Genomic DNA, 57,215 nt, shown 5'->3' on the forward strand with positions numbered 1-57,215 from the left:
CTGGGTGGGTCTGATCCCGCTGTTCATCGTCTGGTTCGGCATCGAGGAGACCCCGAAGATCGCCCTGGTCGCGCTCGGCGTGACCTACCCGCTGTACTTCAACATCTACGGCGGCATCCGCTCCACCGACGCCCAACTCGTCGAGGCCGCACGGATGATGGGGCTCGGCAGGCTCGGTCTGGTGCTGTACGTGATCCTGCCGAGCGCGCTGCCCGGCGCCCTCGTGGGGCTCCGGTACGCCCTCTCCACGGCGTGGCTGGCCCTGGTCTTCGCCGAGCAGATCAACGCGGACGCGGGCCTCGGCTACCTCATGAGCAATGCCCAGCAGTACTTCCGCACGGACGTCATCGTGCTGTGCCTGGTGGTGTACGCACTGCTCGGGCTGGCCTGCGACTTCGCCGTACGGGTCCTGTCCCGCCGGCTGCTGACCTGGCGGGCCAACTTCGAGGGCGAGGCCTAGAGATGCCCAACAGCGTGGAAATACGCGGCCTTTCGCGGGCCTTCGACGGCAACACGGTGCTGCACGACCTCGATCTCGACATCCGGGAGGGCGAGTTCGTGGCCCTGCTCGGGCACAGCGGCTGCGGCAAGTCGACGCTGCTGCGGATCCTGGCCGGGCTCGACGACGAGATCGGCGGTGAGGTGACGGTGCCGGCGCGGCGCAGTGCCGCGTTCCAGTCGCCCCGGCTGCTGCCCTGGCTGAAGGTGTGGCGCAACGTCGTCCTCGGTCTGCCCGGACGGCCCGACCGGGCGCTGGCCCGCAAGGCGCTGGACGAGGTCGGGATCGCGGAGCGTGCCGACGTCTGGCCCAAGACGCTCTCCGGCGGTCAGGCGCAGCGCGTCTCGCTGGCCCGCGCACTGGTCCGCGAGCCCGAACTGCTGCTGCTGGACGAGCCGTTCGGCGCGCTGGACGCGCTCACCCGGGGCCGGGTGCAGCAGCTCGTGGCCGAGCTCTGGCAGCTGCACGGCTGCGCGATCCTCCTGGTCACCCATGACGTGGAGGAGGCGCTGCTGCTCGCCGACCGGGTCCTGGTGATGGACGAGGGCCGGATCGCCCACGAACTCACCGTCGACCTGCCGCGCCCCCGCGATCTCACCACCCCCGACTTCGTCTCCCTGCGCGCCCGCCTGCTCGGCTGGCTCGGCGTCACCCGCACCCTGGAAGGAACCTCCTCGTGATCCCCCGAACCCGAAGGATCCGCAGCACCCGAAGGCTGAGCAGGCTCGTCACCGCCGCGGTCGGCCTCACCTCCCTGCTGGCGCTGACCGGCTGCGGCGCCGACGCCTCCGCCGACGCCTCCGCCAAGGGCCAGGTCACGCTCACCATCGGCGACCAGGCCAAGACGCTCCAGACGATCGTCGCCGCGTCGGATGCCCTCAAGGGCGCCGACTACAAGGTGAAGTGGGCCGAGTTCGAGGGCGCGGCCCCGCTCTACCAGGCCGTGCAGGCGGGCGCCGCCGACACCGCGTACTCGGCGGACCTGCCGGCGCTGCAAGCCCTCAGCGGCGGGGTGAAGTTCAAGAACGTGGCCGCGCTGAAGAACGACGGCACACATGTCGGCATCGTCGTGCGCAAGGACTCGGGCATCGACAGCGTCAAGGACCTCAAGGGCCAGAAGGTCGTTGTCTCCTCGGCGAAGGGCAGCATCTCGGAGTACCTGCTCGCCAACGCGCTCCAGCAGGCCGGGCTGAAGTACTCCGACGTCAAGGTGCAGTACCTGCTGCCGACCGATGCCCAGGCCGCGTTCTCCTCCGGGAAGATCAAGACCTGGGCGATCTTCGGGGTCTACCAGGCGGTGGCCCTGGAGCAGGGCGGCAAGCTGCTCGTCGACGGCGCGGACGGGCGGGTCAGCGGCTACGGCTTCATCGGCGCCTCGGACAAGGCGCTCGCCGACAGCGCGAAGAAGGCCGCGCTGGGCGACTTCCTCGAGCGGCTCGGTACGGCCCTGGAGTGGACCAGCACCCACCAGGACGCGTACGCCAAGGCCATCGAGACCCGCAACGGCGCCGACGCCTCCGTGGCGAAGACGCTCGCCTCGGCCGCGTACAGCAAGGTCCTGCCGATCACCGGCGACGTGAACACCACCGTCCAGGGCGTGGCCGACCTCATGCACGGCATCGGCGTCCTCGATCCGAACGTCGACGTGGCGAAGTCGGCGGACACCACCCTTCTCAAGTGACCAGGAGTTGATCATGCCCGTCGAGTTCATCAGCGCCGTCCACACCGACTCCGGGGCCTCGGGCCCGGCGGCGGCGAGCCGTACCGGCTTCGACCCGCACTACCTGCGCCGCTACGCCCGTGCCCTGGACGACGGCGGCTTCGACCACACCCTGGTCGCCTACCACTCCGCCTCGCCGGACGCCTTCCAGGTCGCCCAGTTCGTCGCCACGCACACCGAGCGCGTCCGCCCGATCCTCGCCCACCGCCCGGGGGTGATCTTCCCGACGCACGCGGCCCGCGCCCTGGCCACCCTCGACCGGATCAGCGACGGCAGGCTGACCCTGCACATCATCTCCGGGGGCAGCAACGAGGAGCAGCGCCGAGAGGGCGACTACCTCGCCAAGGCGGAGCGGTACGAGCGCTCCGACGAGTACATCCAGATCCTGAGAAAGGTGTGGCAGGCCGACGGGCCCGTCTCGCACGAGGGCAAGTACTTCCGCTTCGAGGGCTACTTCTCCGACGTGAAGCCGGTGAACGGGCTGGTCCCGATCTCGGTCGGCGGGTCCTCGCAGGACGCCTACCGGGTGGGCGGACAGCAGGGCGACATCTTCGGGCTGTGGGGCGAGCCGCTGAAGGAGACGGCGGAGCAGATCGCCGCCGTCAACGCGGTCGCGGACGCCGCCGGGCGCACCCGTCCCCGTATCTGGGTGTCGTTCCGCCCGATCATCGCGCCCACCGACGAGCTGGCCTGGGAGAAGGCGCACCGCACGCTGGGCGTCCTCAAGGACCAGGCGAGGAACACCGAGCTGCTGCGGCACTACCGCACCACCGGGCGCCCGGCGAACGTCGGTTCGCAGCGGCTGCTCGACATCGCCGAGCGCGGGGAGGTCCACGACCGCTGCCTGTGGACCGCGCCCGCGGCCGCCACCAACGCGGCCGGTGCCTCCACCGCCCTGGTCGGCTCGCCCGAGACCGTGGCCAAGGCGCTCCTCGACTACGTCGGCATCGGCTGCGACCTGCTGTCGATCCGTGGCTACGACCCGCTCAACGACGCCGTCGACTACGCCCGTCACGTCCTCCCCCTGGTCCGGCAGGAACTCGCCCACCGCGCCGCCACCACCCACGCAGCCTGATAAAGATCCCGTGTTGTTCCGCCGTTCCCTTCGCACGTCCGCCGCCGTGCTCGCCCTGCTCCTGCCGTTCGCGACGGCCTGCGGCGGCGACGCGCAGGCCGACTCCCCGGCCGACGTCACCCTGCGGGTGGGCGCCACCGGCTGGAAGGTCGAGGAGGCGGTGCTGAGGTTCGCCCACCTCGACGACACGCCCTACAAGGTGAAGTGGAGCGTGTTCCAGGGAGGTGACCAGCAGCTCCAAGCGGTCCGCGCCGGGGCGCTGGACCTGGCCTCCTCCAGCGAGATCCCGCCGGTGTTCGCGGCCGCCGACGGCAAGCCGAACTTCAAGGTGGTCGCAGTGCAGCGCGCCGCCACCCTCAACCAGGAGGTCGTCGTTCCGAAGGGCTCGAAGGTCACCGGCATCGCCGGCCTGAAGGGCAAGAAGGTCGGCTACGTGCAGAACACCACCGCCCACTACTTCCTGTACGAGCTGCTGAAGCGCGCGGGCCTGAAGTGGTCCGACATCGACGCCAAGCCGCTCCTTCCCAACGACGGGCTGGCCGCCCTGGGCGGCGGTTCCATCGACGCCTTCGCCTCCTACGGCACCTCGGTCATCACCGCCCACCAGCAGGGCGCGACGACGGTCGGCTCGGGTGCGGACATCCTGTCGGGCAACTTTCTGTGGTCCGCCAGGGACAGCGTCCTGAAGAGCGACGCGCGGAAGGAGGCCGTGGCGGATCTCATCGCCCGGATCACGAAGGCGTACGCGTACGTCCGTGACGGACACGAGACGGAGTTCGCGAAGGTGATCGCCCAGAACACCCACCAGCCGGTCGCCCAGGCCGAGTCGGATCTCGTCGCCCAGCAGAAGCAGCGGCCGACCAGGGTCCAGCCGGTCACCGACGCGGCGACCGCCTCCCAGCAGGAGGTCGCGGACGCCTTCACCGAACTCGGGACGCTGAAGTCCCGGCTGGACGTGAAGTCGTTCTGGACGAACGCCCTCGACGCCGACCTGAGGAAGGTCCTGTGACCGCCCGTATCGCCGAACTGGCCGCCGGGTACGACCGATCGGGCACCTTCCCCGAGGAGTCGCTCCGTCTCGCGCACGAGGCGGGACTGCTCACCCCGACGATCGGCGGGCGGTACGGCGGGCAGGGCGCCGGGGTCGAGGAGTCGGCGCGGATCCTGCACCGGCTGGGCCGGCTCGACCCCTCCGTCGCGCTGATCGCGGCGATGACCCTCGCCACCCACGCCCGGCAGGCGGCGCAGCCGCACTGGCCGGTGGAGCTGTACGCGCGCGTGGTGAAGGAGTCCTTCGCCCGGCCCGTGCTGCTCAACCACGCGCGCGTGGAGCCCGAACTGGGCTCCCCCGCGCGGGGCGGGCTGCCCGCGACCCGGGCCGCGCGTACCGCCGACGGCTGGGCGATCAGCGGGACGAAACGTTTCGTGACCGGTGCGGAGGGGCTGGACTGGTTCCTGGTGTGGGCCACGACCGACGAACCGGAGCCGCGCGTCGGCACCTTCCTGGTGCCCGGCGGCTCCCCCGGCATCGAGGTCACCGGCCGCTGGGACCAGCTGGGCCTGCGTGCCAGCGGCAGCCACGACGTGGCCTTCCGGGCCGTCGAGGTGCCGTACGACCAGGTCGTCGGGCTCGGTCCGTACGGTCCCGCCGCCGAGCAGGACAACCGGGCGGGGGCAGCACTGCATCTGCCGTTGGCCGCGCTGTACCTGGGGGTGGCGCGGGCGGCGCAGTCGGCGTTCCACGCGTTCGCGCACGCACGCGTGCCCGCCAACCTCGGTCATCCGGTGGCCCGTACGGAGCGGTTCCGGCGGGCGGCCGGGGAGATCGAGGTGCTGCTGGCCGGCGCGGAGCAGCTGGTGTTCGGCGGGGCCGCGCGGATCGACGCGCGGGATGCGTCGTACGCGCCGGAACAGGCGCTCGGCGCGCGTGTGCTGGCGGACCGGCACGGGGTGCGGGCGGTGGAGCTGGCCGTACGTCTGCTCGGCAATCCGGGGCTCGCGCGGGGCAATCCGCTGGAGCGGCACTGGCGCGACATCCAGTGCGCGCCGGTGCACGCGCCCCAGGAGGACGTGTCCCTGCTCGCGATCGGAACGAAGGCGCTGTCGCTGTGACCCTCGCACTCCCCACCGCCTCGGCCCGTCTCCTCGGGCTGCTCGCCCGTGATCTGCCGCCCGACCGGCTCGCCACGGACCCGCGCACCCTCGCCGACCGCGCCGTCGACCGCTCGGGCCTGCGCCCGGACGGGCTGCCGCTCGCGGTCGTGCGCGCCGGGAGCACCCAGGACGTGACGGTCACCCTCCGGCACGCGCACGCCCTGCGGGTGCCGGTGGTGCCGCGCGGCGCGGGCACCGGGCTGTCCGGCGGCGCGACGGCGGGCGAGGGCGCGCTGGTCCTCGACCTGTCCGGGATGGACCGGATCCAGGAGCTGTCGGCCGAGGACCAGCTCGCCGTCGTCGAGCCCGGTGTGGTGACCGCCGATCTGGACCGGGCGGCGGCGGGGTACGGGCTGCGCTACGCGCCCGACCCGGCCAGTGCCGCGTGGTCGACGATCGGCGGGAACATCGCGACCAACGCGGGCGGTCTGCGGTGCGCGAAGTACGGCGTGACCCGGGACAGCGTGCTCGGCCTTGAGGCCGTCCTCGCCGACGGGACGGTGGTGCGCACGGGCCGTCGTACGGTCAAGGGCGTCACCGGATACGACCTGACGGCGCTGCTCACCGGGTCCGAGGGCACCCTCGCCGTCATCACGTCGGCGACGCTGCGGCTGCGGCCGGTGCCGGTGGCGACGGCCACCGTCGCCGCGTACTTCGCCGACTTCGAGACGGCGGCCGAGGCGTCGCAGGCGATCGGGCGGGCCGGGGTCGTGCCCGCGCTCGCCGAGCTCGTGGACGGGCCGGTCCTCGCGGCGGTGGACCCGGCGCTGCGGACGCGGGGCGCGGCGCTGCTGATCGTGCAAAGCGACGGCGCCGGGGCGGCGGTGGAGGCGGCGGCGGTCGCGGAGGCGGTGGCCAGGGCCGCCACCTCGGTGGAGACGACGCAGGACCCGGCCGAGGCGGAGGCGCTGCTGGCGGCCCGGCGGCTCGCGCTGCCCGCCCTGGAGCGGCTGGGGCGGCCCCTGATCGAGGACATCGCGGTGCCGCGCTCCCGGCTGGCGGAGGCGGCGCGGGAGATCCGGGCGATCTCCGCCCGTCATGACGTGCCGGTGTTCACCATCGCGCACGCGGCGGACGGCAACCTGCACCCGATCGTCGTGGTCGACCCGTCGCTCGACCGGCTGCCCGACGCCGCCTGGGAGGCCGCCGGTGAGATCTTCGCCCTCGCCCTGCGGCTCGGCGGCACGCTCACCGGAGAGCACGGTGTGGGGGTGCTGAAGCGGCAGTGGGTCGCCGAGGAACTGGGCCCCGCCGCGCACGCGCTCCAGCGGCGGCTGAAGGAGGCGTTCGACCCCCGCGGCATCCTCAACCCCGGCAAGAGCCTGTGACCGTACGGGCAACCGGCCCGCGCAAGTGAGCGGACCCCCGCTTGAATGATCAGAAGTTCATCGAGTTAGCATCTGAGCGCCACCTAGCTCGAAAGATAGGCCCGTGACGCTCAACGACGACTCGTTCACCAACTGGAACCACCGCGAGGAGATCGCGGAGTCGATGATCCCGATGATCGGGAAGCTGCACCGCGAGCGGGACGTGACGGTCCTGCTGCACAGCCGCTCCCTGGTGAACAAGTCGGTGGTCAGCATTCTCAAGACCCACCGGTTCGCCCGGCAGATCGCGGGCGAGGAGCTCTCGGTCACCGAGACGCTGCCGTTCCTCGATGCGCTCACCACGCTCGACCTCGGGCCGTCCCAGATCGACCTCGGCATGCTCGCCGCGACCTACCGGGCCGACGACCGCGGACTGTCGGTCGTGGACTTCACCGCCGAGGCCGTCGCGGGCGCCACCGGCGGCAACAAGATCGACCGCCGGGAACCGCGCGACGTCGTCCTGTACGGCTTCGGCCGCATCGGCCGTCTGGTCGCCCGGCTGCTCATCGAGAAGTCCGGCTCGGGCAACGGCCTCAGGCTGCGGGCCGTCGTCGTGCGCGGGGGCGGCGAGCGGGCCGCCGAGGACATCGTCAAGCGCGCCTCACTGCTGCGCCGGGACTCCGTCCACGGCCAGTTCCAGGGCACGATCACGGTCGACGAGACCAACGGCACGATCATCGCCAACGGCAACGAGATCAAGGTGATCTACGCGAGCGACCCCTCCGAGGTCGACTACACCGCGTACGGCATCGACAACGCGATCCTGATCGACAACACCGGCAAGTGGCGCGACCGCGAAGGCCTGTCGCAGCACCTTCGGCCGGGCATCGACAAGGTGGTCCTCACCGCGCCCGGCAAGGGCGACATCCCGAACATCGTGCACGGCGTCAACCACCACACCGTCAAGCCGGACGAGCGGATCCTGTCCTGCGCCTCCTGCACCACCAACGCGATCGTGCCGCCGCTGAAGGCGATGGCCGACGAGTTCGGCGTGCTGCGCGGACACGTGGAGACCGTCCACTCGTTCACCAACGACCAGAACCTGCTGGACAACTACCACAAGGCGGACCGGCGCGGGCGCTCGGCGCCGCTGAACATGGTGATCACCGAGACGGGTGCCGCGTCCGCCGTGGCCAAGGCGCTGCCCGATCTCAAGGCGCCGATCACCGGCAGTTCGATCCGGGTGCCGGTGCCGGACGTGTCGATCGCGATCCTCAGCCTGCGGCTCGGCCGTGAGACCGACCGCGAGGAGGTCCTCGACCATCTGCGCGAGGTCTCGCTGACCTCGCCGCTGAAGCGCCAGATCGACTTCACCACGGCCCCCGACGCGGTCTCCATGGACTTCATCGGCTCACGCCACGCCTCGACGATCGACGCCGGCGCCACCAAGGTCGACGGCGACAACGCGATCCTCTACCTCTGGTACGACAACGAGTTCGGCTACTCCTGCCAGGTCGTGCGCGTCGTCCAGCACGTCTCCGGGGTGGAGTACCCGACGTACCCGGCGACGGCCGTATAGGGGAAGGCGGAAGGAGCGGGGCGCCCCGGGCCGAGGGCGCCCCGCTCCCGTCTGTCAGGCCGAGGTCTCGGGGCGGCCCGGCTCGGCCCAGTGGGTGTGGAAGGCACCCGGGCGGTCGGTACGGCCGTAGGTGTGGGCGCCGAAGTAGTCGCGCTGGCCCTGGAGAAGGGCGGCGGGCAGCCGGCCTGCGCGCAGGGTGTCGTAGTGCGCGAGGGCGGCGGAGAAGGCCGGGACCGGGATGCCGCGGCGGGCGGCCGAGGCGACGGTCTCGCGCCAGGGCACCTGCGCGTCGGTGATCTCCATGGCGAACTCCATCTCGCCGAGCAGGCTGACCAGTTCCGGGTCGGCGGCGTACGCGGCGCGGATGCGGTCCAGGAAGGTGGCGCGGATGATGCAGCCGCCGCGCCAGATCTTCGCGACCGCGCCCAGGTCGATCTTCCAGCCGAACTCGGCCGCCGCGTCCTGGATCATCTTCCAGCCCTGGTCGTAGGCGATGACCTTCGAGGCGTACAGGGCGTGCTCCACCTGGGAGGTGAAGCGGGCGGCCTCGGTGCGGCTGAGCGGGGGCGTGGTGCCGCCGGGCAGCCCGGCGTAGGCGGCGCGCAGCTCGCGCTGGCCGGAGGCGGCGCGGGCGAAGGTGGCCTGGGCGATGGCGGTGACCGGGGAGCCCAGGTCGAGGGCGGTCTGCACGGTCCAGCGGCCGGTGCCCTTCTGGCCTGCGGCGTCGGTGACGATGTCGACGAACGCGAGGCCGGTGGTGGCGTCGGTGTGGGCGAGTACCTCGGCGGTGATCTCGATGAGGTAGGAGCCAAGCCGGCCCTGGTTCCAGGTGCGGAAGACGTCGGCGATCTCGGAGGGCGTGTAGCCGGCGACCTGGCGCAGCAGGTCGTACGCCTCGGCGATGAGCTGCATGTCGGCGTACTCGATGCCGTTGTGCACCATCTTCACGAAGTGCCCGGCGCCGTCGGTGCCGACATGGGCGGCACAGGACTCGCCGTCGACCTTGGCGCTGATCGACTCGAACATCGGGCCGAGGACGTCGTACGACTCACCGGACCCGCCGACCATGATGGACGGCCCGTTGAGCGCGCCCTCCTCGCCGCCGGAGACTCCGGTGCCGACGAAGTGGATGCCCTTGTCGCGCAGCGCGGCCTCCCGGCGGCGGGTGTCGGCGAAGTGGGCGTTGCCGCCGTCGATGATCATGTCGCCGGGCTCCAGGAGCGGGGCGAACTCGTCGATGACGGCGTCGGTGACAGCACCCGCCTGCACCATGATCATCAGGCGGCGGGGGCGTTCGAGCGCGGCCACGAAATCGGCGGCCGACTCGGCGGGGACGAAGGTGCCCTCGTGGCCGAACTCCTCGACGAGCGCGCGGGTACGGCCGACGCTGCGGTTGTGGACGGCGACGGTGTAGCCGTTGCGGGCGAAGTTGCGCGCGAGGTTGCGGCCCATCACGCCGAGGCCGGTGACACCGATGGCGGCGGTTGCGTTCACGAGGTACGTCCCTTGGATCGTTGGCGTGTTCGGTAGGGAGCCGGGCAGCTGCCTACCTCCACTTACGAGCCGTGGGGCGGTTCTTCTCGATTCCTTGACCAACCTTGTCCGTGAATGCGGTCAGCGGCCCCCTCGCCCGCCTCTCACCGCCGCCGCCACGGCAGCACGGCCGGGTCGGACTCGGTGCTCTCCGCCCGGTGCAGGGCCCCGCTGATGGCTTCGCCTATCTCCGCGAAACGGCGCACCTGCTCGGGGGTGAGGACGTCGAACACGGCCCGGCGGACGGCCTCCACATGGCCCGGGGCGACCTCTTCGAGCATGGCCCTGCCCTCGTCGGTGAGAACGGCGAGCTGACCGCGGCCGTCGGCGGGATCCTCCCTGCGGTCGACGAGCCCGACGTCGCGCAGCCGGTTCACGGCGTGGGTCAGCCGGCTGCGGGTGATCTTCAGCCGCTGCGCGAGATCGGACATGCCGAGGGTGCCGTCCGGGGTCATCGAGAGATACGCCAGCAGGCTGTAGTCGGCGTGGGTCATCCCGGCGTCGCGGCGCAGCTGGCGGTTGAGGTAGTCCGCGAGCAGTGTGGAGAAGTCGACGTAGGCCAGCCAGGCCCGTCGTTCCTCGTCGTTGAGCCAGCGGGGCGGCGTCGTGGGCATGGTCACACTTTACCGGCCCCCACTCCCTTTCGTTTGAAATTTCAATCGCAAGCCGTAGCATCGGCCTCGCCATGATGTTTGAACAGGCAAACATATGTGGCGTACGAAAGGCAGCACATCCCCATGAAGCTCACCAGGAACCGGCGGCTCGGGGTAGCCGTCGCCACCGCGATCGTGCTCACCACCGTCTCCGCCACCGCTATCGCCCAGGCCTCCCAGCCCGCCGCCGCGAGCGAGCAGGACCAGCTGACGGCGCTCTACCGCGCCGCCAGGGCGGAGGGCGGCAAGGTAACCGTCTACATCGGCGGCGACGCGCCCGGGCAGTGGGACGCCCTGTCCGCCGCCTTCTCCCAGCAGTTCCCGGACGTCGAACTGCACCTGGTCACCGACCTGAGCAAGTACCACGACGCCCGCATCGACAACCAGCTCGCCGCCGGCCGTCTCGTCGCCGACGCCGCGATCCTCCAGACCACCCAGGACTTCGACCGCTGGAAGAAGCGGGGCGACCTGCTGAAGTACCGGCCGGTGGGCTGGAACCAGGTGTTCTCCGACGCCAAGGACAAGGACGGCTATTACACCGGTGTCTTCTACGGCGCGTTCTCCTACCTCGTCAACACCGGGCAACTCCCGGCGAATGCGGGCGACTTCAAGGGCACCGATCTCCTCAAGCCGGCGTACAGGAACAAACTGGTCCTGACCTATCCCAACGACGACGACGCCGTGCTGTTCGGCTACCAGCAGATCGTCAACAAGTACGGCTGGAACTATCTGGCCCAACTGGTTGCGCAGAAGCCCAAGTTGATACGAGGCGTCCCCGGCTCGGCAGCCGGCGTGGCGAGCGGCGACTACCTCGGCTCGATCGCCGTCGGCGGCGACGCCCGCCCCAACGGCACCCAGGTCTTCTCCGACACCGAGCGCTTCAACTCCTGGGCCCAGCGCGGAGCGATCTTCAAGAAGGCCTCGCACAAGGCGGGCGCCAAGCTCTTCCTGAGCTGGCTCAACGCCAAGGAGACCCAGAAGAACGCCATCGCGACCTGGACCTGGTCCGTCAGGGACGACGTCGCCCCGCCGGCCGGCCTGAAGCCGCTGGCGTCGTACCGGAACACCGACCCGAAGGACTTCGCGAGGTTCATGTCCGACCGGGCGGCGGTCGAACGCTTCCGCTCCCAGGTCGAGTTGTACTTCGGAAAGGTCGAGGGTGCCGACCCGGCGGACCCGGACGCCACCCTCGGCCGGACGCCCGGCGGCTTCTGAACCGCCCGGACCGGAGCCACCAGAACTACCAGGTCCACGGCCTCGACGATGGCCCCGGGGGTGAGCACCCCACCGTGTGAACGGCGGGGTGCTCACCGTGCGGAACGGGCGCCGTCAGCCGTCCTGGAACACGGCCTCGGCCAGGCGGTCCACCTGGTCGGGGTCCGGCGCCCAGCAGTACAGGACGACCTCGTCGGCGCCGATGCCGGCGAGGTCGGCGACGGCCGCGCGGATCCGCTCCGGCGTGGTCAGCAGCGCGTCGGCCATATAGCCCGCACGGCCGGTGAACTCGTAGTAGTCGAGGAGGTTGCGCCGAGCCCGCTCCACAGTGGCGTGCGGGCCGAGGGCGACGCTGAGCTGGGCGACCAGGCGGGGGCGGCCCGGGCGGTCGTACTTCTCCCAGACGCGCTCCACCTCACGGAAGAGGCCGTCGAGGTACTGGGGCGGCAGTGCGGCGCCGATGAAGCCGTCACCGAAGCGGCCGACGCGCTCGACGGCGGCCGGGACGAAGCCCCCGAAGAGCACCTCCGGGCCGCCGGGCGTACGGGGCGCGGGTCCGATGGGCCCGACGCCGTCGCCGTACGGCTCACCGGCCCAGGTGGCGCGCAGTCGGGCCAGCTGCTCGTCGAGGCGGCGCCCCCGGCTACGCACGTCGACCCCGGTGGCGCGGAAGTCGTCCTCCCGGCCGCCGACACCGATGCCGAGGGTGAACCGGCCGCCGGAGATCCGGTCCAGGGTCGCGGTCTGCTTGGCGAGCAGGGCGGTGTGGTGGACGGGCGCGATCAGCACCTCGGTCTGGAGGCGGATGCGGGACGTGGCACCCGCGAGGGCCGCGAGCGCGATCAGCGGTTCGGGGTTGTGGAACACGAGCCGGTCGAGCAGGCCGAGGGTGCTGAACGGTCCCTCGTCCGCGCGCCGCGCCCAGTCCGGCAGCAGTGCGGGGTCGTCGATGGGAAGGCCGAGGCCGATCTTCATGGGAGCAGTCCTCCGAAAGGGCATACGGACAGAGTCCGCATGGACACACGGACAGAGTCCGCACGGGTGTGCGGACAGGGCTGCCGCCCCTCCTGGCTCCGCGTACCTGTGTCGCGGGCTCGCTCCCGCGCTGCGGCGATGGTTCTGGAGAGCGCGCGTCGGAGTGGGACGAAGGTAGCGCGGGCGATCGGCCGCGGGCCAGCGGTTTTCTGCGGGGCGCCCGGCCGGCGCGGGCCGGCCGGGCGAAGGGGGTCAAGTCGTCGTGCAGGCCGTCCCGTTGAGGGTGAAGGACGTCGGTGCCGTGTTGGTGGTGCCCTTGCCGCCGATGAAGCCGACGGTGACCGAGCCGCCGGCCGGGATGGTGGACGTGTAGGACACCGGGAGGACGGTCACCGTGCCGCCGCTCTGGGTGGGGGTCCCGCCCCACATGTTGGTGACGGTCTGCCCGTCGGCGAAGGCGAAGACCAGCTTCCAGTTGCTGATCGCGGCCGTACCGGGGTTGCGCAGGGCGATCTCACCCTGGAAGCCGCCGGGCCACTCCCCCACGACGCGATAGCCGACCGAGCAGGGCGTCGCCGGTGCGGCGGCCGTGGTGACGGCGACCGTGCCCGAGCGGGCCGAGCGGTTGCCGGCCGCGTCCCGGGCGTAGACCGCGAAGGTGTACGCGGTGCTCGCGCTCAGTCCCGACACGGTCGCGGAGTTGGTGGTGGAGGCGCCGACCGTGGTCTCGGTGCCGCCGACGACGCGGACGACGTCGTACCCGGCCACGCCGACGTTGTCGGTGGCCGCGCTCCAGGCGAGCGTCGCGGTCGTCGCCGTCACCCCGGAGGCGGTGGGGGTGCCGGGGGTGCTCGGGGCCTGGGTGTCCCCGGGGGTGCCGCCGCCGTAGACCGTGGCCTCCTCGGCGGTCTGGGCGATGCCGTTGACGCCGTTGAAGACGCGCTGGCCCCAGGTGCTGAGCCGCGTCGGGTCGAAGTCGATCGCCAGGTCCAGGACCGGGTCGGTGTTGCCGCTCCAGGACCAGGCCAGATAACCCAGGTTCAGCCGCTGGGCGGTGGCCATCATGGTGTCCTCGTCCGGGTCGCCCCACTGGTCGGCCGGACCGCCGAACTCGCCGATGAGGATGGGCAGTCCGGCGGTGACGAAGGCGTTCAGATAGTCGGTGATCTCCGCCGCGGTGTCGAACACGCTGTACATGTGGATCGAGAAGATCAGGTTGCCGGTGGTGTCGGCGGCGTACACGGCCTGGGCGTTGGCGCGCATCACGCCCTGCCAGTCCTGGCCCCAGTTGGGCGCGTCCACCATGATCGTGTGCTGGAAGCCGGCGTTGCGCAGCTTCTTGATCGCGGCGATCGTGGGATCGGTCCAGCCCTCGGGGGCGGTGTTGCCCCAGGGCTCGTTGCCGATGTTGATGACGACGTAGTTCTCCTGGCCGGCCAGCACGTCCTTCAGGCCGATCCAGTAGTCGGCGGCCTGGTCGAGGGTGCCGGCGGCGCTGTCCTCGCCGTAGCCGGTGGTGTCGTGCACCTCCAGGACGCAGATGAGGCGGTTGGCCTTGCACTGCGTGACAACGTTGGCGACGTCGGCCGCGCTGTTCGCGCTCCAGCGATGGCCGTCGGCGAGAACGACCCGGACGGTGTTGGCGCCCAGTGCCTTGATGTCGGCCAGCGACTGCGTCTCTCCGGGATACCAGGTGTGGGCGTGGTTCACGCCCCGCATGACGAAGTCGTTGCCGTTGGCCTCGAGCAGCCGGCCGTTACCGATGTGGAGACCCGTGGCGGCGAGGTCCGCGGGCGACTGGGCGTGGGCGGGCGAAGCCGGGCCGACGAGGCCGAGGACGACGAGGCCGAGCAGCACCGCCAGCTGCGCGGGAAGGGTGAGTAAGGGGTGTTTCCGGGGGGCCGTGCTTCTTGTTCTGCTCACTGCGGCTCCAGGAGTGAGGTCGGGAAACCTGTGTTTGCGGAGGGTTGCGGGAGGTTTCGGGAGGTTGTGGGAGCGCTCCCATGAACCCACCGCGCCAAGTACACGTCAAGAGAACGCGCAAGGCGTCCCCTCCGAGTCCGCCTCCTGAGGCCCCCTCCGGGCGGTGACGGAAATGGATCGGGCTTGCACCAGAAGTGATCGAAAGGCTGAGCAGCCGTGGTGTCTGGGCTAGCCTCGGTCTCCCGTCCTCAGGACGAACTGGCGTACGGCGTACATCACTTCAGGAGTTCCGTGACTCACCAGCGGCCGACCCCACCCAGCCCCGCGGCGCACGACGCCGCCGCGCTGCGTCAGTCCGGGGCCACACCTCTGCGGGTCAACGACCCCCTCCGGGTCGGACCCTTCGTGCCGCTGGCCCTGCTCGGCAGCGGCGGTATGGGCCGGGTCTATCTGGCGCGGGCGGCCGACGGCGGTCCGGGGCTGTTCGCGGTGAAGGTGATAAGGCCGGAGTACGCGGAGGACGTCCAGTTCCAGCGCCGCTTCGAGCGGGAGGCCGCCGTGCACACCCGCATCGGCCCGCCGTACGTACCGCGACTGTGCGGTACGGGGTTCGACGACGAACTGCTGTGGATGGCCACCGAGTACATCCCGGGGCTCGACCTCACGGACGCGGTGCGCGGGGCGGGCGCGTTGCCGGTGCACACGGTGTGGCGGCTGGCGGCGGAGCTGGGCCGGGCACTCGCCGTGCTCTCGGCCGCGGACGTCGTGCACCGGGACCTCAAGCCGTCCAACGTCCTGCTGTCCCTCCAAGGCACCCATCTGATCGACTTCGGCATCTCCAAGGCGGCGGACGCGAGCGCGCTCACCGGCACGGGCAACCGGGTGGGCACCGCGGCCTACATGTCGCCGGAGTACCTGCGCACCGGCCGCTGCGACGCGGCCTCGGACGTGTTCTCGCTGGCCGGCACCCTCACGTACGCGGTGACCGGGCACGCCCCGTTCGGGGACGGCACCGGGGTCGACGTGATGCACCGGGTGGCCTTCGAGGAGCCCAACGCGGAGGTGACCGGCGCGGTGTCGGCGGCCGACCCCGACCTCGGCGCCCTGTTGACCCGCTGCCTGGCCAAGGAGCCGGCGCAGCGGCCGACCCCCGCCGACCTCATCGACATCGCCGGGCCGCGCGCCGGAACCCCCGAGTGGCCGGAACGGCTCCAGGCCGAGGTCCTCTCCCGGCAACGGGCGAACGAGACACTGCGAAGCCTCCCGGTGGAACGGGCGGTACTGCTGCGGCCCCGGGCCAACCGGGAAACGGGCCGGGCGGGGAGGCGGGCCGACGGTGCGCGGGCGGAAGGGTATGTCCCGGCGGACGGCGCGCGGGCGGAAGGGTATGTCCCGGCCGACAGCGCGCGGGCAGAGGGGCACGCCCTGGCCGACAGCGCGCGGGCAGAGGGGCACGCCCCCGCCGACGGCGCGCGAGCGGACGGGTATGCCCCCGCCGACGGCAGCGCGTGGCCGGCGGCTGCCGGGGCGGACGGGCTCGGCCCCGGCGTGACGGACGCGTCGTCGGAGGCCGAGTGGCTGGACGAACCGGCCGGCGCAGCCCACCCGTCGAACGACGCGCGGGGCGAGGGCGCCGGACCGAGAGGCTCCGGCCCGGCGGGCGCGGGGCCGGTAGGCGCGGGGCCGGCAGGTGCAGGGTCGCTCGGCGCGGGGCCGGCAGTATCCGGCCCGTTGGGCACGGGGGCAGCAGGCGCGGGGTCAGTAGGCAGAGGGGCAACGGGCTCCGGCTCGGCAGGCGCGGGGCAGGCAGACTCCGGCTCGCCGAACCCGGGGCAGGCAGACTCCCGCTCGGCAGGCGCGGGGCAGGCAGACTCCGGCTCGCCGAACCCGGGGCAGGCAGGCTCCCGCTCGGCAGGGGGAGGCGCGGCAAGCTCGCGGCTCGACGGGCGTTCCGGTGAGTCGGGGGCGCCGTTGGGGGGTGACCCGGCCGTTGGCGACGCGTCGGCGGAGCGGGCTGCCCGGGTCGGGGGCGGCGCCCCTGGCGAGGGCTCGCGGTCGGATCGGCCCGGGTCCGGCGCGTTGTCGGAGGCCGCGCGGGCGGACGGGGCCGCCGGCTTTGACGTGTCGCCTCGCGCAGACGGTGCCGCCGGTCCTGACGTCCCGCCTCGCGCGGATGCGGCGGACGTGCCTGGGCCCACCGACGCGGGCTCGGCGGGCTTGGGCGCGGCCAGATCCCGGCGGCGCGGGAAGCGAGCGCTGACCGTCGTGGCGTGTGCCGCGCTGTGCGCCGTCGCCGCAGGCCTGTTCGTCCTCCTGCGCCCTGGCCAGCAGGCAACCGCCATCGCACCGGGGGCCGTCAGGACCGCCTCCGGCACGGTGACCGGAGGCCTGCCCGGCAACACGGTGCCGACCGGAGCGTCCGGAGCCCCGGAGCGGGCCTCCGCCGCGGGTTCGTCGAGCGGACGCGCAGACGACAGCGAAGGCGAGGACGAGGGCCAGGACGAAGGCGGGGACGCCGGCTCGGGTTCGGGTACCGGCGCCGCCGGGCAACCCGTGGTCTCCGGCCGGCCGGCCGACAGCGGTGGACAGGCCGGGGGCGACCCGACCACCCCGTCCGACGAGGACACCGTCGCCGCCACCGACCCGGTCACGGCGCCCACCACCCCGGCGGCCGAACCCGTGGGCCAGCCCTGGAACACCGACTGCAACTACTACCCGGGCAAGAAGCGCACCCAGGAAGGAGACACCGGCAAACGGGTGTTCCAGATCCAGTGCATCCTGTCGAAGCGCGGATACGACCTGGGAAGCACGGGCATCGACGGCGTCTACGGCGCCGGCACGGTGAGCGCGGTGCGCGCGTTCCAGACGGACAAGGGTCTGGTGGTCGACGGCATCATTCGCCGCGCCACCTGGGACGTGCTGCGCGCCACGGTGTGAGCGGTCCGGAGCGACCCCCGATTGGCACACTTCACGCCAAAAGACAATAATTAAGGCATACGTCCCCACGTCGCGCCAATCGTCGACCAGCACCGCCTCCACCCTCACGAGCACGAGCCGAGGAGGCGGACCCATGACGACAGAACTCCTCTCCCAGAAGGAATCCGACTATCTGTCACAGCTGACGGCGGCGGCGCGGCGCTATGCGCGGCGGACCGAGCGGCGGGAGACGAACAAGGCGGTGCTGGCGACGCGCGGGGTGCTGTACGCCGACGATCCCGCGCGGGTCGACAAGCGGCTGGCACGGCTCGGCGCCGACTGGTCACTGGCCCGGGCGATCGAGCGGACGCCGTCGGAGCCCGTCGCGTCGGCGGGCAGCACCCTCCCGATGCCGCCCGACCGCTTCGACGGCGCCGTACTCGGTCTGGAACGGCTCATCGGGCGCAACAACCTCACGCCGGTCGCGTTCCTGGAGGAAGGCGCCCTGGCCGCGCGTTCCGTCGGCCGGATCACCGTCAAGGGGCCGGGCGGCGGCCACGGTACGGGCTTTCTGGTCTCCCCCGCGCTGTTGCTGACCAACCATCACGTCCTGCGCGATCCGGCGGATGCGGCCCGCAGCGAGGTCGCGTTCGCCTTCCAGGACGGCGTCGACGGCGCTCCCCTCGTACCGGCGGTGTTCGGGCTCGAGCCACGGCGGTTCTTCGTCACCGACCGGGACCTGGATTTCAGCCTGGTCGCGGTGGCCGCGCGCGGGAGCCGGGGCGAGGCACTGTCGTCGTTCGGCCGGCTGACGCTCAGCGAGGCTCAAGGCAAGGTTGTCGTCGGGGAGTTCGTCAATATCGTGCAGCATCCACGAGGCGAGCCCAAACAGTTGGCGCTGCGCGACAGCCAAATCGTCGACGTGCTGGACGAGTTCCTGCACTACGAGTCCGACACCCGCGAGGGATCGTCGGGTTCACCCGTCTTCAACGACCAGTGGGAGGTCGTGGCCCTGCACCACTCGGCGGTTCCGAAGACCGATGACCAGGGCCGGCCGCTCAGCCTCGACGGAACCGTCTGGCGGCCGGAGACGGGCGAACAGCAACTGGCGTGGCAGGCCAACGAGGGCGTGCGGATCAGCCGTGTGCTGGGCGCGCTGCACACGATGACCCCGACCGGCGAGGCGGCCGGGCTGCGCGACGAACTGTTCACCGCCGGGCCGGCGCCGGGGCCGGTCCCGCCCGCCCCCGTCGGGAGCGCCCCGCCGCCACCCCCGCCGAACGGCACGGCGAGCGGCCCCAACGGCTCGAAGACCTACGCCACCGACCCCACCGCTCACGTCACCGACCCCACCACGCACCTCAGCATCCCGCTGTACGTCACGGTGGAGCTCGGCACGCCCGCGTACCCGGGCACGCCGACGTACCCGGTGACCGGATCCCGGCCGGCAGCCGCCCCCACGCCCCCGGCAGCCCCCGTACCGGGGCAGTCGGACGCCGCCTCCGCCGTACAGAAGGACGTGGACGCGGCCCTCCTCAACCGCCGGCTCGCCGAGGAGCGGCCGTACTACGACCGGGCCGCCGACCGCGCCGCCCGCGACGCCTACTACGCGGACCTCGACGCCGGCGACGGCGACGCGCTGCGCCGCGCGCTCACCGAGCTGCTGGAGCGGACGCACTCGCCCCGCCCCCGTTACAAGCCGATGCGGCTGGTGTACCCGTGGGTCGACCTGCGCGAGGACGGCCGGCTGCACAGCGTCTACTCCGGCAAGGACTTCTCCCCGGAGGAGTTCATCCAGGCCGACGCCGCGGTGCTTCAGACGCGGCTGGCCCGGGTGCAGGAACTTCTTCTGCACGAGAGCACGGCGGGCCCTGCCGAGTTCGAGGCCGAGTTCGACGCTTTGGAGGAGGCGATGCCGTTCAACTGCGAACACGTGGTGCCGCAGTCCTGGTTCGCCAAGCTGGAGCCGATGCGGGGCGACCTGCACCACCTGTTCGCGTGCGAGTCGGGCTGCAACAGTTTCCGCGGCAACTTCCCGTACATCAACTTCCCGGGCTTCCAGGAGGCGGTCCGCAGCGCCTGCGGGATGCGTGAGGACGAGGGTTTCGAGCCGGAGAAGGGCAAGGGGACGGTCGCCCGGGCCACCCTGTACTTCCTGCTGCGCTACCCGGGGCTGGTCGGCGACGCCGCGCGAGAGTTCCCGGAGAACCGGCTGCCCACCCTCCTGGCCTGGCACGACGCCGATCCGGTGGGCGAGTACGAGCGGCATCGCAACGCCGCCGTCGCGGAGATCCAGGGCAACCGCAATCCCCTGATAGACCACCCCGAGTGGGCCCGCCGGATCGACTTCGGCGGCGTATGGGGTCACTGAGGACGACCGCGCTCAGGCACCGCGTACAAGCACCGCGTTCAGGCGCCGTGCTCGGCGCACAGGCAGCCGACGCCGCTCTCGATCCACTCCCGCCCCTCCCACTCCGGGTGCCGCTCGATCATCAGCGCCCTGACCTCCTCGACGATCGTCTCCCGCGCCGTCGCCGAGTCCCGGCGCCGCCAGGTCTCGTCGCGGAGCAGCCGCAGATAGTCGTGGACGTCGGTCAGCAGCCCCGCGTCGCCGACCTCGCCGTGGCCGGGGACGACCACCCGGGGGTCCTGCCGCACGAGCCGTTCCATCACCTCGATCCAGCGGACGCCGGACACATCGGTGTCGTGCGGCGGGAACCACGGGAAGATCGCGAACTGTCCGGCCTCGACCAGGTCCCCGGTGAACATCACCCCGGCGTCGGGGACGGTGACCACCTGGTCGCCCTTGCTGTGCGCCCGTCCGGTGGCCCGCATCCGCACCACCCGGCCGCCCAGGTCGAGTTCGTGGGCGTCGTCGTACACCAGGTCCGGGACGGCCGGTACGACCCCATCGAGGCGGCGGGCGACCGACTCGCCCAGGCCGCGGAACATCTGGAGGTATCCGGCGCCCTTGACGGCCAGGTCCTCGGCCTGGGCGCCGTTGACGAGGTAGGTCGCCTCGCCGGCGAAGGCCTGGGCGCCGAAGGCGTGTTCGGGGTGGAAGTGGGTCGTGGTCAGATACAGCCTGCGACCCTTGGCGTACTCGGTCGCGAACGCGAGCACGTTCTCGGCGTTGCGCGGGCCCATGCCCGTCTCGACCACGAGCACGGAATGGGTGCCGCCGACGATTCCGATGTTGGGCACCAACTGCCTGCCACGGTTGGGCATCACCACCAGATCGGCGGCGAGTTCCAGCACGTCGTCGGTGTCGACGACGGGGTCGGGGATGGTGAATGCGGCCATGGCGGCGGGCTCCTCGGACTGGTTAAGTGGGGCGGTCTGCAAGATCCCCGCCAGTCCAACCCGGGTGCGGCCCAGGCGTCCAACACCGGTTCCGCACACCCCATACCGTGCGGGTATCGTTGCTGGTGATGGACCTACGCTCACTGCGCTACTTCGTGGCCGTCGCCGAGGAGCGGAACTTCGGCCGCGCCGCCGTCCGGCTGCACATGACCCAGCCCCCGCTCAGCCGGGCCGTCAAGCAGCTGGAGACGGACCTGGGAGCCGTCCTCCTGCACCGCTCCGCCAAGGGGGTCACGCTCACCACCGCCGGCAGGGCGCTCTACGACGAGGCCCGCACGCTGTTGCGACAGGCCGAACAGGCCCGCGCCCGGGTCGTCGCCGCGGCCCGCACCACGACACTCACCCTCGGCACCCTCGCCGACAGCGCCGAGCGGGCGGGCACCCGGCTGATCGCCGCGTTCCGCGAGCGTCATCCCGATGTCCAGGTGCGCGTCCGGGAGGCAGACCTCACCGACCCGACCACCGGTCTGCGGGCCGGTCTGGTGGACGTCGCCCTCACCCGGACCCCCTTCGACGACACCGGCATCGGCAGCCGGGTGCTGCGCTCCGATCCCGTGGGGGTGGTCCTGCGCGCCGACGACCCGCTGGCCGGGCGTGACTCCGTACAGCTGTGCGACCTCGCCGACCGCCGGTGGTTCCGTCTTCCCGAGGGAACCGACCCCGTCTGGCGCGCCTACTGGAACGGCTCCGCACCGGGCGGCGCGCTCCGTGACGGCCCGGTGATCCGTACCGTCCACGAGTGCCTCCAGGCCGTCCTCTGGAATGCCACGATCGGCCTCGCCCCGCTGGGCGACGCGCTCCCCGAGGGCCTCGTCTGCGTTCCGCTCGCCGACCTGCCGCCCAGCCGTCTGGTCGTCGCGTGGAACACCAACGAGCGTAATCCGCTGGTCCGTTCGTTCGTCGACCTCCTCGTCACCGCCTACCGCTCGACGGCCCGGGCGGGTTCGGCGGGCGGCCGCCCCTGACGGTCCCCCTCGCGGACGGCCTCGCCTGACGGCCGCCGTCGACCATCGACCGTCAGGCGCGGTGCCGCCTAGCAGATACGCGGCAGCTGCTCCCCGATCGGCAGGTCGACCACCCGTGTCCCGCCCAGTCCCGTCCGGGCCACCACCATGCCGGGATGGGCCTCGACGGTCTCGCCGATGATCACCGCGTCGGCGCCCAGCGGATGGGCCCGCATGGCCGCCAGCACGGCGTCGGCGTGTTCGCGCGGGACGAAGGCGACCAGCTTGCCCTCGTTGGCGACGTACATGGGGTCGAGGCCCAGGATGGCGCAGGCGTTGGCCACGGCCGGTGGGACCGGGATGTCGCGTTCCCGGATGACGACTCCGGTGCCGGAGGCCGCCGCGATCTCGTTGAGGGCGGCGGCCAGGCCGCCCCGGGTGGGATCGCGCAGGACATGCAGCTCGGGGGTGACCGCGAGCATGGCCTCGACCAGACCGCCGAGGGCCGCGCAGTCGCTCTCGATCTCCACCCCGAACTCCAGCCCCTCCCGCACGCTCATGATCGCCACCCCGTGGACGCCGACGGCGCCGCTGACGATGACGACGTCGCCGGGCACGACGCGCTGCGGGCGCAGGTCGACGCCCGCCGGGATCAGGCCGATGCCGGCCGTGTTGAGATAGATCCCGTCGCCGTGGCCGGACTCCACCACCTTGGTGTCGCCGGTGGCCACCTCCACTCCGGCGGTGCGGGCCGCCGCGCCCAGCGCCTCGGCGACCCGGGTGACGACGTCCAGTTCGACGCCCTCCTCCAGGATGAAGCCGCAGGAGAGATAGGCCGGCCGGGCGCCGCTCATGGCGAGGTCGTTGACGGTGCCGTTGACCGCGAGGTCGCCGATGCAGCCGCCGGGGAAGAACAGCGGTCGCACCACGAACGAGTCGGTGGAGAACGCCAGCCGGGCGCCGCCCAGGGAGAGAACGGCCGCGTCGCCCAGCTGGGCGAGCACCTCACCTCCGTAGGCGGGCGCGAAGATCTGCTGGACGAGTTCGGCGGAGAGGACTCCGCCGCCGCCGTGGCCCATGACGACCCGGGGCCGGTCACGCAGCGGCGCGGGGCACGTCCACGCCGTGAGGTCGAGGTCAGACAACGGGGCTCGCCTCCCGGCTTGCGGCTGCGGTGACGTCCAGGCGCCGGTAGAGGTAGTACGCGGCGCAGGCGCCCTCGCTGGAGACCATGGTGGCGCCCAGCGGGGTGCGGGGGGTGCACAGGGTGCCGAAGGCCTCGCACTCGTGCGGCTTCAGCAAGCCCTGAAGGACCTCGCCGCTGCGGCACTCGGCGGGTTCGAGGGTCTGGATCCCCTCGACCGAGAAGCGGAACTCGGCGTCGTGGTCACGGTACTTCGGCGACAGCCGCCAGCCGCTGCCGGGGATGATGCCGATACCGCGCCAGGCCCGGTCGGTGATCTCGAAGACGTCCTCCAGCATGGCGCGGGCGGCCGGGTTGCCCTCCGGGCGGACGGCCCGCGCGTAGGCGTTGCCGACGGTGTGTTCGCCGCGTTCCAGCTGGCGGACGGTCCGGCGTACGCCTTCGAGGATGTCCAGCGGCTCGAAGCCGGTCACGACGATCGGTACCCGGAAGCGTTCGGCCAGCTCCGGGTACTCCGCCGTGCCCATCACGCTGCACACGTGCCCGGCCGCCAGGAAGCCCTGGACCCGGCACTCCGGCGACGACATGATCGCCTCGATGGCGGGCGGGACCCGGACATGGGAGACCAGCATGCTGAAGTTCCGGATGCCGAGCCTGCGGGCCTGATGGACCGTCATGGCGTTGGGCGGCGCGGTGGTTTCGAAGCCGATGCCGAAGAACACCACCTCCCGGTCCGGGTTCTGCCGCGCGATCCGCAGGGCGTCGAGCGGCGAGTAGACGACTCGTACGTCCCCGCCCTCGCCGCGCACCTGGAACAGGTCCCGGCCGGTGCCCGGCACCCGCAGCATGTCGCCGAAGGAGCAGAAGATCACGTCCGGGCGGGAGGCGATCTCCAGGGCCTTGTCGATGACCTCCAGCGGGGTCACACAGACCGGACAGCCCGGACCGTGGATCAACTCGACCTTGTCCGGGAGGAGTTGGTCGATGCCGTGCCGGATGATGCTGTGGGTCTGACCGCCGCAGACCTCCATGAGCGCCCACGGCCGGGTCACCGTGGCGTGGATGTCGTCGAGGAGCCGGCGGGCCAGCTCCGGGTCCTGGAACTCGTCGATGTACTTCACGGCTCGCGCACCTCCTCCACGCCGGCCTCGGCCGCCGCCATCTCCCACGGGTCGCCGAACTCCTCCTGCAACATGCCGAGTTCGGCAAAGAGTTCGAGTGTCTGCCGGGCCGACTCCTCGTCCAGCCGCTGCAGGGCGAACCCGACGTGGACGATGGCGTACTCGCCGACCCGGAGGTCGGGCAGGTACTCCAGGCACACCTCCTTGACGACGCCGCCGAAGTCGACGCTCGCCATCCGGGTGCCGTCACGTTCCTCGATGTCCAGCACTTTGCCGGGTACCGCCAGGCACATGGACCTCTCCTCGCTGTGGGTCTGCTCAGTGGGTGGTTCTCGCCCGGGCGGCCACCATCAGCCGACGCTCGGCCACCATCAACTGGCCGAGCGCCAGGCCGCCGTCGTTCGGCGGCACCAGGTGGTGCCGCAGGACCGTGAAGCCGTCCTCGCGCAGGGCGGCGGCGCACGCCGAGGAGAGCAGCGTGTTGGCGAACACGCCGCCCGTGAGGGCGACGGTCTCCAGCCCGTGCCGCTCCCGCGCCCGCAGGCACATCCGGTGCACCAGGTCGGCCACACCCCGGTGGAACCGGGCCGCGACGGCCTCCCGCCCCGCACCAGCCCGCAGGTCACGGACGATCGCCGCGAGGACGGGCGCCGGATCGGCCCGTACGACGTCCTGCGCCGAAGGCAGCGCGAAGGCGTACGCGGTGGTGTCCCCGGCGGGTGCCCGCAGCGCGGCGCTCTCCAGCTCGACGGCCGCCTGCGCCTCGTACCCGGCCCGGTGGCACACCCCGGCGAGCGAGGACACGGCGTCGAACAGCCGGCCCATGCTGGAGGTGGGCACACAGTTCAGGTTCCGCTCCAACTGCCGTTCCAGAAGGCGGAGTTCATCGGCCGGGCAGGCCGCCGTACAGGCAAGGTCGGCGGACCGGTCCAGGCCCGCCGCCCGCAGATGGGCCAGCGCCATCCGGTACGGCCTGCGCACCGTGGCGTCGCCGCCGGGCAGCGGGACGTACGCGAGATGCCCGAACCGGGTGAAGCCGTCGTAGTCCGCGAGCAGGAACTCCCCGCCCCACACGGCCCCGTCGTCGCCGTGTCCCGTGCCGTCGAAGGCGACGCCGATCACCGGCCGCCCGCCGTCCAGCCCGTGCTCGGCCATCGCGGCGGCGACATGCGCGTGGTGGTGCTGGACGTGTACGACGGTCCGCCCGGCGGCGTTCCGCTCGGCCCACCCGGTGGAGCGGTAGCCGGGATGCCGGTCGGCCGCCAGGGTCTCGGGCCGGACGCCCGTGATGGACTCCAGCTGTCCCACCGCGCGTTCGAAGGCGTGCTGGGTGCGGAGGTCGTCCATGTCGCCGATGTGCGCCGACAGCCAGGCCCGGCGGCCGGATCCGAGACAGAAGGCGTTCTTGAGGTCCCCTCCGACGGCGAGGGCGGGCCGTACGGGCAGCGGCAGCGGGACGGGCAGCGGCGCGTAGCCGCGCGAGCGGCGGATCAGCAGCGGCCTTCCGTCGCAGACCCGGACCACGGAGTCGTCGCAGGGGACATGGATCGGCCGGTCGTGCGTGAGCCAGGCGTCGGCCAGGTGCGCCAGCCGCTCCAGCGCCTCGGCGTCATCGGTGACGATCGGCTCACCGGCCGAGTTGCCGCTGGTCATGACGAGCAGCCGGGGTCCGTCGGGGTCGCCGGGCAGACCGAGCAGCAGATGGTGGACGGGGGTGTACGGCAGCATCACACCGAGGTCGGGGCTGCCGGGCGCGACGGCCTGAAGCGCGTCCGCCACGCGTCGCCGCAGCAGCACGACGGGCCGGGCGGGGTCCTCGAGCAGCCGCCGCTCCTCCGGGCCGAGACGCACAAGGTGCTCGGCGTCGTCCGCGCTCCTCGCCATGACGGCGAACGGCTTGTCGCCCCGCGCCTTGCGACGCCTCAGGAGCGTGACGGCCTCGGCGTTCGCGGCGTCACAGGCCAGGTGGTAGCCGCCCAGCCCCTTCACGGCGAGGATCGCACCGCGTGCGAGCAGCGCGCGGGCCTCGGCGACCGGATCGCCGACGGCCCCCGCCCCGATCAGGCGCAGCCGCGGCCCGCACTGCGGGCAGGCGACCGGCTGGGCGTGGAAGCGCCGGTCGGCCGGATCGCCGTACTCGCGGGCGCAGTCGGCGCACATCGCGAAGCCGGCCATGGTGGTGTGGGCGCGGTCGTAGGGGACGCCGGTGACGATGGTGAAGCGGGGGCCGCAGTGGGTGCAGTTGACGAAGGGGTGCCGATGGCGCCGGTCCGCAGGGTCGGCCAGTTCGGCGAGGCAGTCGGTACAGGTGGCCGTGTCCGGGGAGACGAGCGTACGGGCCGGACCGTCGCCGCGGGAGGCGAGGATGGTGAACGCCTCGCCTCCGGTGGCGGGCAGTTCCTGGTGGTGGACGGACTCCACCCGGGCCAACGGGGGCGCCTGGACGGCGATCCGGTCGCAGAACTGGGCCACGGCCGCGACACTGCCCTCGACCTCGGCGACGACGCCCTCCGGGGTGTTGGTCACATGCCCGATCAGGGCGAGTTCGGTGGCGAGGCCGTAGAGGTACGGCCGGAAGCCCACGCCCTGTACCACTCCCCGGACGACGACCCGGCGGCGCAGCGAGGGAGTGCTCACGAATGGGTGTGGGTCAGATCGCCGACCGCATGCGCATGCGTATGGGTCGCACGGGCCATGACCGGTCGGTGCGGGGGCTCTCCCGATGCCGCCGCGAGCGCCCGGTCGAGCACCGCGCCGGTCCCCTGCCCCCGCCGCGCGGAGGTGAGGACGATGTCGACACCCGGGTTGACCTGCTCCACGTTCGCGCGGAAGGCGTCCTCGTCGAACTCGACCGCCCGCGCGATGTCCGTCTTGGTGATCACGACCAGATGGGCGAGGCCGAAGGCGGTGGGGTACTTGAGCGGCTTGTCCTCGCCCTCCGTCACGGACGCCAGGACGACTCTGAGCGTCTCGCCGAGGTCGTAGGACGCGGGGCAGACCAGGTTGCCGACGTTCTCCACGAACAGCAGCCGGGTGTCGTCGGGCAGCCAGCCCACCAGGTGCTGGGCGAGCATGCCGGCCTCCAGATGGCAGAGGCCGTCGGTGAGGACCTGCTTGACGGGGACTCCCGAGCGGGCCAGCCGGGCCGCGTCGTTCTCGGTGGCGAGGTCGGCGGTCAGCGCCGCGACGGGCACCGACCGCTCCCGGGCGAGGAGGAGTTCACGTTCGAGCAGCGCGGTCTTTCCGCTGCCGGGGCTGGACAGCAGGTTGACGACGGTGGTGCCGCGGGCCGCGAGGTTGCCACGCAGCACCTCTGCGCCGGCGTCGTTCTTCGCGAGCACGGCCTGCCGCAGGTCGACGGCACGACACATGGTTCAGCACTCCTCGGGGATCGGTGCGCGGGTAGGGGCGTGCGGGGGCGGCGCGCCGTCCTCCCAGCGCACGCCGACGATCTGCAGTTCGCGGCCCGTGAGCAGGTCGGTGCGCGTCCCGTCGCAGGCGGGGCAGGTCAGCCGGGGTGGCATGCCGACGGCCCATTCGTGGGCGCAGGCGGTGCAGCGGGCCCGGCCGGGCACCGCCTCGGTGACGAGTTCGGCGCCTTCCAGCAGGGTTCCGGCGCAGGCGAGTTCGAAGCAGAAGGTGAGCGAGTCGGGGACGACTCCGGCGAGTTCGCCGACCTGGAGGCGTACCGAGCGCACCGCCGTGACGTCTCCCGCCTCGGCGGCGGCCGTCTCCACCTGGTCGATCACGGCGAGCGCCACGGACATCTCGTGCATCGGTCTCCGTCCTCCCGGGGCCGGCCTTCATTAGAGGTGAGGCGCCGGGGCGGTCCGGCCAGGCACGCCGTCGTGGGGCGGGCGGGTACGCCGTTCGCCGCAAGCGCGGGCGTACCCGCCCCCGGTTCACATGCGGCGGATCCTCAGGTAGCGCCTGACGTCGGGGAACACCTCGACGACCACAGCGGCCACCACAAGCGCCGCGCCACCGACAATGATCTTCTTCATCCTGTCTCTCCTCTGGTTGAGGCGGGTGCCACGGACGGCTCGCCGTCCCGCAGCAGCTGTTCGATCAGCTGTACGGCCCTGGGTACGGCGTCGGCGACCGGCGTGCTGAGTCCGATGCCCTCGTCGACCGAGGCCGGTTCGCAGCCGACGATCAGGACGCGCCGGGGCGGCTGTCCGTCGGTGCCGGCACACAGGGTGTCCAGCAGCGCGAGGACGGCGTCGGGGGTCATGCGGTGACCGTCGATCGCGGGGACGCCTCCGGTGTCGGCGCCGGAACCGTCGTACTCGATGGTGTACAGCGTGCCGGGGGCCTCGCCTCGGGCCGTGGCGTCGACGAGGACGAGGGTGTCGTAGCCGTCGAGGAGCTGGTAGGCGAGATGCACACCGCGTACGCCGATGTCCACGACCTCGACGTGTTCCGGCAGTGGCCGTTCGGTGAGCAGGCGGGCGGTCTCCACGCCGAAGCCGTCGTCGTGGAGGAAGATGTTGCCGATGCCGGCGACGAGGGTCCGCTTCATGGCCGGTCCTCCAGGGGTACGACCTCGTCGGGCTGGAAGTAGAGGTAGCGGCCCTGTTCGCGGCGGATGTCGGCGCCCGGGTCGCCCTCGACGGTCACCGCGAGATGCACCGTGCCGTCGACGTCGTGCAGTACGGCCTCGACGGTCGCGGTGCGGCCCTGGAGGAACAGGTCCTGGGCGTCGGTGTGCCGCAGACCGGGCCGCAGCTCGACGCGGCTGCCCTTCCCCACCGACCGCCCGTCGACGACCACCGTGTCGTGCTCGGGGTCGAAGCCCGCGTCGCTCGCCGGGTCCCACCAGGGCGTGTCGGGGCGCCGCACCCCGAGCTCGTCCGGGAATCCCGCCTCCCCGGTGACCTCCCGCAGGCTGCGCACCGCGCCGTGCAGACGTTCCAGCACCTCGGCCGGCATCGAGTCCGCGAGGTCGATCACCGCGGCCGCCCGCGCGTCGGTGCCGCGGGCCTCTCGCTTCTCCTCGTCGGTGAGCGCGGCGGTGCGCAGCGCGAGGATCTCGTCGATCTCGGTGGAGTCGTAGAGCGCGCCGGGGCTCTCCGGAGCGATGGCCGGATGGTCCTCCAGGATGATCGGCGAGGACAGCACGAGGTCCGCGCGGCCGGGTTCGCCGGCGAGCACCGGCCAGGTGTGCAGATTGCGGCAGGCGGCGACCGCGCCCTTCGCCCACTCGGGGGGATCGGTCATCGACAGGAAGGAGCCGGCGTCGAGGGCCATGAGGAGGTGGGTGGCCACCAGGGAGTGCGGCAGCGCCGCGTCCCGGTCGGCGGCACAGCCTTCCGGAGGTGTCCACGCGGTGGTGTTCTCCACAATCGCGGTGAGTCTCAACACCCGGTAGGGGCCGTCGAGTTCGCGGGCCGACAGCCGTACGGTCCCGCTGATCCCCGCGCTCCGCCGGACCAGTCGGCCGACGGTCCGCCCGGCCGCGTCGACAACCGGCTCGGTGTCGTCGCGGGCGGGGCGGAGGAAGGGGAACTCGACGCCGTCGCCGAGGAGTTGTTCCACCGAGGCCACCAACTCGACGCGTTCCTCGTCACCTTCGTCCCAGGGCACCAACACCCGGTCCTCGAGGTGGAGTTCGGGCACGGTCTCGAAGTCGCCGCCGGGAAGGGCGCGTTGCACGGTGCGGCGCCGGGCGTGCAGGAAGCGTGCCTCGACCGAGAGGGTGGCGTCCGCCTTCGGTTCCATCAGGCACTCGGTGTGCTGGAAGTCGTGCTCCTCGCAGTCGGCGCCCCATGCGGGCGGCACCAGCACGCCGAACTGCCAGCGCAGCCGGTTCTTGGCCGCCGAGGCGCGGTACGGGTAGAGCACGTACCCCTCGAAGAGCACGGCGTCGGCCACCTGCCGGGCGAGGGCGAACCGCTCCTCGGTCTCGGGGGCGAACGCGGTCACGGTCACGGGTCGGTCCTTCCGGTGGTGCCGGTGAGCGCGCGGAACGGGTCGTTCACTGGTGGGTCGGGGGTGTCGAGCAGCGCTTTGACCGTCGCCTCCCAGGAGGGCAGGGCATGGCGTGAGCGGTAGGCGAGGAGGGCGTCCATGGTGTCGCTGGGCAGCCGGATCCAGCCGCAGCCGGGGAAGTGCTGCTCGACCATCTCCCGCCAGGTGGCGACCGGCATCCGGTATGTCGCCTCCCGGTCCCACGGGACGGGTTCGACCCGGAAGCCGGCGGCGCCGGTGAAGGCCGTACCGGAGAACAGCATCAGCAGCGGGACCTCGCCGTCGGTGAGGGCGGCGAGGTAGCGGGTGGCGGCGATGTCCATGTCGTAGGTGCAGGGCACGACGAGATCGGTCTCGGTCTCGCCGGTGAAGCTCGGCACCATCAGGGAGACCTGCGCGAACTGCACGGGCTGGAGGGTGCTGCCCCAGCGGGAGCGCTCGCCGAAGAGGTCGGTGAGGCCGTCGGCCTCGGCGGACGCGTAGCCGCGGCGGGCGGGTTCGATACGGATCTGGCAGCGCAGGGCGAGGGCGTGCACGGGGGTGTCGCCGGAGGCCGTGACGCGCAGCCGGAAGACGAGGGTGGGTCCGGCGGCGTACCGGTCGGCGCGTACGCCGGTGCAGGCGAACGAGAACTCCGTCATGGGTGGACCGCCTCCTTCACCGGCCGGGCGCGGCGCCGGACGTCCGCGAAGAAGGCGTCCAGGGCGGCCCGGGCCTCGGCCCCGCCGTCGAAGCCCTGCCACAACAGCCGCATACGGCCGACGAGTTCGTAGCAGATGTCGATGGGGACGAGGTGGCACTCGATCCGGCCTTCGGTGCGGCGCAGCAGCAGCGCCTCGATGTCCGGTTCGAGGGCCTCGGCGAGCCGGCTGCCGCCGAGGACCTCCGTCCAGGTGGCGGGTTCGAGTTCGCTCTCGGTGGCGCCGGCCGGGCTGGGGTAGAGGGCGACCAGCCGGTCGAGGGCGGCGTTGCGGAAGAAGAAGGCGACGCCGACCGGGATCTGGAGCGCGTCCCACGCACCGTCGTCGAGACGGTGCGCGGGGTCGCTCAGATACCGGTCCGGGACCGCGCGGAAGCGGCCCGCGGCGGCACCCGGTGTCTCCATCAGCAGCGCGCAGGGGCCGCAGGCGCAGACGAGGGCGCGTTTCTCGGTGTCGACCAGGTGGCGGTGGCCGTCCGGCACCACGGCCGCGCACAGTTCGCACCGCTCGGGCCGCGGCGGACGCTCGGTGAGGAACCTGCGCAGTCCCCGAGCGTTCATCGGTTCCCCGTCGGCGCCGGAGAACTGCCGATCTGGAGCAGTGCGGGTGCCGGCTCCACGACGACCTCCCGGACCTCGGGCGCGAAGCAGGCGAGGGCGGCCCGCGCGGCCTCTTCGGCGTCCGTGCCCGAGCCGCAGCAGCCGCCGCTCGCCCGGGAGCGCAGCCGCAGCGCACCGCTCTCCTCGTCGAAGCCCGCGACCTCCAGCTCCTGGTCCCGGAGGCTGTCCAGGGCCCGGCCGATGCGGGTGTCGCGGTCCTCGGGGTGCAGGTCGTGCAGGACGAGCAGGCTCGCGACCAGTTCGTCGCCGAGCAGTGCTCCCGGGACGCCCCCGGGGGCGGCGGACAGCACCTGGAGGGCGCGGGCGAGGCCGGCGCCGTAGAAGTCCATGAGGGACCGGACGAGTTCCTCGGCCGCCGCGGCGGCGGGGTCGCCGCTCGCGGCCATCCGGTCCAGGACCTCCTCGATACGGCGCCCGGTCTGCTCGGCGTTCGCCGGCCGGGCCGCCGTCGTGGGCGCGCTCATCCGCCGAGTCCGCTCAGGCCGGTGGGGACGTGCATGGTCTTCACGGTCTTGCCGCCGCCGACGTACATGTGGACTCCGCAGGGCAGACAGGGGTCGAAGCTGCGGACGGCGCGCATGATGTCGATGCCCTTGAAGTTCTCCGGGGTGTTCTCCTCGAAGATCGGGGTGTTCTGCACGGCGTCCTCGTACGGACCCGGGGTGCCGTAGGAGTCGCGGACGCTGGCGTTCCAGGGGGTCGGCGGGTACGGGTGGTAGTTGGCGATCTTGCCGTCGCGGATCACCATGTGGTGGGAGAGGACACCGCGGACGGCCTCGGTGAAGCCGACGCCGATGCTCTCGTCCGGGACCTCGAACTTCTCCCAGGTCTGGGTGCGTCCGGCGCGGACCTCCGCCAGGCCCTTCTCCGCGCAGTGCAGGGCGACGGCGGCGGCGTACGCCTGGAAGTAGGTGCGGGCGCGGTTACGCTCCAGCGCGTTGGACCACTTCGGGATCTTCCACTCGAAGGTGGTCTCCGGCTTGGTCAGGGTGCGCGGCAGGTTGATGACCACGCTGTGGCCGGTGGCCTTGACGTAGCCGATGTCGACGAGCCCGGACAGGGCGGTGGACCACAGGCGGGCGATGGGGCCGCCGCCGGTGTCCAGGGCGAGGTGGTCCTTGCCGTCGAACCAGCGCGGGGACATCACCCAGCTGTACTTGTCGTCGAAGTTCCGCTTCTGCGGGGCGGGGATGGTGTGCTGGTTCCACGGGTGGCGCGGGTCCACCGGGTTGCCGAGCGGGTCGTGGGTGACGAACTGTTCCTGACCCTGCCAGTCCTCGTAGTAGGAGCTGCCCAGCAGGATGCGGATGCCGAGGTTGATCTGGGTGAGGTCGTTGGTGACCAGCTTGCCGTCGACGATGATGCCGGGCGTGACGAACATCCGCCGGCCCCAGTCCGTCATGTTGGCGTAGGTGAAGTCGCAGTACTCGGGGTCGTTGAGCGCGCCCCAGCAGCCGAGCAGGACACGCCGGCGGCCGACCTCCTCGTACCCGGGCAGGGCCTCGTAGAAGAAGTCGAACAGGTCGTCGTGCAGGGGCACGACGCGCTTCATGAACTCGACGTACCGCATGAGGCGGCTGAGGTAGTCCGTGAAGAGCTGTACGGAGGCGATGGTGCCGACGCCGCCCGGGTAGAGCGTGGAGGGGTGCACATGGCGGCCCTCCATGAGGCAGAACATCTCGCGTGTGTACCGGCTGACCTGGAGGGCCTCGCGGTAGAACTCGCCCTCCAGGGGGTTGAGCGAGCGCATGATGTCGGCGATCGTGCGGTAGCCGTGCTCGGCGGCGTGCGGGGCCTCGGTGCGCTCGGCGAGTTCGAGGACGCCGGGGTTGGTCTCCCGGACCATCTTCTCGCAGTAGTCGACCCCGACCAGGTTCTCCTGGAAGATGTTGTGGTCGAACATGTACTCCGCGGACTCGCCGAGGTTGATGATCCACTCACCGAGGTGCGGGGGCTTCACGCCGTACGCCATGTTCTGCGCGTACACCGAGCAGGTGGCGTGGTTGTCGCCGCAGATCCCGCAGATCCGGCTGGTGATGAAGTGCGCGTCGCGCGGGTCCTTGCCGCGCATGAAGACGCTGTAGCCGCGGAAGACCGACGACGTGCTGTAGCACTCCGCGACCCGCTTCTGCTTGAAGTCGATCTTCGTGTGGATGCCGAGGGAGCCCACGATCCGGGTGATCGGGTCCCAGGCCATCTCCACCAGGCCGCTGCCGTCGCCGGCCGCCTTCGTCCTTGCCATCGTCTTTGCCGTGCCCTTCGTTGCGCGGGGAGGGTGTGTGGGGGGAGTTACTGAGCCGCGATCACCACGGCGGCCGGTAGCCGGTGGTGATCTTGTCGCCGGTATGGCGCCACTTGGGCTCCTTGTCCACGGTCTTCGCCGTGATCGTGCGCAGCTTGCGGACGACGGCGCCGTACGCGCCGCTGGCCGTGCTGGAGATCTTGGCGCCGGGGGGTTCGTCCATGAACGGCATGAACTTGTCGGGGAAGCCGGGCATGGTGCAGGCGATGCAGATGCCGCCGACGTTCGGGCAGCCGCCGATGCCGTTCATCCAGCCGCGCTTGGGCACGTTGCACTTGACGACCGGCCCCCAGCAGCCGATCTTGACCAGGCACTTCGGCGAGTCGTAGGTCGTCGCGAACTCGCCCTGCTCGTAGTAGCCGGCACGGTCGCAGCCCTCGTGGACGGTGGCCCCGAACAGCCAGGTCGGACGGAGCTTGTCGTCCAGCGGGATCATCGGGGCCGAGCCGGCCGCCTGGTAGAGCAGGTAGGTGAGTGTCTCGGCGAAGTTGTCCGGCTGGATCGGACAGCCGGGGACGCACACGATCGGGATGCCCGCCTGGGACTTCCAGTCCCAGCCGAGGTAGTCCGGCACGCCCATCGCCCCGGTCGGGTTGCCCGCCATGGCGTGGATGCCGCCGTACGTGGCACAGGTGCCGATCGCGACGACCGCGAGGGCCTTGGGCGCGAGACGGTCGATCCACTCGCTGGTGGTGATCGGCTGACCGGTCTCCGGGTTGTCGCCGAAGCCGCACCAGTAGCCCTCCGGCTTGATCGCCTCGTTGGGGACGGACCCCTCGACGACCAGTACGAACGGGTCGATCTCACCGCGCTCGCCCTTGAAGAACCACTCGATGAACGTGTCCGCGCCGCCGACCGGACCGCACTCGAAGTCGATCAGCGGCCAGTGCACGGCGATCTTCGGCAGGCCGGGCAGCGCACCGAGGACGATCTCCTCGATGCTCGGCTGCATGGCCGCCGTCAGCGCGACCGAGTCGCCGTCGCAGCTCAGCCCGGCGTTGATCCAGAGGATGTGGATCGTGGGTGTCTCGTCGGTGTCCGCAGCGCCGACCGTCTTCGACGTCGCCTCAGTCATGGGACCCCCTCCTGGGGAGGTAAGGGATGAAGTCCTACATTTCGGACCCTGAGGTTCTTCGTATCAGCCGTCCGGCCGCGACGGGATCCGAGGGGGGCCGTTCCGGTGAATCCGGCGGCGGACGGGCTGCGAGGGGTTTAGACGGGGGCGAGGTGCTCCGGGGTGCCCCGGGGGCGCTCCTTGCGGACGAAGGCCCGGCGCAGGGCGTGGTAGGGGGCGTCCGGGTCGTCGAAGGTCCGGCGCATCCGGGCCAGCTCCCGCTCCCGGTACCCGGCCAGCGGGGTCGTGCTCTCCCGCAGCTCCAGCTCCGTCTTCTTCGCGGCGATCCGGGCCGTGGTCGCCGGCAGGGCGGACAGGTGCGCGGCCAGGCGGGCGACCTCCGCCGCGAACGCGCAGGGGCCGCCGTCCACCACCCGGTCGACGAGTCCCAGGCGCCGAGCGCTCGCCGAGCTCACCGGCAGCGCCTCCCGCATGAGCCGTTCGGCCGCCGCCGGGCCCACCCTGCGGGGCAGGGTGTACGTCCAGTACTCCGAGCCGTAGAGCCCCATCAGGCGGTAGTGCGGGTTCAGTACGGCGCCCGAGCGGCACCACACCTCGTCGGCCGCGAGGGCGAGCATCGCCCCGCCCGCCGCGGCGTTGCCGGGGACCGCCGACACCACCAGCCGGTCGGTCGTCGTCAGGACCGCCTCGACCAGGTCGTCGATGGCGTTGATGTTCGCCCAGGACTCGGCGGCCGGGTCGGTGGCGGCCTCGATGACGCCCAGGTGGATCCCGTTGGAGAAGAAGTCCCGCTCACCGCCCAGCACCAGCACGGACGTGGGCCGCGCGCACGCCTCCCGGTAGGCGGCGAGCAGACGCCGGCACTGACCGGTGCTCATGGCGCCGCCGGGGAACGAGAAGGAGAGGAAGCCGACGTCGCCCTCCTCCCGGTAGCGGATGTCCGTCCAGGTGGGCTCCTGCGCCTCGGGCAGGGGCGGCAGCCGGTCGCCGAGGGCCGCTGTGGCGGGCAGCTTGTAAGTGGGCGGCCGCCCGGGCACGCGCCGGGGCCGCAGCTCCGGGATCCACACGGCGCCGTCGGTCGTGGCCCGGCAGACCGCTCCGGCCCGGGTGGCCAGGAACTCGCCCGGACGGCCGCGCAGCACGCCCTCGGGGTGGCCGCCGTGCAGGTACCACTCGCCGCCGAGGAACATGTCCAGCACCCCGGGCTGCGAGTCGGCGGCCCGCAGCTTGCGCAGGACGGTCCGGGTGGAGTCCCGGGCCCAGTCGATCCGCCGGACGCCCTGGTCGAGATACGGCCGTACGCACACCGGTCCGTCCTGCTTGCGCGGCGCGTAGGTCCCGTCGGCGAAGCGCTCCACCGCGAGCAGGACGGCGGCGAGCGCGGCGTCACCGACCTCGCCGCGGTACAGCGCGCTCTTGGCCACCTGAGGCACCCGGCACGGCACCGACGCCCACACGTCACCGGCGTCCATCTCCGCCCCGGCCCGCAGGACGGTGACGCCCCAGTCGGCGGCGCCCTCGTGGATCGCCCAGTCCAGGGAGGACGGCCCCCGGTCGCCCACCGGCCCGGGATGGACGACCAGGCAGGTGTACGCCGTCCACACCTCTTCGGGGATCGCCGTCTTCAGCATCGGCGCGAGGACGAGCTGCGGGTCGTGCCGCCGTACGGCCTCCGGCAGCGGGACGTCCGGCAGGGCCAGCTCCACGGCGACGCGGTGGCCGCGGTCGCGCAGCTCGGCGTGGACGCGCTGGGTGAGGCTGTTGAACGCGCTGGCTACCAGCAGGATGTGCACGGCTGCCTCCGGGCGGACGAACGGCAGACGGGGATGACCGCCGTCAGCGATCGTCGGTCACGTCCGCCGGACCTCCCCGGAGACAGTCGGTGAGGTCATCCGAAAGCAGGTGTCGCTCCGCCGTCCGGCCTCACTGCTCCCGCAGGCCGTCGATCACGCGCCGCCAGCGGGAGCGGGTGGCCCCGAAGTGGGTCTCGTGCTCCCAGACGTGGGTGCAGGACGGGCACTGCAGGTGAAGCAGGCTGCCCGTGTTGGAGAGCAGGTAGCGCCAGTGCGTGGAGCAGGTGCGCCCCTGCGCGCAGGGGTCGCAGCCCTGGCGGTCGTCGCAGTTCGGGCAGGCCACCCAGGCCCGGCGGCCGATGTCGGCCTGCGGGTCAAGCGGCAGCACTGCCGCCCCCTCTCGGGGGCAGCACCCCGGCCGCGACCAGCTCGTCGTACACGCGCTGCTGCTCGTCGTCGAGACCGGAGTACAGCAGGTCGTTCGCCTCTTCCTCGCCGCGCAGGACCGCGACGGGGTCCCAGTCGGGGCCGAGGGCTGCCAGGACGTGACTGCGCCGGAGCATCTCGTGCGCGGTCAGGTCGACGTCGAAGGAGGACATGCGCCCGAACGTAGGTAAGCCTTCGTCGCTTCGGCAAGGCTAGGTGGGGGAACTCACAGCGCGGAACTCACAGCGTCGTCGCGAACCAGGTGGGCTCGTCGGCGAGTGCCTGCTTGATCCGGAAGAGCTGTCGTTCCCGCATCGACGGCAGGGCGTCCACGGCGAACCAGCCCACATCCAGGGACTCGTCGTCGTTGACGCGGGCCTCGCCGCCGACGGCCCGGCAGCGGAAGGTGACGTCCATGAACTGGCACCGGTCGCCGTTGGGGTACTCGATCCGGCTCCCGGAGCGGATCAGGGCGATGCGCTCGGGGACGCACCGGACGCCCGTCTCCTCGTACACCTCGCGCACGGCGCAGTCGGCGGGCTGCTCGCCCGGGTCCGGGATGCCCGAGATCACGCACCACTCCCGGTTGTCCGCGCGCTGCCCCAGCAGGACCCGGCCCTCGTCGTCGAGGACGACGGCGCTCACGCCGGGGAGCCAGAGCAGCTGGTGACCCGCGGCGGCCCGGATCTCGGTGATGAAGTCAGGAGTCGGCATGGTCCGACCCTATCCGGGCCGGTCCCCCGCTATGCCCGAGCGGTTCCCCGCTATGCCCGAGCGGACCGCCGGGTGCGCAGGCCCGCGCCGATCGCCCAGCCCAGGCCGCCCGCGGCGACGAGCACCAGGGCGATCTCGGGGAGGATGCCGAGCCGGGTCGCGGGCGTCTCCGAGGAGCGCAGCGGAACCTTCTGCACCAGGGAGTCGGCGACGAACATGCCGGTCTTCTGGGTGATCCTCCCGTCCGGCATGATGATCGCGCTGACGCCGCTGGTCACGGGAACGGTCACGGTGCGGCTGTGCTCGACGGCGCGGATCCGGGACATGGCGAGCTGCTGGTAGGTCATCTCGCTGCGGTCGAAGGTGGCGTTGTTGCTGGGCACCGAGATCAGCTGGGCGCCGTCGGTGACCTCGGAGCGCACGGCCCAGTCGAAGGCTGCCTCGTAGCAGGTGACCAGGCCCACCTTGGCGTTGTCCATGTCGAACACGCCCGGCTTGGTGCCCCGGCTGAAGTCCTGGCTGACCATCGACGTCCAGTCGCTGTTGATCGCCCCGATGAGCGAGCGCAGCGGGAGGTACTCGCCGAAGGGCTGGATCTGCCGCTTGTCGTAGGTCTGGGTGGGGCCCTTCACCGGGTCCCACAGGATCTGCTCGTTGTACAGCTTGCCGCCGCGCTCGACGACGCCGCCGACCGAGATGGGGGCGCCGATCGCCTTGGCCGCCTTGTCGATGACGGCCGCCGCGTCGGCGTTGGCGAACGGGTCGATGTCGGAGGAGTTCTCCGGCCACAGCACGAAGTCGGGCCGGGCCACCTTGCCCGCCTTGATCTCGGCGGCCAGGCGCTCCGTCTCACGCGCGTGGTAGTCGAGGACGGCCCGGCGCTGGGCGTTGAACTCCAGGCCGGCCCGGGGGACGTTGCCCTGGATGACGGCGACCGTCGCGGTGCCGTCCTCCGCCTTGTCGCTGACCAGCGAGCGCGCGGCCACCGCGCCCACGACCGGGACGGCCACGCTGAGCAGCGCCACGGCGGCGGCGGACCGCCGTACCTCACCGGTGCGCCGCCGCTCCAGCACCAGGCGGACGATCTCGTACAGGCCGAAGCCGCTCAGGACGACCGCGAAGCCGAGGACGGGGGTGCCGCCCAGCGCTGCGAGCGGGAGGAAGACACCGTCCGCCTGGCCGAAGGCGATCTTGCCCCAGGGGAAGCCGCGGAACGGGAAACGCGCGCGTGCCGCCTCGCCGGCGATCCAGAGGGCGGCTGCGAACACCGGCCAGGCCGGCAGTTTCGACACCTTGGCGACACCGACGCCGACCAGGGCGACGAACATCGCCTCGATGGCGACCAGGGCGAGCCAGGGGCCGGGGCCGACCTCGACACCCGTCCACACCAGCAGCGGGAGCAGAAATCCCAGGCCGAAGAGGTAGCCGAGACCGAGGGCCGCCTTCCAGCCGCGTCCGCGCAGCACCCAGCCGAAACCGGCGAACGCCGGGAGGGCCAGCCACCACAGGGTGCGTGGCGGGAAACTGACGTAGAGCAGCACTCCGGAGAGCGCCGCTGCGGCGGGCGGCACGAGACGCGGGAGCCAGGGGCGGCGCGGGGCCGGCGCGGCCTGGGGTTCCCGCTGGTCCGGCTGGCCCACGGAAGTTGCGGTGACGGTCACTCCGGGAGTGTACGGCGGGTGCCCTTTCGGCGGACAGCGCGGTCCGGGGTGGTCCGCCGGCCTGGGCACGACGCATCCCCAAACCGCCCATCAGCCGTTACGGTGACCGAGAGCCCTTGTCGCACACGCGTCCGGGGTTCGAACAGGCCGGGGGGCGACCGGGTTCGGGGGGACGGGTGGGGGCCACGGGTTCCAGAGGGACGGCGTCGTCCGTGGGCGCCGACGGGGAGAGACACAACGTTCTGGACGCGGCGGGCGTCGTGGTGCTCGGGGCCTGTGCCGTCTGGTCCCTGGTCACCGCGGCCGTGCACGGCGGGCGCCCCGAGGGCGTGCTGCTCGCGGTGCTGGCCGTGGCCGCCGGGTACGCGGCCGGACGGATCCTGGGGGTGCTGCTGCCGGTGGCCGCGCCCGGTACCGCGGCGCTGGCCGGGCTCGCCCTGGCGGTGGCCCTGCCCCGGCTTCCGCCGGGACCCGGGGCCGACGCGCCCCTGGGCCACGCGGGTGCCACGGCGGCGGTGCTGGCGCTGTCGGCCGGTGCGGCGTGCTGCGCGGCCCGGGCGACGCCCGTACGCCTGCTGCGGCTGGCCCTGTGGCTGCTGGCCGGGGCCGTCGTGGTCACCGGAGCGCTGCTCGGTTCGACGGCGGCCGTCGTGACGTGCGGTGCCGTGCTGCTGTGCGGCCTGGCCGCGGGCCGCGTCCGCCGCCGGGCGCCGGTGCTCGCCGTGCTGGGTCTGGCGGCGGCGCTGGTGACCTGCCTGACCTGGGCGGTCGCCGGGAACGCGCTGTCCGGCGGCCTCACCGGGTCCCTGGAGGACGTGCTGACGCCGCACCGGATCGCCCTGTGGCGCGACGCGCTGGGGCTGGCGGACCGCCACACCGGACTGGGTGTCGGACCGGGACGCTTCGGTGAGCTGAGCGTCGCGGCGGCGCAGTCGACGCCCTACGACGGCAGGCCGCACTCGGCGGCGCTTCAGCTGGCCGCGGAGCAGGGTGTCGTCGGTGTGCTGGTTCTCGCGGCGGGCTTCTGCTGGGTGCTGTGCGCGCTGTGGGCCGCGCCGCGTCCGACCCCGGTCGTCCTCACGACGGGCGCCGCGCTCACCGCGCTCGCGGCACTGGCCGCCGTCGGCAACGCGCTGAGTTTCACCGCGGTGTCGGTCGGCGCGGGCCTGCTGGCGGGACTGGCCACGGCCCGGCCGCTCGCGGACGGCATCGCACAGGAGCCGGCGGGAGAGTTACGCGGCCACGGCCGACCGGTCGGCTGAAGGGTTCACCAGCCCGGGCGGCCGTCATGTCCGTGCAAGGCTCAGTGCGCCGCGCCCGGTGTCCCCGTCCGCAGCCGTGCCTTGATGGCGCGTACGGCGCTCTCCGCGTCGTCCACGGTGATCGTGAACGTATGGCCGTCCCACAGGCGCAGTACGACACCCTCACCACGGCGTACGACGACGGCGGTGCCCTTCTCGGGGCGCCAGCGGTAGCCCCAGCCGCCCCAGTGGCGCGGGGTGACATGGGGTTCGAACTCGGCGCCCGCGACATGGGACAGCGGGATCCGGCGGCGCGGTACGCCGATGTGGCCGCAGCGCACCTCGAGCGACTCCTTGTCGAGTCTCAGGTCGACGTGGACGAAGGCGAGCGTGCCGAAGAGGACCAGGAGTCCGGCGGCGATACAGCCCACCACGGACATGACAAGGGGAACGCTGCCGGAGGTCCAGGCCGAGTCGACGGCGAGCTCGATGCCGAGTGCCATACAGGCCGCGCCGACCAGCGCGAGCAGCCACTGGAACCGGTTCGTGGCACGGCCGGTCCAGACATCGGGGTGCGGGGTTTCCCCGCCGTGGGGGTGGTCCCTCATGGAAATGAGATTACTCAGGTTTCGCTGCGCGGGTAGGGCGTTGCGCAGGGTGACTGGGCCGAGCGGGGGTCCCGTCAGGTGGCGGGGCTGCCGGCTGTCTGGAGGAGGCGGCCCTCCGGGTAGGCGAGCGCGGGCAGCGGCAGGGCGCCCTCGCGCCCGCTGAGCAGGACGGTCACGCTGCCGAGGGCGGTGGCTTCGGGTGCGGGCCGCGCTCCGATGCGGCGCAGGGCCTGCGCCGCCACGGCGTCGGCCGAGCCGTACAGGACGAGGGGCGGCCGGCCGGGGTGCTGGAGGGCGGCGCGGATGCGGTCCTCGACGAGTTCGTAATGGGTGCAGCCCAGGACGACGGTCGTTACGTTCTCGGGTGTCAGCGCGGCTGCCGCGGTGACGGCGGCGTCGATCGCCGTCTCGTCCGCGTGCTCGACGGCCTCGGCCAGGCCCCAGCAGGGGACCTCGGTGACCGTGACGCCGTCGGCGAAGTCCTCGATGAGGCCGCGCTGGTAGGGGCTGCCGGTGGTGGCGGGCGTGGCCCAGATGGCGACGGGTCCGCCGCCGGACGCGGCCGGTTTGATCGCCGGGACGGTGCCGACCACCGGGATGCCCGGTTCGAGGCGGGCGCGCAGGGTGTGCAGGGCGTGCACGGTCGCGGTGTTGCAGCCGATGATGAGGGCGTCGGGCCGGCGCGCCGCCGCGGCCTCGGCGACGGCCACGGCGCGCCCGGTGAGGTCCTCGGGGGTGCGTGGACCCCAGGGCATGCCGTCGGGGTCGAGGGAGAGCACGAGATCGGCGTCGGGCCGCAGGCGCCGTACCGCGGCAGTGGCCGCCAGCAGCCCGATTCCGGAGTCCATGAGCGCGATCTTCACCCGGCCACCATAGACGATGTGCCTTTCGCTCCCGGCCGGGTGGGGCAGACTGCGCGGGTGAGCGCCATCGTGTGGATCGCCGCCGTCTCGCTGGCCGCCTGGCTGTGGCTGCTGCTCTGTCAGGGCTTCTTCTGGCGTACGGACGTGAGGCTCCCGCCCCGTACGGAGCCGGCCGAGTGGCCGTCGGTCTGTGTGGTCGTCCCCGCGCGGGACGAGGCGGCGGTGCTGCCGTCGAGCCTGCCGTCGCTCCTCGCCCAGGACTACCCGGGGCGGGCGGAGGTCTTCCTTGTCGACGACGGCAGTTCGGACGGCACCGGAGAGCTGGCGCGCGAACTCGCCCTGCGGCACGGCGGGCTGCCGCTGACCGTGGACGCACCGGGCGAACCGGCCGCCGGCTGGACCGGGAAGCTGTGGGCGGTGCGCCACGGCATCACACTGGCACGCGCGCGTGAGCCGGAGTTCCTGCTGCTCACGGACGCCGACATCGCGCACGCGCCCGACAGTCTGCGGGAGCTGGTGGCGGCGGCGCGCACCGGGGGCTTCGACATGGTCTCCCAGATGGCGCGGCTGCGTGTGGAGAGCCTCTGGGAGCGGCTGGTCGTGCCGGCCTTCGTCTACTTCTTCGCGCAGCTGTATCCGTTCCGCAGGATCGGGCGGCCCGGCGCGAGGACGACGGCGGCGGCGGGCGGCTGTGTCCTGCTGCGCACCGAGACGGCGGTACGGGCCCGGATCCCGGACGCCGTCCGGCACGCCGTCATCGACGACGTGGCGCTCGCGCGGGCCGTGCGGGGGGCGGGCGGGCACATCTGGCTGGGGCTCGCGGAGCGGGTGGACAGCGTCCGTCCCTATCCCGGGCTGCACGACCTGTGGCGGATGGTCTCGCGCAGCGCCTACGCGCAGCTGCGGCACAACCCGCTGCTGCTCGCCGGTACGGTGCTCGGTCTGGCGCTGGTGTATCTGGTGCCGCCGCTCGCCCTGTTCGTGGGGCTCACCGCGGGCGGTACGGCGACGGCGGTGCTCGGCGGGCTGGCGTGGCTGGTGATGACGGGGACGTACGTCCCGATGCTGCGCTACTACGGTCAGCCGCTGTGGCTCGCTCCCCTGCTGCCGTTCACCGCGTTCCTGTATCTGCTGATGACGGTGGACTCCGCGGTGCAGCACTACCGGGGCCGGGGTGCGGCCTGGAAGGGCCGCACCTATGCGCGTCCGGACGCCCTCACCGACGAGGGCTGAGCTATTTGCGGCCCGGTGTCCAGTTCATGCCCCAGCCGTAGGCGCGGTCGACGGTCCGCTGCGGGCTGACCCCGCGGTCCGGGACCAGATAGCGGGCCTCGCGCTGCACGATGAGGTCACCGCCGGTGTGGGTGATGAGCGCGAGGACGCACACGGTCGAGGGGACCGTGCACTCGTCCAGGGAGAAGTCGATCGGGGCGCCGTACTGCGGATGCAGGGTGACCGTGGCGTGCAGGTCGGCGAAGGAGCGGGCGCCTTCGTACACGGTCACGAAGACGACGATGCGCCGGAAGTCGTTCCTGTGGTCGAGGTTGATGGTCAGGTTCTCGCCACTGGACACCGCCCCGGTGCGGTCGTCGCCGTCGAGGTGGATGTACGGGGGTTGGTGCAGGGAGCCGAAGGCGTTGCCGAGTGCCTGGACCACGCCCTTGCGGCCGTCGGCGAGTTCGAACAGGGCGCACAGGTCGAGGTCGAGGTCGTTGTGCAGGGCGACCGCGCGGCCACGCTTGCCGCCCCACCCCGAGAACTGCTTGCGCACCTCCCAGTTGAGGTTCACGCGCATGGTGCCCGAGGTGCCGCCCTGTTTGGCGAGCGACACCGAGGGGGCGGCCTTGGTGAGCGTCACCTTGCTCAGCCGGACCGGGGCGGCGGGCGGAGCCTGCGGTGGAGGCGGGGTGGGCGGCACCGGCGGGGGCACGGTCACCGGCAGGGCGGGCATGGTCGGCGGGGGCGGCGGAGCCTGCGTGGCGGGCGGGGGCGTCGGCGGTGCCGTGTGCTGCGGTTCGTCCACGGTGATCCCGAAGTCCGTGGCGAGCCCTTCGAGGCCGCTGCCGTACCCCTGGCCGACGGCGCGGAACTTCCAGGCGCCCTGGCGGCGGTAGAACTCCCCCAGCACGAAGGCCGTCTCGACCGTGGCGCCCGTGCTGTCGAAGCGGGCGACCGAGCCGCCCCCGGCCGCGTCCCGCACCTCGATGTAGAGGTCGGTGACCTGGGCGAAGGTGCCGCCGTCTGCGGAGGCGGCCAGGACGACGGTCTCGATGGCGGGCTCCACGCGCGCGAGGTCGACGAGAAGGGTGTCGGTGACCCGGCCGCCGTCCTGCCGCTTGCCCTCGTGCCGGACCGCGCCGGAGGAGTGCGCGGGCTGGTTGTAGAAGACGAAGTCGGCGTCGGAACGGACCTTGCCGCCCACGAGCAGCAGCGCCGAGGCGTCCGCGTCGGGCGCCCCCGGTCCCGACCGCCAGCCCAGCTCGACCCGCAGTGCCGTCGTGGGCACCGGGGTGTTGGATCCCTTCGGCATCGACATGTCCGCCCCCTCTGGTGATGTCTACCCGGCCAACCTGTTCCGGGGAACAGCGACGGCTTGGGAAAAGCACAGAAACACCGCCGTCCAACCCCCGGTAACCAGCGCGGAACTCGCTCTTTACACGATGAGAACGAGGCTCGCCGCCCTATTTTCCCAAGTTCGCTCGCATTGGGGGTCCAAGGCCACCCCCGACACGGAAAACAACCCTCTTATCGGTCTCCCCAACCAGCACATCGTGGGCTTAACTTAGGTGGTATGACCTCCCCCCGCTCCACCTATGGCGGTTACTACTCCGCCTTCCCGGACACACCGATCTACGACGCGCTCGTGGCCGAGCGGGGGACCCCGCAGATCGCCCCGATCCGAGTCCCCGCGGCGTACGACACGCCGGGCGGCAACCTGCCCGCGCTGCCGTCCTCGCTGCCCGCCCTTCCGGCGGGTCCGTCCCAGCCGATGTACGGCTACCCACAGGCGCAGCAGCCTTCGCCGCTCCAGCAGGCCCCCGCGGCGTACATCCCGCCGCAGGGGGGCGCGCCACGCGGCTACCCGGGGGCGCAGATGCCGCAGCAGCCGCGCCCGGCGGCGCCCGTGGGTTACGAGGCGATGCGTCCTGCGGCGCCGCGCCCCGCCGCGCCCCAGTACCAGGACCCGTACAACAGCCAGCAGTACCGCGGCTACTGAGCCGACCCGGGGTTGTCGGGGCCGGCCACAGACCAGGACCGAGCGCCGAACGACATCGGGGGGAAGGTCGTCACGCGACACCATCAACACGCCTCGCACAGGCCGCCGCCGGGCTCACGCCCGGCGGCGGCCTGTTTCTTTCCGCCCGGTTCCGACCGTGACCCGGGCAACACTCTCCGCGGGAACCTCCGGCGCCCACCGGATCGTTGGGCTGGGATGAGAAGTTCGTGAGAGGTCCCGGCCGCGGGTGAGCGGGAAGGGGGTGCGGGACGGTGCGAGCGATCGGCGGAATCTGGCGCTGGCGGCACAATCCACTGCGCCGTACGACGGATCTGGTCGAGGCGTGGGTCGCGCTGGCGGCGCTGCTGCTGGTCCTTCTCGTCGCGCCGGTCGTGGGTTCGCTGGTCGGCGCCCTCGCGCAGGGCGCCCTGCAGGAGTCGGTCCGCGAGCAGCGGCAGTCCCGCCACGTGGTCGTGGCCACCGTCGCGCGGAAGGCCGACGGTTCGGCGCTGGAGGTGGACCCGGAGGCCGTCACGGGCCGTGAGCCGCGCAGCCGGGTGGTCGCCGACTGGACCGCCCCGGACGGCACCGCGCAGCACGGCACGGTCCTCTCGAGCGTGCGGACCCCGCACCGCGGCGACCACTTCGAGATATGGACGGACGCCCACGGCCGCCTGGTGGCCCGCCCGCTGGACTCCGCCACGGCGACGACGCACGCCGTGCTGGCCGGGTTCGGCGCGGCCCTGCTCACGGCGGGCACGGTCGAGGGCGGGCGGCGGCTGGTCGTCTGGCGCATGGTCCGCCGCCGGTACGCCCGTTGGGACCAGGCATGGGACCGGGCGGGCCCGGACTGGGGCCGCACCGGCACCGGCAGCTGACGGCCTTACGTCTCTGGTCAACCCACCGCCTTCGCGCGCGCTACGGTGGTGCGGCCGAACCATTCGGCATCGACCCGCGTACGACGAGGTGGGGGCACGGCAACGCCATGGCACAGGGCACGGTCCAGGTGACGCACACCGGCACATCGAGGTGGCGGCGCCGCACAGGTGAGTACGCATCGCTCGCCGCCGCCCTGGAGGCCGCGGCCGAGGGCGACGTCCTCACCGTCGCTCCGGGCACCTACCGGGAGAACCTCGTGGTGCAGCGGGCGGTGACGCTGCGCGGTCCCGAGGGTTCCCCCGGGTCCGTGCGGATCGCGCCCGTGGACGGGGTGCCGCTGACGGTGCGTGCCTCGGCGGTCGTGCAGGACCTGCACGTGGAGGGCCAGGACGCGGCGGCGCCCGCGGTGCTGGTCGAGGAGGGCACGCCGGAGCTGCTGGACCTGCGGATCGTCACCCGGTCCGCCGCCGGTATCGAGGTGCGCGGCGGCGCCCGTCCCACGGTCCGGAGATGCTCGGTCGACAACCCCGCGGGCATCGGGATCGCGGTGGTCGACGGGGGCGGCGGGGTCTTCGAGGAGTGCGAGGTCGTCGCGGCCGGGCAGGCGGGCGTCGCGGTGCGCGGGGGCGCGCACCCCCGGCTCGAGCGCTGCCGGGTGCACCATGCATCCGGTACGGGTCTGAGCGCGACCGGTGAGAACTCCTCGCTGGAAGCGGTGGGTTGCGAGATCTACGAGGTGCGCGGCAGCGGGGTGCAGATCACCGCACGGGCCACCGCCCATCTCACCGACTGCGATGTGCACCGCACCAGCGCCGACGGCGTCACGCTCGACACGGACGCGGTGCTCACGCTGGCCGACTGCCGGATCCACGACATCCCGGAGAACGCAGTCGACCTGCGGTCCCGCTCGGTCCTGACGCTGACCCGCACGACCGTGCGTCAGTTCGGGCGCAACGGGCTGTCGGTGTGGGACCCGGGCACGCGCGTGGACGCCAACCAGTGCGAGATCTTCGACAGCACCGGCGACTACCCGGCCGTCTGGGTCAGCGACGGCGCCACCGCCGTCCTCGACTCCTGCCGGGTGCACGACGTGCCGGACGCGCTGTTCGTCCTCGACCGGGGCTCGCGCGCGGACGTCGTCGACAGCGATCTGTCCCAGGTGCGCAACACGGCGGTGTCGGTGAGCGACGGGGCGACGGCCCAGCTCGACGACTGCCGGATCCGGGACGCGGCGACCGGCGCCTGGTTCCGCGACCACGGCAGCGGCGGCACCCTCAACAACTGCACGGTGGACGGCACCCAGACCGGTGTGATCGTCACCAAGGGTGCCGACCCGACGGTCGAGCGCTGCACGGTCGACTCCCCCGCCGAGGCCGGCTTCTATGTGTCGGCCGGGGGCCGCGGCAGCTTCCTCAACTGCCGGGTGACGGGCAGCGGCGGCTACGGCTTCCACGTCATAGACGGCAGCCGTACGACGCTGCGCAAGTGCCGTACGGAGCGCTGCGCGCGCGGGGGTTACGAGTTCGCGGACGCCGGGGCGGACGCGACGCCCGGTTCGGGGCCCGTGGTCGAGGACTGCACGAGCGACGAGAGCGCGAGCGTACGGACGCCGGCGACGGTGGAGACGGTCGTACAGACGGCCGACCGGTCGTCCGGTGTCCTCGGGACGGTCCCCGAGCAGCGCGCGACCTCGCCGGAGCCGCAGCCGGCCGCGGCCGGCGACGAGCCGGGTCTCTCGGTGCGGACGTCGAAGGACGTGCTCGGCGAACTCGACGCGCTGGTGGGCCTGGACAGCGTCAAGCGCGAGGTGCGGGCGCTGACCGACATGATCGAGGTCGGGCGGCGCCGGCAACAGGCGGGCCTGAAGGCGGCCTCGGTCAAACGGCATCTGGTCTTCACCGGCTCCCCCGGCACCGGCAAGACGACGGTCGCGCGTCTCTACGGCGAGATCCTGCGCGCGCTCGACGTGCTGGAGAAGGGCCATCTCGTCGAGGTGTCCCGGGTCGACCTGGTCGGCGAGCACATCGGCTCCACCGCGATCCGCACCCAGGAGGCCTTCCAACGGGCCCACGGCGGGGTGCTGTTCATCGACGAGGCGTACGCGCTGTCGCCGGAGGACGCGGGCCGGGACTTCGGCAAGGAGGCCATCGACACGCTCGTGAAGCTGATGGAGGACCAGCGGGACTCCGTGGTCGTGATCGTCGCGGGGTACACGGCGGAGATGGAGCGCTTCCTGAGCGTCAACCCCGGTGTGGCGTCCCGTTTCTCACGGACCATCACCTTCGGCGACTACGGCCCCGAGGAGCTGCTGCGGATCGTGGAGCAGCAGGCCGAGGAGCACGAGTACCGGCTGGCGCCGGGTGCCACCGAGGCCCTGGTGAAGTACTTCACGGAGATCCCCAAGGGCGCCGCCTTCGGCAACGGACGCACGGCACGCCAGACGTTCGAGGCGATGGTGGAACGCCACGCGAGCCGCGTCGCGCAGGTACGGGAGCCCAGCAAGGACGACCTGACCCTCCTGTACGCGGAGGACCTGCCCGAGCTGCCCTAGTGGGCCCTCAGGGCTCCGCGAGGGCGCGCGGTTCCGGGACCTCCGGTCGTTGGAGTCTCGCGAGCAGCCGTTCCCGTTCCTGGGCGAACGCCGGGTCCGCCTGGTAGTCGGAGTGGCCCAGGACGGGGCCGGGCAGCGGATGTTCCTCCGTGCGGCCGTAGGCCAGGGGGTCCGCCAGGGGCTCGCGGTCCACTTCGTGCAGGCGGACGGGGCCGCCGATGGGGTCGGTGAGCCGGTAGAGGTTGCGCCAGCAGTCGATGTCCTCGTGCAGGGCGACGAGCGCGGACGGGCCGAAGTGGGCCGGGAACCAGCGGCCGTAGAGGCGCTCGATCGGGGAACCGTAGGTGAGCAGGGCGACGCGTCCGCGGTCGGCGGGGCTCAGCTGCCAGGCCGCGGCCGCCGCCAGGACGCTGCCCTGCGAGTGGCCCGAGATGACCAGGCGTCCGCCGGTGGCCCGGGTCCAGGTGGCCATCCGCCAGGTCAGGTCGGGCACCGCGCGCTCGGCGTAGCAGGGCGGCGCGAAGGGGTGGGCGGCGCGCGGCCAGAAGGTGCCGACGTCCCACAGGATGCCGATGGTGCGCCGCGCGGAGGGGTCCTTGTAGGCGCGGCGGCCCCAGGTGACGAGCAGTATGAAGCCGAGTCCGATCAGCCAGGAGCCGAGGGCCTGCGCGGTCTGGGCGGCGCCGTGCACGAAGGTCGGGGCCTCCTGCGCGGCCCGCACCGGGGTCTTCGTGGTGCCGAAGGCGCCGACGAGGGCGCCTGCGCCGAGGAGCAGGGTGCTGGTGGCGGTGACGGCGACGAGGAGCGGGGCGCGGTCGGTCAGCGTGGCCATTGCGCGGGTGCGGGCGATACGGCCGGTGCGGGCCGGGTCGCCGGGATGGACGTCGTAGTCCCGGGCCACCGCGGCGCGCTCGACCCGGGTGAGCAGCAGGGCCCGCCGCCCGAGCAGCCCGCACATGACCAGCAGGACGCCGAGCACCACGGGGATCACTGACGCCTGCCAGGTCAGCAGCACCGGCGGACCGTCGAGGAAGGTCCCGGTCCCGTCGAGCCAGTCCGACACCCGCTGTGCCACCCCGCCGGACATCACCCCGCCGAGCGCACAGGCCAGCATCACGACGGCGGGCCCGCCGAGCCCCCGCAGCGCGGCCCGCCCGTCCTCGGCCCCTCGGTGCAGTACCCGCGCCACCACCGCCACGGCGATCACCAGGACGCCCTGGGCGAGCGCGAGGGTGCCGAAGGTCGCGTCGCCCGGGAGGCGGCCGGAGGAGTGCCAGCCGGGGCGGGACCAGCCGGCGTACAGCAGGGTGAGGACGAGGAGGACCAGGGCGGCCAGGGGGAGGCGGTGGACGAGGTGGGCGTCGAGGCGGCGGTCCAGGCGGCGCTCGCTGCGTCCGCGCCGGCACACCACCCAGACCACGGCGAGGGCGCCGCCTGCCAGGGATGCCTCCAGCAGCCGGCCGAGGGCCTCTAGGAGAGCCGGGCCGCCCGGGCGGCGGTCCTCGCGCGCCGCCGCCGTACCGACCGCCGCGGCCACCGTCAGCAGGCCCGCCGCGGTGTGCGCGGCGCGCAGGCGGGCGACCAGGCGGCGGCCGTACCAGAAGCCGGGGCGGCTGAGCGCGGTGTGGCCGGGGCCTTCCTCGGGCTCGGGGGTCCGGTCGAGGGGTTCCTGGGACTCGTAGGCGCGCCAGGTGCGGTGGGAGAGGTACCAGAGGAGGCCGGTCAGGGCGGTCGGCACCAGGGCGGCGAGGGCGAGGCGGCGGCCCGGCGGGCTCCACCAGCCGTCGGCGGAGGCGTCCGGGGAGAGGAAGGCCAGCCAGGAGTGGCGGTCGGAGCAGGCGCGGGTGCCCGCGCACTGCCAGGCGGTGAGGTCGAGGGCGACCTCGCAGGCAGCGGCGACCAGCAGCACCGTGAGGCTGAGACCGGCCAGGCGGACGAGCAGGCCGTAGAGGCGGACCGCGCGGGTGCCCTCGCGGGCCGCCGGGCGCATCCAGTGGGCGAGGTTCACGACCATGAACGGCAGCAGTAACAGCCACAGGGCGCGGGTGCCGTTTCCGGAGGTGAGATTGCACCAGACGTACGCCTCCGGGACCGGTCGGCCGTCGTGGCCGCCGGACGCCGCGTCCGCCGTGGCGTCGTCGGCGCGCCGGAACACGGCCGCCGTGTCGTCGCCGGTGATCCGCACCGTGCGCGGATCGTTCAGCATCTTCTCGGGCGTGGCCCCGCCCACGCCGTGAACCAGGAGCTCCAGGGCCGCTCTGCCCGCAGAGGAACGTTCCACTGTCCGCACTTCCCCGTGACACGCCGTCGACATGTGTCCGTGCGGCGACAGGATCTCCGTTCCGGCGCCCTGATACACCTCCGGTCACGGAATCTCCCCGATCCGTGACCCGTCCGTGGCAGCCGTGGAGATCACGGCGCCCTGGTGGCATGCACGCGTCGGGGCGGTGGCCCGCCCGGCACCCGCTCGTGCGAGGATGGGACGCCCACGCGCGGTGACCACGGTGAAAAATCCTCGTCACAGCAGGTGGGCGGGGATGTCGGACGGTTTGAGGAAAGGACCGGAGCGTACGTGAGCGAGAATCAGAACCTCCTCGCGGAGCAGCGCCGCGCCCTGATCCTGGACGAGGTACGGCGCCGGGGCGGCGTCCGCGTCAACGAGCTGACGCGCAAGCTCGGTGTGTCGGACATGACGGTCCGCCGCGACCTCGACGCGCTGGCCCGGCAGGGCGTCCTGGAGAAGGTCCACGGCGGTGCCGTACCGGTCGTGGAGGCGAGCACGCACGAGCCGGGCTTCGAGGCGAAGTCGGGCCTGGAGCTCACCGCCAAGGAGGACATCGCGCGGGCCGCCGCGGAGCTGGTCGCGCCGGGCAGTGCGATCGCACTGTCGGGCGGTACGACGACGTACGCGCTGGCGCACCGGCTGGTGGACGTGGCGGACCTGACCGTGGTGACGAACTCGGTGCGGGTGGCCGATGTCTTCCATGTCGCGCAGCGCACCTCGGGTCCGCGCCAGGGCGCGGCGACGGTGGTGCTGACCGGAGGGGTGCGCACCCCGTCCGACTCGCTGGTGGGGCCGGTCGCGGACCAGGCGATCAAGGCGCTCCACTTCGATCTGCTGTTCCTCGGCGTGCACGGGATATCCGCGGAGGCGGGTCTGTCGACGCCGAATCTGGCGGAGGCCGAGACCAACCGCCGCCTTGTGCAGTCGGCGCGCCGGGTCGTGGTGGTCGCCGACCACACCAAATGGGGTGTGGTGGGCCTGAGTTCGTTCGCCGAGCTGGAGGAGGTGGACACGCTGGTGACCGACTCCGGGCTGCCGGACGACGCTCGCGCGGAGATCTCGGAACAGCTGCGGCAGCTGGTGGTGGCCGGCGAGTCCGAGTCCGTTGCGGGGGAAGACTTCTGACGGGTCGCCAGCTAGGGTGACGCACCCGTTTTCCTCGTCCCGAGGAGGTTGCGCGCATGGCTCGCCGACTGCGTCCCGAAGGGCTCGACTTCGTCGGAACCGCTCCCGTACGGCTGGTGTTCGCCCGTGAGGTCTCCGCCTCCCCGGAGCGGGTCTTCCGGGCGCTCGCACAGGACGTGCCCGGGTGGGCCGAGTGGTTCCCCGCGGTGTCCTCCGCCCGGCCGCTGGACGGCGGAACGGCACGGGACATACGGCTGCGGGGCGGTACGCGCTTCCGTGAGACGGTGCTCGCGGCCGAGGAGTCCGAGGTGTACGCCTATCGCGTGGATGTCACCAACGCGCCGGCCGTCCGGGCCCTGGTCGAGGAGTGGCGGCTCGCGCCGGTGGGCACGGGGACGCGGGTGCAGTGGACGTTCGCGGCGGACGGACCGGCCGTGTTCCGGGCCGGTCTGCGGCTGGCCGGGCCCGGCCTGGGGCGCTCCTTCCGGGGCGCGGTGACGGCCCTGGAGCGCCGGCTCACCGCGCCGTCGTAGCGCTACTCCGGCCACACGCCGGTCGCCAGCAAGGACTCGATCTCGGCGGTGTACGGGGCGATGTCCAGGCCCTGCTCGGCGAGCCAGCCGTCGGAGTAGTACTTGTCGAGGTAGCGGTCGCCCGGGTCGCAGAGCAGGGTGACCACGCTGCCCCGCCGTCCGGTGGCGACCATCTCGGCGACGATCTTGAGGGCGCTCCACAGTCCGGTGCCCGTCGAGCCTCCCGCCTTGCGGCCGATGGCCCGCTCCAGCGCCCGTACGGCGGCCACGGCGGCGGCGTCCGGGACCTTCATCATGCGGTCGACGGCGCCCGGTACGAAGCTGGGCTCCATGCGGGGCCGGCCGATGCCCTCGATGCGCGAGCCGCAGTCGCAGGTGACATCCGGGTCGCCGGTGGTCCAGCCCTCGAAGAAACAGGAGTTCTCGGGGTCGGCGACACAGATGCGGGTGTCGCGCTGGGTGTAGTGGACGTAGCGGGCGAGGGTCGCGGAGGTGCCGCCGGTACCGGCCGTGGCGACGATCCAGGCGGGTTCCGGGAACCGCTCCGACTCCAGCTGGCGGAAGATGGATTCGGCGATGTTGTTGTTGCCGCGCCAGTCCGTCGCCCGTTCGGCGTAGGTGAACTGGTCCATGTAGTGGCCGCCGGTGTCCCGCGCGAGGCGGGCGGACTCCTCGTACATCGTGCGCGAGTCGTCGACGAAGTGGCACTGTCCGCCGTGGAACTCGATGAGGCGGATCTTCTCGGGGCTCGTGGTGCGCGGCATGACGGCGACGAAGGGCACCCCGATCAGCTTGGCGAAGTACGCCTCGGAGACGGCGGTGGAGCCGCTGGACGCCTCGATCACCGGGCGGCCCGGCCGGATCCAGCCGTTGCAGAGGCCGTAGAGGAAGAGCGAGCGGGCGAGGCGGTGCTTGAGGCTGCCGGTGGGGTGGGTGGACTCGTCCTTGAGGTAGAGGTCGATGCCCCAGGTGTCCGGGAGCGGGAAGCGCAGCAGGTGGGTGTCGGCCGAGCGGTTGGCGTCGGCCTGGACTCTGCGGACGGCCTCTTTCAGCCAGTCGCGGTAGGCGGTGTCGCTGCGGTCGACGTCGAGGGTGGTGCCGGTCCTGGTCGGCTGGGGGGTGGTCACGGCGGGGCTCCTTCGCACTTCGCGCAAACGGCGTGTCGCGCGGTCGACACACCGATCATAGGCACCTTCCGTATCGCTTCTCACCTGCATAAACACGCCTTTGGGGGCCTCAAAGGCGGCCCTGGGGGGCGGGTGCGGGCGGCGGGGGGCGCATTCGCGCGAATGCTTCCCGAGCCCCGGGTCGGCGTGCCATCTGCACTGGTGCTCGACGCCGGGCGCGGGCAGACTGCACCGCGCGGTCCCGGAGGGGGCGCACACTGGAGCACGGACAGTGAACGCGAGTTCGATCAGCTTCGATCGGCTTTCGATCAGTGATGACCGCAAGGGGGCGGGGAGCCATGGCGGAGCCGGAGTTCACGGCGAACGGCGTGCGCATCGGCAAGCGGCTGCGGTCGCTCACCCGGGCCGGACAGGTCCGGATCAGCGGCGGCAGGCTGGAGTTGCTCACCAGCTACGGCAGCGAGATCGACAGCGCGCCGGTGCAGGCGGTCAGGGCCTCCCGGCCCTGGTTCGCCCCGGAGGACCGGGCGCTGGCGGACCTCAACGGCAACCGGTATCTGCTGAAGCTCGGCGAGCACGACCCGGCTCCGGGCGAGCCGGGGCCACCGGCGGCCCGCCGGTTCATCGAGGCGGTGCGCAAGGCGGCGGGCCGGGGCCGCTGAGCCGCCGGACGGTACGGCGGTCGGCCGGCGGTCCATGAGGCACCGCACGGCACGCGGCCGGCGAGTCGTCGTGCCCTGCAACACCGCACCGCCGGCGGAGAACCCCGCGAGTTGCGCAGCCGCACCCCCTGAGTCACTCTGTTCTCACGTCACTCTGGGTTTACCGGCGATAACGCTGCGAACCAGCCCGCCGGCCTTGGCAGGCGCCGCCTTGCGCAGCAGCTCTGCTCGATCGATCCGAACTCCGTGTTCTTCCGGACCTCAGTCGGGGAGTCGCAGCCGTGATCAGCAACCCAAACAGGCACTGCACGGTGGAGCTCCAAGCCCTGCCGTCGCGGATCGGCCAGGTCCGCAGAATCGTATCGGCGCAGTTGCGCTACTGGCATCTTGATCCGCTCATAGACCGGGCCGCGCTCGGTGTGACGGAGCTGTTGACCAACGTCCATCTGCATGCGCAGCCGGACAAGACATGCGTCGTGGAGCTGGAGCTGCTGCTCGACCGGCTCACGGTCTCCGTCCACGACCGCGATCCGCGGCTGCCCCAGGTGGAGAACGCCGGGGTGCTGGCCACCTGCGGGCGCGGGCTCGCGATGGTGGCCGCGGTGAGCGAGAGCTGGGGCGCCCGGCCGGACGGCGAGTCCGGCAAGGTCGTCTGGTTCACGCTGCCCGCGCCGGTCGCCGCGCCGGAGCTGGCCGCGCGTCCGCCGCGCCGTAGCCCCAAGGACCAGCTCGCGCCCCGGTTCGCCGAGGTGGTCTGCGTCGACACGGGCCGCCCCGCACACGCTCCCGCCCGGTCCGCCGTCGTCGGCTGACCGGGCGGTGACCTGCCCTCCAGGGGTACGTCACTCGGTCGCGATGGCCCGCAGGACGTCGAGGCGGGCGGCGCGCCGGGCCGGGCGCAGGCCCGCGAGGGCTCCGGCGGCGAGGCCCACCAGGGCCACCAATGCGAGTTGCGCGGGCGGCACCGCGAAGGCGAACGCGCTGTCGCTCGTCCCGTCGGAGGCGCGCACGAGCACCCAGCCGAGGAATGCGCCGAGGACCAGACCGCCCGCCGTACCGAACGCGGCGATCAGGACGGACTCCCAGCGGACCATGGCCCGCAACTGGGACCGGGTCTGGCCGACGGCCCGCAGCAGGCCGAGTTCGCGGGTGCGCTCGTGGATCGCCAGGGTCAGGGTGTTGGCGATGCCGAGCAGCGCGATGAGGACCGCGAGGGCGAGCAGGGCGTAGACGAGCGTCAGCATCATGTCGAGGCCGCCGGCCGAGGACCGCGCGTACTCGGCGCGGGTCTGCACCTCGGGGTTGCCGTAGCCGGCGGCGACCTTCTCTACGGCCGCCTTGCCGGTGTCCGTGCCCACGCCGTCCTTGAAGGAGACGGCGAGCAGGGTGTCGGAGTCCTGGGTGCGGTGCGGGGCCCAGGCCGCGCGGGTGATGACGTAGTCGCCGGCGAGTTCGGAGCGGTCGTAGACCGCGCGGACGGTGAAGGTCTCGGTCCGGCCGTCGGTGAAGGTGAGCCGGGCCGGGTCGCCGACGTGCAGGGCCTGCCGGTCCGCCTCCGTCTCGGTCAGCGCGAGGCCGCGGCTGCCGAGGGCGGCGAGCGAGCCGCGCACCTGGCCGAGGTCGAAGGTGCGGGCCAATGCCTTCGGGTCGGTGACGGTCAACGCCCGCCCCTTGCCGTCCACTTCGGCGACTCCGCGGCCGAGTCCGACGGCGGTGTCCACCTCGGGCAGGGCGGCGACGGCGGGCGCGAGCTTCGGGCTGAGTCCGCTGCCACCCGCGCCGAAGGAGGGGGTGCTGACGGCGACGTCGCCCGCGAAGGAGCGGGAGACGGTCTGGTCCATGGTGGCCTTGAGGGAGGCCCCGAACACGGTGAACAGGGACACCACGGCCACTCCGATCATCAGCGCGCTCGCGGTGGCCGCCGTCCGCCCGGGGCTGCGCAGGGCGTTGCGCCGGGCGAGGCCGCCGGTGACGCCCCGGAGCCGGTCGAGGGGACCGCCGAGGACGCGTACGGCGGTGCCGGCGGCGACCGGGCCGAGGACGACGAAGGCGGCCAGGGCGAGGACGGCGCCGAGGCCCGCGAGCCACCCGGACGGGGCGACCAGGACGCCGGTGAGAGTGACCGCGACGGCCAGGGCGGCCAGGCCCGTGCCGGTGACGGCGCGCGTCCGGGAGGCGCCGGAGGTGTCGACGGCGGTCTCGCGCAGCGCGGCCAGCGGGGCGGTACGTCCGGCGCGTACGGCGGGCAGCAGGGCGGAGCCCAGGCAGACCACGATGCCGACCGCGAGCGGCAGGACCAGTGACAGCACGCTGATCACCAAGTCGCCCTCGGGGAAGGGGAATCCGATGGCCGGGAACAGCGCCTGGAGTCCGGCGGCGATACCGATGCCGCCGGCGAGTCCGGCCGCCGAGGCGGTCAGCGCGACGGCGCTCGCCTCGACGAGGGCGGACGAGGTGACCTGACGGCGAGCGGCACCCAGGGCGCGCAACAGGGCGTTCTCGCGGGTGCGTTGGGCGACGACGATCGCGAAGGTGTTGTGGATGGAGAAGGTCGCGACGAGCAGGGCGACTCCGGAGAAGACCAGCAGGAACGTGGTGAAGATCGTCAGGAACTGACTGGCGATCATGTCGGTGTTCTCCTGCGCCGCCTTCTGGCCGGTGATGGCCTCAACGCCCTTGGGCAGCACGGGAGTCAGCCGGTCGACCAGCTCCGGCTGGCTCACGCCCGCGTCGGCTCGCACC

The 57,215-nt window shown here is 72.4% G+C and carries 51 protein-coding genes (2 of these 51 only partly in view); 21 read left to right on the plus strand and 30 right to left on the minus strand.

Going from position 1 to position 57,215, the window contains the following annotated elements; all coding sequences use genetic code 11:
* From ACFPIH_RS33695 to ACFPIH_RS33730, 8 genes are all read left to right on the plus strand, one after another.
* Positions 1-460 carry the 3' portion of an ABC transporter permease gene (locus ACFPIH_RS33695; RefSeq protein WP_381166857.1) on the plus strand. Its footprint begins 398 nt before the window's first position, so 460 of the gene's 858 nt are visible here — the last part of the coding sequence; its start codon lies beyond the left edge, outside the window; its stop codon occupies positions 458-460.
* Between the two features lie 2 nt (positions 461-462).
* Positions 463-1,179: an ABC transporter ATP-binding protein gene (locus tag ACFPIH_RS33700; RefSeq protein WP_381166859.1), complete on the plus strand. Its 717-nt coding sequence runs from the start codon at positions 463-465 to the stop codon at positions 1,177-1,179.
* Entirely contained in the window at positions 1,179-2,180 is a 1,002-nt protein-coding gene (locus ACFPIH_RS33705) for an ABC transporter substrate-binding protein (RefSeq protein WP_381167518.1), read from the plus strand. The genes ACFPIH_RS33700 and ACFPIH_RS33705 overlap by 1 nt, the downstream gene beginning before the upstream one ends.
* A gap of 13 nt (positions 2,181-2,193) precedes the next feature.
* The gene (locus ACFPIH_RS33710) at positions 2,194-3,294 is read left to right on the plus strand and encodes an LLM class flavin-dependent oxidoreductase (protein ID WP_381166861.1); all 1,101 of its coding nucleotides are present in this window, start codon (positions 2,194-2,196) and stop codon (positions 3,292-3,294) included.
* 10 nt (positions 3,295-3,304) lie between these two features.
* Positions 3,305-4,303, plus strand: a complete 999-nt coding sequence (locus ACFPIH_RS33715) for an ABC transporter substrate-binding protein (RefSeq protein WP_381166863.1) — start codon at positions 3,305-3,307, stop codon at positions 4,301-4,303.
* On the plus strand, positions 4,300-5,406 hold the full coding sequence (locus tag ACFPIH_RS33720) for an acyl-CoA dehydrogenase family protein (protein ID WP_381166865.1): 1,107 nt from the start codon (positions 4,300-4,302) through the stop codon (positions 5,404-5,406). Before ACFPIH_RS33715 ends, ACFPIH_RS33720 begins: the two co-directional genes overlap by 4 nt.
* Positions 5,403-6,776 (plus strand): FAD-binding oxidoreductase, encoded by a 1,374-nt coding sequence (locus ACFPIH_RS33725; protein WP_381166867.1) that lies wholly within the window; start codon positions 5,403-5,405, stop codon positions 6,774-6,776. The genes ACFPIH_RS33720 and ACFPIH_RS33725 overlap by 4 nt, the downstream gene beginning before the upstream one ends.
* A 103-nt stretch (positions 6,777-6,879) precedes the next feature.
* Positions 6,880-8,334: a glyceraldehyde-3-phosphate dehydrogenase gene (locus ACFPIH_RS33730; protein WP_381166869.1), complete on the plus strand. Its 1,455-nt coding sequence runs from the start codon at positions 6,880-6,882 to the stop codon at positions 8,332-8,334.
* Positions 8,335-8,388: 54 nt separating this feature from the next.
* On the opposite strand, the gene gndA is transcribed toward ACFPIH_RS33730, so the two are convergent.
* Positions 8,389-9,828: an NADP-dependent phosphogluconate dehydrogenase gene (gene gndA / locus ACFPIH_RS33735; RefSeq protein WP_381166871.1), complete on the minus strand. Its 1,440-nt coding sequence runs from the start codon at positions 9,826-9,828 to the stop codon at positions 8,389-8,391.
* Between the two features lie 143 nt (positions 9,829-9,971).
* On the minus strand, positions 9,972-10,481 hold the full coding sequence (locus ACFPIH_RS33740; RefSeq protein WP_381166873.1) for a MarR family winged helix-turn-helix transcriptional regulator: 510 nt from the start codon (positions 10,479-10,481) through the stop codon (positions 9,972-9,974).
* 123 nt (positions 10,482-10,604) lie between these two features.
* On the opposite strand from ACFPIH_RS33740, the gene ACFPIH_RS33745 reads away from it, so the two are divergent.
* Positions 10,605-11,735: an ABC transporter substrate-binding protein gene (locus ACFPIH_RS33745; RefSeq protein ID WP_381166875.1), complete on the plus strand. Its 1,131-nt coding sequence runs from the start codon at positions 10,605-10,607 to the stop codon at positions 11,733-11,735.
* 114 nt (positions 11,736-11,849) lie between these two features.
* Here ACFPIH_RS33745 and ACFPIH_RS33750 read toward each other — a convergent pair whose 3' ends face one another.
* Both ACFPIH_RS33750 and ACFPIH_RS33755 read right to left on the minus strand, forming a co-directional pair.
* A complete protein-coding gene (locus ACFPIH_RS33750) occupies positions 11,850-12,710 on the minus strand; it encodes an LLM class flavin-dependent oxidoreductase (protein ID WP_381166877.1) in 861 nt (286 codons plus the stop codon).
* Positions 12,711-12,962: 252 nt separating this feature from the next.
* Complete coding sequence (locus ACFPIH_RS33755; RefSeq protein WP_381166879.1) at positions 12,963-14,633, minus strand: cellulase family glycosylhydrolase; 1,671 nt, start codon at positions 14,631-14,633, stop codon at positions 12,963-12,965.
* 291 nt (positions 14,634-14,924) lie between these two features.
* Here ACFPIH_RS33755 and ACFPIH_RS33760 point away from each other — a divergent pair, with 291 nt between their 5' ends.
* The gene (locus ACFPIH_RS33760; protein ID WP_381166881.1) at positions 14,925-17,570 is read left to right on the plus strand and encodes a protein kinase domain-containing protein; all 2,646 of its coding nucleotides are present in this window, start codon (positions 14,925-14,927) and stop codon (positions 17,568-17,570) included.
* A 133-nt stretch (positions 17,571-17,703) separates the two neighbouring features.
* Positions 17,704-19,920, plus strand: a complete 2,217-nt coding sequence (locus tag ACFPIH_RS33765) for an endonuclease (protein WP_381166883.1) — start codon at positions 17,704-17,706, stop codon at positions 19,918-19,920.
* Positions 19,921-19,958: 38 nt separating this feature from the next.
* On the opposite strand, the gene ACFPIH_RS33770 is transcribed toward ACFPIH_RS33765, so the two are convergent.
* Positions 19,959-20,852 carry an MBL fold metallo-hydrolase gene (locus tag ACFPIH_RS33770; RefSeq protein WP_381166885.1) on the minus strand — a complete coding sequence of 298 codons (894 nt, stop codon included), beginning with the start codon at positions 20,850-20,852 and terminating at the stop codon, positions 19,959-19,961.
* A 128-nt stretch (positions 20,853-20,980) separates the two neighbouring features.
* Between ACFPIH_RS33770 and ACFPIH_RS33775 the strand changes: the two genes are divergently transcribed.
* On the plus strand, positions 20,981-21,877 hold the full coding sequence (locus ACFPIH_RS33775; RefSeq protein WP_381166887.1) for a LysR family transcriptional regulator: 897 nt from the start codon (positions 20,981-20,983) through the stop codon (positions 21,875-21,877).
* Between the two features lie 68 nt (positions 21,878-21,945).
* On the opposite strand, the gene hypE is transcribed toward ACFPIH_RS33775, so the two are convergent.
* The 19 genes from hypE to lnt form a co-directional block, all read right to left on the minus strand.
* Positions 21,946-22,935: a hydrogenase expression/formation protein HypE gene (hypE, locus tag ACFPIH_RS33780; RefSeq protein ID WP_381167520.1), complete on the minus strand. Its 990-nt coding sequence runs from the start codon at positions 22,933-22,935 to the stop codon at positions 21,946-21,948.
* A gap of 58 nt (positions 22,936-22,993) precedes the next feature.
* Entirely contained in the window at positions 22,994-24,121 is a 1,128-nt protein-coding gene (gene hypD / locus ACFPIH_RS33785; RefSeq protein WP_381166889.1) for a hydrogenase formation protein HypD, read from the minus strand.
* Entirely contained in the window at positions 24,118-24,414 is a 297-nt protein-coding gene (locus ACFPIH_RS33790) for a HypC/HybG/HupF family hydrogenase formation chaperone (protein ID WP_381166891.1), read from the minus strand. The genes hypD and ACFPIH_RS33790 overlap by 4 nt, the downstream gene beginning before the upstream one ends.
* Before the next feature lie 25 nt (positions 24,415-24,439).
* Positions 24,440-26,758 carry a carbamoyltransferase HypF gene (gene hypF, locus ACFPIH_RS33795; protein WP_381166893.1) on the minus strand — a complete coding sequence of 773 codons (2,319 nt, stop codon included), beginning with the start codon at positions 26,756-26,758 and terminating at the stop codon, positions 24,440-24,442.
* Positions 26,755-27,492 (minus strand): hydrogenase nickel incorporation protein HypB, encoded by a 738-nt coding sequence (gene hypB, locus ACFPIH_RS33800; RefSeq protein WP_381166895.1) that lies wholly within the window; start codon positions 27,490-27,492, stop codon positions 26,755-26,757. Before hypB ends, hypF begins: the two co-directional genes overlap by 4 nt.
* A gap of 3 nt (positions 27,493-27,495) precedes the next feature.
* Positions 27,496-27,897 carry a hydrogenase maturation nickel metallochaperone HypA gene (gene hypA, locus ACFPIH_RS33805; RefSeq protein ID WP_381166897.1) on the minus strand — a complete coding sequence of 134 codons (402 nt, stop codon included), beginning with the start codon at positions 27,895-27,897 and terminating at the stop codon, positions 27,496-27,498.
* Positions 27,898-28,023: 126 nt separating this feature from the next.
* Entirely contained in the window at positions 28,024-28,125 is a 102-nt protein-coding gene (locus tag ACFPIH_RS33810; RefSeq protein WP_381166899.1) for a DUF6893 family small protein, read from the minus strand.
* On the minus strand, positions 28,122-28,643 hold the full coding sequence (locus ACFPIH_RS33815) for a hydrogenase maturation protease (protein ID WP_381166901.1): 522 nt from the start codon (positions 28,641-28,643) through the stop codon (positions 28,122-28,124). The genes ACFPIH_RS33810 and ACFPIH_RS33815 overlap by 4 nt, the downstream gene beginning before the upstream one ends.
* Entirely contained in the window at positions 28,640-30,052 is a 1,413-nt protein-coding gene (locus tag ACFPIH_RS33820) for a hypothetical protein (RefSeq protein ID WP_381166903.1), read from the minus strand. The genes ACFPIH_RS33815 and ACFPIH_RS33820 overlap by 4 nt, the downstream gene beginning before the upstream one ends.
* Positions 30,049-30,732 (minus strand): DUF6084 family protein, encoded by a 684-nt coding sequence (locus ACFPIH_RS33825; RefSeq protein ID WP_381166905.1) that lies wholly within the window; start codon positions 30,730-30,732, stop codon positions 30,049-30,051. Before ACFPIH_RS33825 ends, ACFPIH_RS33820 begins: the two co-directional genes overlap by 4 nt.
* On the minus strand, positions 30,729-31,352 hold the full coding sequence (locus tag ACFPIH_RS33830) for a DUF5947 family protein (RefSeq protein WP_381166907.1): 624 nt from the start codon (positions 31,350-31,352) through the stop codon (positions 30,729-30,731). The genes ACFPIH_RS33825 and ACFPIH_RS33830 overlap by 4 nt, the downstream gene beginning before the upstream one ends.
* Complete coding sequence (locus ACFPIH_RS33835) at positions 31,349-31,876, minus strand: hypothetical protein (RefSeq protein ID WP_381166909.1); 528 nt, start codon at positions 31,874-31,876, stop codon at positions 31,349-31,351. Before ACFPIH_RS33835 ends, ACFPIH_RS33830 begins: the two co-directional genes overlap by 4 nt.
* The gene (locus ACFPIH_RS33840) at positions 31,873-33,654 is read right to left on the minus strand and encodes a nickel-dependent hydrogenase large subunit (RefSeq protein WP_381166911.1); all 1,782 of its coding nucleotides are present in this window, start codon (positions 33,652-33,654) and stop codon (positions 31,873-31,875) included. The genes ACFPIH_RS33835 and ACFPIH_RS33840 overlap by 4 nt, the downstream gene beginning before the upstream one ends.
* Positions 33,655-33,715: 61 nt before the next feature.
* Positions 33,716-34,789, minus strand: a complete 1,074-nt coding sequence (locus ACFPIH_RS33845) for an NADH-quinone oxidoreductase subunit B family protein (protein ID WP_381166913.1) — start codon at positions 34,787-34,789, stop codon at positions 33,716-33,718.
* A gap of 137 nt (positions 34,790-34,926) precedes the next feature.
* Positions 34,927-36,582, minus strand: coding sequence for an enoyl-CoA hydratase-related protein (locus tag ACFPIH_RS33850; protein WP_381166915.1), 1,656 nt, complete (start codon positions 36,580-36,582; stop codon positions 34,927-34,929).
* Between the two features lie 130 nt (positions 36,583-36,712).
* Positions 36,713-36,970 (minus strand): hypothetical protein, encoded by a 258-nt coding sequence (locus tag ACFPIH_RS33855; protein ID WP_381166917.1) that lies wholly within the window; start codon positions 36,968-36,970, stop codon positions 36,713-36,715.
* Positions 36,957-37,181, minus strand: a complete 225-nt coding sequence (locus tag ACFPIH_RS33860; RefSeq protein ID WP_381166919.1) for a DUF6400 family protein — start codon at positions 37,179-37,181, stop codon at positions 36,957-36,959. The genes ACFPIH_RS33855 and ACFPIH_RS33860 overlap by 14 nt, the downstream gene beginning before the upstream one ends.
* A 67-nt stretch (positions 37,182-37,248) precedes the next feature.
* On the minus strand, positions 37,249-37,722 hold the full coding sequence (locus tag ACFPIH_RS33865; RefSeq protein ID WP_381166921.1) for an NUDIX hydrolase: 474 nt from the start codon (positions 37,720-37,722) through the stop codon (positions 37,249-37,251).
* Positions 37,723-37,772: 50 nt separating this feature from the next.
* Complete coding sequence (lnt, locus tag ACFPIH_RS33870; RefSeq protein WP_381166923.1) at positions 37,773-39,383, minus strand: apolipoprotein N-acyltransferase; 1,611 nt, start codon at positions 39,381-39,383, stop codon at positions 37,773-37,775.
* 212 nt (positions 39,384-39,595) lie between these two features.
* Between lnt and ACFPIH_RS33875 the strand changes: the two genes are divergently transcribed.
* The gene (locus ACFPIH_RS33875) at positions 39,596-40,645 is read left to right on the plus strand and encodes an O-antigen ligase family protein (RefSeq protein WP_381166925.1); all 1,050 of its coding nucleotides are present in this window, start codon (positions 39,596-39,598) and stop codon (positions 40,643-40,645) included.
* A gap of 41 nt (positions 40,646-40,686) precedes the next feature.
* On the opposite strand, the gene ACFPIH_RS33880 is transcribed toward ACFPIH_RS33875, so the two are convergent.
* A complete protein-coding gene (locus tag ACFPIH_RS33880) occupies positions 40,687-41,232 on the minus strand; it encodes a hypothetical protein (protein WP_381166927.1) in 546 nt (181 codons plus the stop codon).
* A 74-nt stretch (positions 41,233-41,306) separates the two neighbouring features.
* Positions 41,307-42,095: a glutamate racemase gene (locus ACFPIH_RS33885; protein WP_381166929.1), complete on the minus strand. Its 789-nt coding sequence runs from the start codon at positions 42,093-42,095 to the stop codon at positions 41,307-41,309.
* 57 nt (positions 42,096-42,152) lie between these two features.
* Between ACFPIH_RS33885 and ACFPIH_RS33890 the strand changes: the two genes are divergently transcribed.
* Positions 42,153-43,328: a glycosyltransferase gene (locus tag ACFPIH_RS33890; protein ID WP_381166931.1), complete on the plus strand. Its 1,176-nt coding sequence runs from the start codon at positions 42,153-42,155 to the stop codon at positions 43,326-43,328.
* A 1-nt stretch (position 43,329) separates the two neighbouring features.
* Here the strand turns inward: ACFPIH_RS33890 and ACFPIH_RS33895 are convergent, their stop codons facing one another.
* Positions 43,330-44,625 carry a TerD family protein gene (locus ACFPIH_RS33895; RefSeq protein WP_381167522.1) on the minus strand — a complete coding sequence of 432 codons (1,296 nt, stop codon included), beginning with the start codon at positions 44,623-44,625 and terminating at the stop codon, positions 43,330-43,332.
* Positions 44,626-44,886: 261 nt separating this feature from the next.
* On the opposite strand from ACFPIH_RS33895, the gene ACFPIH_RS33900 reads away from it, so the two are divergent.
* The 3 genes from ACFPIH_RS33900 to ACFPIH_RS33910 all read left to right on the plus strand — a co-directional run bounded on the left by ACFPIH_RS33900 (position 44,887) and on the right by ACFPIH_RS33910 (position 48,742).
* A complete protein-coding gene (locus ACFPIH_RS33900) occupies positions 44,887-45,312 on the plus strand; it encodes a DUF6643 family protein (RefSeq protein WP_381166933.1) in 426 nt (141 codons plus the stop codon).
* A gap of 272 nt (positions 45,313-45,584) precedes the next feature.
* Entirely contained in the window at positions 45,585-46,190 is a 606-nt protein-coding gene (locus ACFPIH_RS33905) for an Rv1733c family protein (protein ID WP_381166935.1), read from the plus strand.
* Between the two features lie 107 nt (positions 46,191-46,297).
* On the plus strand, positions 46,298-48,742 hold the full coding sequence (locus tag ACFPIH_RS33910; protein WP_381166937.1) for a right-handed parallel beta-helix repeat-containing protein: 2,445 nt from the start codon (positions 46,298-46,300) through the stop codon (positions 48,740-48,742).
* A 7-nt stretch (positions 48,743-48,749) separates the two neighbouring features.
* On the opposite strand, the gene ACFPIH_RS33915 is transcribed toward ACFPIH_RS33910, so the two are convergent.
* Positions 48,750-51,056 carry a hypothetical protein gene (locus ACFPIH_RS33915; RefSeq protein ID WP_381166939.1) on the minus strand — a complete coding sequence of 769 codons (2,307 nt, stop codon included), beginning with the start codon at positions 51,054-51,056 and terminating at the stop codon, positions 48,750-48,752.
* Between the two features lie 258 nt (positions 51,057-51,314).
* On the opposite strand from ACFPIH_RS33915, the gene ACFPIH_RS33920 reads away from it, so the two are divergent.
* Together ACFPIH_RS33920 and ACFPIH_RS33925 are read left to right on the plus strand one after the other, a co-directional pair.
* Entirely contained in the window at positions 51,315-52,151 is an 837-nt protein-coding gene (locus tag ACFPIH_RS33920; protein WP_381166941.1) for a DeoR/GlpR family DNA-binding transcription regulator, read from the plus strand.
* 56 nt (positions 52,152-52,207) lie between these two features.
* A complete protein-coding gene (locus ACFPIH_RS33925) occupies positions 52,208-52,684 on the plus strand; it encodes an SRPBCC family protein (RefSeq protein ID WP_381166943.1) in 477 nt (158 codons plus the stop codon).
* A gap of 2 nt (positions 52,685-52,686) precedes the next feature.
* Here the strand turns inward: ACFPIH_RS33925 and cds1 are convergent, their stop codons facing one another.
* Positions 52,687-53,811, minus strand: coding sequence for an L-cysteine desulfhydrase Cds1 (gene cds1 / locus ACFPIH_RS33930; RefSeq protein ID WP_381166945.1), 1,125 nt, complete (start codon positions 53,809-53,811; stop codon positions 52,687-52,689).
* Between the two features lie 338 nt (positions 53,812-54,149).
* Between cds1 and ACFPIH_RS33935 the strand changes: the two genes are divergently transcribed.
* Complete coding sequence (locus tag ACFPIH_RS33935) at positions 54,150-54,473, plus strand: hypothetical protein (protein WP_381166947.1); 324 nt, start codon at positions 54,150-54,152, stop codon at positions 54,471-54,473.
* Between the two features lie 281 nt (positions 54,474-54,754).
* The gene (locus tag ACFPIH_RS33940; protein ID WP_381166949.1) at positions 54,755-55,285 is read left to right on the plus strand and encodes an ATP-binding protein; all 531 of its coding nucleotides are present in this window, start codon (positions 54,755-54,757) and stop codon (positions 55,283-55,285) included.
* Between the two features lie 30 nt (positions 55,286-55,315).
* Here the strand turns inward: ACFPIH_RS33940 and ACFPIH_RS33945 are convergent, their stop codons facing one another.
* Positions 55,316-57,215, minus strand: the 3' portion of a protein-coding gene (locus ACFPIH_RS33945) for an ABC transporter permease (RefSeq protein ID WP_381166951.1). Its footprint extends 662 nt past the window's final position; only the last 1,900 of its 2,562 coding nucleotides appear in the window; its start codon lies off the right edge, out of view; its stop codon occupies positions 55,316-55,318.

Origin of the sequence: Streptomyces vulcanius, assembly GCF_042653945.1 — a bacterium.
GTDB lineage: Bacteria > Actinomycetota > Actinomycetes > Streptomycetales > Streptomycetaceae > Streptomyces > Streptomyces mangrovi.

What these genes read in the sequence shown, in the direction of transcription:
- ACFPIH_RS33700 (WP_381166859.1), top strand. Translation starts at nt 463, where the DNA reads ATGCCCAACAGCGTGGAAATACGCGGCCTTTCGCGGGCCTTCGACGGC.
- ACFPIH_RS33710 (WP_381166861.1), top strand. Translation starts at nt 2,194, where the DNA reads ATGCCCGTCGAGTTCATCAGCGCCGTCCACACCGACTCCGGGGCCTCG.
- ACFPIH_RS33740 (WP_381166873.1), bottom strand. Translation starts at nt 10,481, where the DNA reads ATGCCCACGACGCCGCCCCGCTGGCTCAACGACGAGGAACGACGGGCC.
- ACFPIH_RS33745 (WP_381166875.1), top strand. Translation starts at nt 10,605, where the DNA reads ATGAAGCTCACCAGGAACCGGCGGCTCGGGGTAGCCGTCGCCACCGCG.
- ACFPIH_RS33750 (WP_381166877.1), bottom strand. Translation starts at nt 12,710, where the DNA reads ATGAAGATCGGCCTCGGCCTTCCCATCGACGACCCCGCACTGCTGCCG.
- ACFPIH_RS33765 (WP_381166883.1), top strand. Translation starts at nt 17,704, where the DNA reads ATGACGACAGAACTCCTCTCCCAGAAGGAATCCGACTATCTGTCACAG.
- ACFPIH_RS33770 (WP_381166885.1), bottom strand. Translation starts at nt 20,852, where the DNA reads ATGGCCGCATTCACCATCCCCGACCCCGTCGTCGACACCGACGACGTG.
- ACFPIH_RS33775 (WP_381166887.1), top strand. Translation starts at nt 20,981, where the DNA reads ATGGACCTACGCTCACTGCGCTACTTCGTGGCCGTCGCCGAGGAGCGG.
- hypE (WP_381167520.1), bottom strand. Translation starts at nt 22,935, where the DNA reads ATGGGCCACGGCGGCGGCGGAGTCCTCTCCGCCGAACTCGTCCAGCAG.
- ACFPIH_RS33790 (WP_381166891.1), bottom strand. Translation starts at nt 24,414, where the DNA reads ATGTGCCTGGCGGTACCCGGCAAAGTGCTGGACATCGAGGAACGTGAC.
- hypB (WP_381166895.1), bottom strand. Translation starts at nt 27,492, where the DNA reads ATGTGTCGTGCCGTCGACCTGCGGCAGGCCGTGCTCGCGAAGAACGAC.
- hypA (WP_381166897.1), bottom strand. Translation starts at nt 27,897, where the DNA reads ATGCACGAGATGTCCGTGGCGCTCGCCGTGATCGACCAGGTGGAGACG.
- ACFPIH_RS33810 (WP_381166899.1), bottom strand. Translation starts at nt 28,125, where the DNA reads ATGAAGAAGATCATTGTCGGTGGCGCGGCGCTTGTGGTGGCCGCTGTG.
- ACFPIH_RS33815 (WP_381166901.1), bottom strand. Translation starts at nt 28,643, where the DNA reads ATGAAGCGGACCCTCGTCGCCGGCATCGGCAACATCTTCCTCCACGAC.
- ACFPIH_RS33825 (WP_381166905.1), bottom strand. Translation starts at nt 30,732, where the DNA reads ATGACGGAGTTCTCGTTCGCCTGCACCGGCGTACGCGCCGACCGGTAC.
- ACFPIH_RS33830 (WP_381166907.1), bottom strand. Translation starts at nt 31,352, where the DNA reads ATGAACGCTCGGGGACTGCGCAGGTTCCTCACCGAGCGTCCGCCGCGG.
- ACFPIH_RS33835 (WP_381166909.1), bottom strand. Translation starts at nt 31,876, where the DNA reads ATGAGCGCGCCCACGACGGCGGCCCGGCCGGCGAACGCCGAGCAGACC.
- ACFPIH_RS33840 (WP_381166911.1), bottom strand. Translation starts at nt 33,654, where the DNA reads ATGGCAAGGACGAAGGCGGCCGGCGACGGCAGCGGCCTGGTGGAGATG.
- ACFPIH_RS33845 (WP_381166913.1), bottom strand. Translation starts at nt 34,789, where the DNA reads ATGACTGAGGCGACGTCGAAGACGGTCGGCGCTGCGGACACCGACGAG.
- ACFPIH_RS33860 (WP_381166919.1), bottom strand. Translation starts at nt 37,181, where the DNA reads ATGTCCTCCTTCGACGTCGACCTGACCGCGCACGAGATGCTCCGGCGC.
- ACFPIH_RS33865 (WP_381166921.1), bottom strand. Translation starts at nt 37,722, where the DNA reads ATGCCGACTCCTGACTTCATCACCGAGATCCGGGCCGCCGCGGGTCAC.
- ACFPIH_RS33880 (WP_381166927.1), bottom strand. Translation starts at nt 41,232, where the DNA reads ATGAGGGACCACCCCCACGGCGGGGAAACCCCGCACCCCGATGTCTGG.
- ACFPIH_RS33895 (WP_381167522.1), bottom strand. Translation starts at nt 44,625, where the DNA reads ATGCCGAAGGGATCCAACACCCCGGTGCCCACGACGGCACTGCGGGTC.
- ACFPIH_RS33900 (WP_381166933.1), top strand. Translation starts at nt 44,887, where the DNA reads ATGACCTCCCCCCGCTCCACCTATGGCGGTTACTACTCCGCCTTCCCG.
- ACFPIH_RS33910 (WP_381166937.1), top strand. Translation starts at nt 46,298, where the DNA reads ATGGCACAGGGCACGGTCCAGGTGACGCACACCGGCACATCGAGGTGG.
- ACFPIH_RS33915 (WP_381166939.1), bottom strand. Translation starts at nt 51,056, where the DNA reads ATGTCGACGGCGTGTCACGGGGAAGTGCGGACAGTGGAACGTTCCTCT.
- ACFPIH_RS33925 (WP_381166943.1), top strand. Translation starts at nt 52,208, where the DNA reads ATGGCTCGCCGACTGCGTCCCGAAGGGCTCGACTTCGTCGGAACCGCT.
- ACFPIH_RS33935 (WP_381166947.1), top strand. Translation starts at nt 54,150, where the DNA reads ATGGCGGAGCCGGAGTTCACGGCGAACGGCGTGCGCATCGGCAAGCGG.